We start from the raw sequence: 57671 nt of genomic DNA on the forward strand, positions 1-57671 counted from the left end.
AAAAGTAGTTTTGGTTGCCCATTTTCTTCCCCATAAATACTCACCCAACTGCTTCCATCTTTGTAAACAGTTAATTCTGCAAATCCTTGCTTTCCGTAGGAAAACAGTCCGTTATTACTTAATTGAGCAAAAGATTCTTTAGCGCCTGCTCCAGAAACTATTTGTTTGATTCGTTCGTTTTCAATGTACTGAAGCGTATGTTCATGACCAGAAACAAAGACTAGGTTTTCAGATTCAAATGCCAAGGTTTCTAAACGGTTCATTAACTTATTGTATTGTTCGTTATATCGATCCTGAATAGACACACCGCCTTGTGTTCTAATTTGTGTGATTAGAGACGCAAAAATCGGTACAGGGAATTTACTTTGCGTCGGATATAAATGTTTTTTTGCCGCATAATAACCACCATGAACACCATTGGTATACATAGGATGATGCATTGCAAATACAATGGTTTTGTTTTGAGCCTTTTTTATTTCGCCTTCAATTTCTTCAAAAAAGCGTTCTCTGGTTTTGATTTCACATTCATCGTTTATCGTCGGGTTTTTATTCCAGTCTTCTAAGTACCATTGGGTATCAATAACAATTAATTGAATGGTTTCACCCACATCAATACTTTCTAACGGACAACCATTTTCTGGCTGAAATGTATTTTTTCCGAGTGCGTCTTCAATATATTTTTCTTGTCGTTTGAGGCCTTTCAGTCTGTCGGCATACCAATCGTGATTTCCCGGAATAAATAAGACCTCACCTTTAAAATTTTTAACAGCTTTAATTTGACCATTAAGCGCATTTTCAGCTGCTGCTCTTCCTTCTTCATCTTTTGCCGGCAATCCTTCAGGATAAATATTATCACCCAAGAATAGTGTATAATCTCCTTTAGTATCTTTATTAGCAATATGATTATTAAAAGCGGTTAAAGCTTTAGACATGCCGCCTTGGGGTGATTTTCCCGCATCGCCAATTAGATAGAATGTTCTATCTATTTCTTTGTTTGGTCGAACAGCCTCTGCGCTACCCTCTTCTTTATATTGCGCTTTATAAGTTGCACAAGCATTAATTAAAAAACTGATTATAAAAAGTGTAGTTAATTTCTTAAAGTTGGTCATTGTTTATAGTTTAGATTACAAAAAAAAGGTATTAAAAGGTTACTTTTTATCTGTATCCCTAAAGATATTGATTCTTAAGCTAATTTTTCCCAAAGGCTATCTGTAAAATAATGCTTACAATCTAAAAAGTGTTTATTAATGCTAAAATTGGTTTGCTCAGATAAGTCTTCAATTTCAGAAAGTGTATATTTTTTTGAAAGTTCTGTCCATATCAATTCATTTTGTTTAAAACCTATAGAAGTATTTAAATCTTTAATATAAACTGTTTGCGCTTTTAGACTTACTATATAGCTTTTCACTTCACCATTTATAGGATTGTAGTGACAATAAAAATCAAAATCATCGATTTTAAAATCGGCTCCTAATTCTCTATTTATACGGATTAACAGATTGAGGTTAAACCGTTTTGTCACACCAGCTTTATCATAATAAGCGTTATGAATTATAATGGGGTTTTTCTTTAAATCGATACCAATAAGCAGCTTATCATTGATATTCATATTATCATTAAAAAGTCGTAGAAGCTTCCTGGCTTTTTCTTCAGAATAGTTTCCAATATTACTTCCTAAAAACAATAATAAACTTGGTGTTTTATGCTCTGACGTTTCACGTAATATCTCAAAATAATCACCAACCTTTGGCTGGATAGATAGTTTAGGCAAGCGTTCTTTTAACTTTTCAGAAAGCAAGGTAATAGCCTCCTGAGAAATATCAATTGGCACATAATTAAATGGGATGTCTTTATTAACTAAATACTCTAATAATTTAAAAGTTTTAAAACCATCACCAGCTCCAAGTTCAATAATATTAAACGGTTGTTCAAACTCTAAAGCTTCCACGATTTGTTTGGCTTGTAATGACAAGATTTCAAATTCAGAATCGGTTAGATAATATTCCGGCATTTGCATAATTTCCTGAAAGATGCGGCTTCCATTATCATCGTAAAAATACTTGGAAGATAAGTATTTGTTTTTGGCTTTTAAACCTTCTAAAATGTCTTTTTCAAACGTATTTTCCATATTATTTTACGAGCCTGATTCCTGAAAATTGCCATCTCATTTCTGGATGAAAAAAATTGCGATATGTTGGTCTGCTATGACCTTCAACGGTAGCTACCGAAGCTCCTCTAAGCACCATTTGATTAATCATAAACTTGCCATTGTATTCGCCTAATGCGCCTGGCGCTTTTGAAAAATTAGGATAAGGCAAATAGGCGCTATTGGTCCATTCCCAAAGTTGTCCGTAAGCAAATTGCTTTGAGGCTACTTCCCATTCAAATTCTGTTGGTAATCGCATGTGTTTCCATTCGGCAAAAGCATAAGCTTCATAAAAGCTAATGTGACTTACAGGTTCGTTGGGCTTAACCTCTTGAAAGCCTTGAAGCGTATAATAATGCCATTTCCCATCGATTTGATGCCAATATTCGGGAGCCTTAATATCGTTTTGCTGGATGTAATCCCAACCTTCAGCATGCCATAAATTGAAATTTTTATATCCACCTGCGTCAATAAACTCCATATACGCTTTATTGGTTACGAGTTGATCTGATATTTCAAATTCGTGTAAAAACACCTTGTGATATCCCAGTTCATTATCATAACAAAAAGTATCACTATCGTGACCAATCGCATAGACGCCCTCGTCAATTTTTAACCATTTTGAAGGCTGTTCAATTTCGGTTAATTCTATCTTATTTTCTAGGGTAGGAAACGTTGGCTGATATCCTAAAATATATTTGATGTCGTAGTAAAATAATTCTTGATGTTGCTGTTCGTGTTGAATCCCAAGCATTATAATATCTTTTATAGGTTCTGAAGGCTGAGTGTCTAAAAACAGAAGCATTTGTTCATCGACATACTTTCGGTAAGCGTACACTTCATCAACTGTTGGCCGCGTCATCAAACCTCTGTTTGGACGCAATACCCGAGTTCCGGCATTGTTATAATAGCTATTGAACAAATAGGCAAAATCTGCGTCATACACCTTATAATCAGACATAAATTCGGAAAGTACAAATTGTTCAAAAAACCAGGTACTATGTGCTAAATGCCATTTTGGCGGCGACACAAATACTTCAGGTTGCACCGAATAGTCTTCAGTTTTAAGGGATTTACAAATAATTACAAACCGTTTCCGAGTGTGTATATACGAATCTTTTAATGTCATTGATTATTTCTAAAACTATAAATTAAATAAGTTCTGTGTCGATAATAACTTCACTTTGCAATGTTTTATGAACGGGACATTTGGAAGCAATTTCTTTTAGGCGTTGTTTTTGAGACTCGTCTAAGTTACCAATAAAAGTCAACTTTTTTGATAAATGATCCAATCGCGTTGGTTTCTCAAGATCTAACATTAAATCGTCACTATGCTTTTTAGAATAGGTAATATAGGCATACACTTCTTGTAAATCCCATTGTTTACGTTCGGCATATAATTTTAAGGTCATGACTGTACAAGCTGCCAAACCTGCACTAAGAAAATCATAAGGCGAAGGCCCAAAATCATCGCCTCCAACCGAACTAGGTTCATCTGCAATAAAGCTATGCTTAGCCGTTTGAATGGTTGTTGTAAAATGATTTTCTTTTAAATCTAAATGTGCCACCAACTGTTCTCCAGAGGTATCGAGCATGGTATTGTCTTGTGTTGAAAAATAGCGTTTAACCCAACTTCCAATCATATCGCCTACATACAAACTATCTTGAGTGTTACTCAATAAATGATCGGCATTGTCTAAACTTATAAAACTCTTAGGATGATGCGCACTAACATATAACTTTTCGGCATTTTTAATTCCTACAATGGTATCAATCGGAGAATGTAAAATGAGTAATGGTTTTCGCAAGGCCTTTACAATTGAAGGCAAATCAGTTTTATCAAAATCGGATACAAAGGCTTCATCAATCTTAAATGGGCGTCCGCCAATATTAACTTCTACTCTTCCTTTATCTTTAATTTCCTCTATACCATGAGAAAACAAATGTTTCACATGGCTCACACTTGCTGGAGCACCAACAGTCGCCACAGCTTTTACATTATCTAATTTTGATGCTGCAACTAAAACGGCCGCACCTCCCAGAGAATGTCCAACTAAAAGTGAAGGAGCTTGATACTCTGCTTTTAAAAAGTCGTTTACCGCTATTAAATCATCGACATTAGCTGAAAAATGACTTTCGGCAAACTCACCTTCACTACGTCCTAATCCGGTAAAATCAAAACGTACAACACCAAAACCATGTTGGGTTAATGCTCTGCTTATATTTTTCACAGCATTTAAAGAACTGCTACAAGTAAAACAATGCGCAAAAATGGCAAAGTGTTTTGGCTTTTGGTTTGCCGGCAATTCTAAATAAGCTTGAAGTTTAAGCCCTTTCTTATTTTCTATTTTAAGTCGTTCGTTATTCATAAATCTTTTGGTAATTATTTAAAAACTGAATTACTTTTTCTTCTGGCATTTCACTATAACCTTCAGGCAGTGCTTGAGTTTGCTTCAACACATACATTAGGAACTACAAGATAACATCGAACAACCAACCTTATGTCTTGCCCAATCTGGTCGTTTTGCAAACCATTTCTCATGTTCAGGTTGTTCAGCATAAGGTTGTTTTAAAAGCTGAAACAATTCATCAATGCGTTTATAATCTCCATTATTGGCATCGTCTATGGCTAATTGTGCCATATAATTTCTAAGCACATATTTAGGGTTGGTTGCATTCATTTTAACTTTCCGTTCCTCATCAGATAACAACTCATTCTCTAATCTCGAATCATAGGCCTTAAACCAATCGCGCCATTGCTGCGCTATACTATCGGCAATATCATTAGGCACATAAAAGGCGTCTTTTACCACCTCCAACCCTTTTGGGCCATCTCCTTTTTTGAAGTTGCTCAAATTTCTGAAGAACAAAGTCATATCTGTTTCGGTTAATAACAAGGCATCTTCTAAATTCTGAATCAATATATGATCTTGGTCGTCATTTTGTGCTAAACCTAATTTGGAACGCATCATGTCCAGAGATTTTTTTTCAAAATTGCTTTTGTAAGTCTCCAATATATCTTCTAAAGGCACAGTATCTTCAATGAGCGGATACAAGGCATTGGCAAGTTGATATAAATTCCAAAGTCCAATATTAGGCTGATTCCCATAACGGTAGCGCTTATGCTGGCTGTCGGTTGTATTTGGCGTCCATCCAAAATCAAAACCTTCCAACCATCCGTAGGGTCCGTAATCAATAGTTAATCCGAGAATAGACATATTATCGGTATTCATCACACCATGAACAAAGCCAACACGTTGCCAGTGGATAATCATTTCTAATGTACGATGAGACACTTCAGCAAAAAACTTAATATAAGTCGCTTTTGAGGGCTGTCCTAAATGTGGATAGTGGTGCTTTATGGTATAATCGACTAACGTCTTCAAAGTCTTATGATCTTGTCTTGCGGCGAAAATTTCAAAACTTCCGAAGCGTAAAAAGGAAGGCGCCACACGGGTCACAATAGCCCCTTTTTCATAAGCAGCATTACCATCATACAACATATCTCTCAAAACGTCATCTCCTGACAAAGCCAGAGTTAATGCTCGCGTTGTTGGCACACCTAAATGAAACATCGCTTCACTACATAAGTACTCCCGAATGGATGAACGCAACACTGCTAATCCATCGGCTGTTCTAGAATAAGGTGTTTCTCCAGCACCTTTTAGCTGTACGGTCCAATGCTTATCATCGTGTTCAATTTCAAACAAATTGATGGCTCTTCCGTCACCTAATTGGCCTGCCCAGTTTCCAAATTGATGACCTCCATAACACATCGCATAAGGTTTAGTGCTTTCTAAGACTTTTTGTCCTGAAAAAATATCTAAAAAGGTTTGGCTAGAAATATCAGCTTCTGTAATTCCTAAGGCCTTGGCCATAGCTCTCGATACATGGAGCATTTCAGGCTGGCTTGTCGACTTGGGAGTGACGTACGAAAAGCAGGCTGATTTAACCTGTCGTCTGGTATTCTCTAGAACAGGATCTGCAGGTAGGTTTTGAGTAAATGTATTCTTGATATTTAGTTGCATTTGGCTTCTTTAATCGATAAGATTAATTTTTTTAGTCATAAAGACATAATTTACGAATTATTTTGTCGTTTATGCTGATTGGAAATTACATATTATGTTAATTCTTAATTTCGTAATTTTACTTTAATCTATAATTGATGTTTATGGCTACTGATCTTATTAAAAAGACTGAAGAATTTGTATTTGATTTATTAAAAAAAGAATTAGATCCTGTTTTTCTTTATCATAATTTTAAACACACCGAACGTGTTTTAAAAAGTACTCGTGAGATTATCGAAAACACAGATGTTACTGAAGAAGAGGCTCAAATTCTTGAAATAGCCGCTTTACTTCATGACACAGGTTACACTCAAGGTGCCGAAGATCACGAAGAAAAAGGTGTTAAAATTGCTACAGATTTTTTAACAAAACAGGATGCAGACCAAGCCTTAATTGATGCTGTAAACACCTGCATCATGGAAACAAAATTTAAAGAAGTACCCACTACAAAACTTGGCAAAATTATTAGAGATGCTGATGCGTCTCATTTTGGAAAGAAATATTTTGAAGAAGCGAGTGAGTTTTTAAGAAAAGAACTCGAATTAAGAGGTGTTGAAAGCTATTCACCAACTGAATGGCGCAATGAAAACATCAAGGTGCTTGCCAAAAAACATCAATATTATACAGATTATGCTTTAAAAAACTGGCAATCTAGGAAAGATAAAAATCTTGCCAACCTCATGAAAGCTAAGAAAAAGCAGAAAGCAAAATTTAAAAAAGAGGAAATAAAAGCCAAATACAAAGCACAGTACAAAAATGAAAGTCCGGAACGTGGTGTCCAAACATTTTACAGAGTTGCATTAAGAAACCATATCAAACTTAGTGATATTGCCGATACCAAAGCCAATATTTTACTGTCGGTTAATGCCATTATCATTTCTGTGGTTTTAGCTAATTTGATTTCAAAATTAGACACCAATCCTTATTTAACCTGGCCAACAGTAATCTTTACTTTATTTAGTGTCATCTCCATGGTGATGTCTATCATTGCTACACGACCAAATGTTACGAGTGGGCAATTCACGAAAGAGGATGTAAAAAACCAAAAAGTAAACTTGAGTTTCTTCGGGAATTTTCACAAAATGGAACTGGAAGAATTTGAGTGGGCCATACGAGAATTGGTAAATGATAAAGATTACATCTATAAAGCGTTAACCAAAGACTTATATTTTCTAGGTAAAGTTTTGGAGCGTAAATACCGACTATTACGCATCACCTATACGGTCTTTATGATAGGTATCATAGTGTCATTAATTGCTTTTGGAGTAGCTGTAAAAAACAATCCAGGAATTGATATACAAGAAGTTTTAGATCCTGAAACCCAAAGTCATCTTTTAAAACCAGAACCGGATAATACGAATATCTACGTGGTTAGCTAGGCCTTGATTTCTTTCATCAAGTCCTCGTAGGTATAAAATGATTTATCGTCTGGATCTTTATGGTATAACACACTTACTCTAATCGCTTTTAAACCCGTAACTGCTTGTAAGTCCTGAAGCTCTACAATTTCAACATCGTCATCCAGATATTTTTTAGACTGTAAAAACCTAATATATCTCATATACTCAATTTCATCTTGCTTTTGAGAATAGACAATACTAATTTTCCCTTTTTGAGTGACACGCTTTTTGGTACCTTTAATATAAGCTTTGTCTACACGTTTTTTTACAATTTCGTATCTGGCATTGTAAGTACCATCGACATCAAATTGTTTTTCGTCCATTCTAAAACTAATCGATAAAGGCTGATTAAACACCAAAATCATCGAAGCCACATCAAGTTTGACAGGAAAATTTGACTGCATTAAATAGAATGAATTTTCCATTTCGCACATCACCTGTAACTGCCATAATCTTAAATTATATAAGTAAATAGGGTTAAACGATTCTTCTTTGGTGATAGACTCTCCAATGTACATATTATGCTCAACGCCATCAGTTTTGAAACGTTCAAAATAATGCGGATACATCGCTTGGGCTTCAACTTGCTTTTTATCTAAAAGTGCTGCCATTTCCTTGTTAACCAAAGCTATAGTATCATCGTAATCTTTTCGGTGTTTGTATAATACATCTACTTTGTCATCGATACTTTTAAAATAGGCATAGACCTCATCTTTTAAAGGCTGAATCACTTTTAAATGCTCGAATAACGGATCAATATCTTGTTTAATAAACGATGATATTTGTTGTTCACTATCGACTTGAAAATGTTGATCTAAACCTTCAAGGTATTCATTAATCTGATATAAGAACTGTTCGTATATTGGTAGTTTTTCCAATTCAAAAGCATTCAATATGATAGACTTAATCATATTTAACTGAATTTGTAAATCCTTTTGAGTTGCCGAATTTCTGGCTTCGGAAGATCCTTTTATATCGATTTGACCATAAAGCGGATAAATATTTTCGAACGCAATTTTATTAAAATTAGGTTCTTTACCATTCATTTCATCTTTAATAAATTGTCGTGCTTCTTTTTCGAATCGCCAGTTGACACTCGGATGAATAGATGTACACTCTTGCTGAATAATGGCTTCAATTAAGTTTTGTTCTTGGTTTTTAGAACGTTCAACAGCCGTGACGATAAACGGCATTACATCCACCAATTTATTAGCATTGATACTGTTTAAAACTTTGGGTTGTTCTGAAACAATTTCTAGAATACCCATGAGACCTTCATCATTAGCTATAGGTGCTAAGATTGCACTTTGTATCTTCTGGTCTTTGAGAGATTTATATTGTGGTGCTTTACCTTTTGAAAGGTCGTAAAACTTATTAACATCAGAAATGGTATAAAACTTCTTTTCTTTGAGTAAAGTGTTATAGGACATTTCACAAAGTGCGCCACAACATGATTTAGACTCTGAATCATTCAATAAAAAACTATTCATTCCGACGCCATAAACACGTTCAAAACTATCTTCTTCTTTATTGTAAATAGAAAATCCTACTTTGATATCTTCAAGTCCTAAGAGCGATTGAAAAATCTTATGAAAATCTTTCATAAATCCTTCGTCTTTACGCTTTTCCTCTCCAATTAAGCTCGACTTGATATTTGAAATTGCCTGATCTGCAGTGACATTAAAAATATTAGAAATTACAAACCCTTTAAACGTGTAACTGTTTGGTGGAAATTTCTCTTTCCACAAGGCCATATTATCAAAGTTATCTAGTAATTCATCAACATCCTCTTGCGTGATCTTTGGTGCATGTTCAGACGGTACAATTTCAGTAAAATCGGCATTATATAAGATTTTATAAAATTGGATTATCCCATTTTTATCAGGGATTTCATAATAAAATGGTCGTTTAAAATTAATGGTATATCCGTAACAAAAATCCAAAATAATGGTACATGCGATGATATATTTTTCATCCTTAGGCATGTTTTTTATTTGCAATTCAAAATCCTCTCCAGCATTTTCAATGATAGATTTAAAACGCTCCGACGAATTAAAAATTAGATTATGAAAGGGTACAGAAGCTGTTTTAATTTCATTTTTTGTCAGCACTGGACTAAATGAATCTTGAAGTATGGTTCTGATTTCTTTTTCGCGTTCTTTTAAAATAGACACATCACTAAAGCCTTCGCGAAGAATTGGGTAAGCATCAGCAGTTTTAATAACACGACGTGCCTTAGCTGCAATAAACTCATCGTCACTTTGAGAAAGTTCCTCATAGTGTTTTAAGAGTTTATCAAAACTCACTTTTAAACTAAAAGGAGATTCAATATTTTCATTAATATCCGTCATTGTAACACTTAGTAACATGCAAAGTTACGAATTAAAAGATTAGTCGCTTCATATAAGACTATCTTACAGGTGTAATGTTACAACTATGAGGTGTTAAAAACCGATATGCCCATAGGTCCAGTTAGACCCATCACTTATAAACATTAGTGTTTTGGTACGATCACCGCCATCATTTCCAATATCGGCTGTCATGGTCACCGATTTTGAACTTACCCGACTATCTCCTGGAAAGAATTCTACGCCATTTCCTGGTCCAGCTACAAATCCAAACGAATAAATCACAGCATCTACAGCATTAGAGATATTACGTACAATATAAACTCTACCTGGAACCGTTGTTGCATCTGGCAATATAAATTCTACATTACCTGCTGTAGGTGTGAAATTAAGATAAATACCATCATCAATTACAGTTGCACTACCGCCAGGACCACCATTATAATCAACAACCTTTAATGATAAATTCCCATTGATATCTAATGTACTCCTCGGACTTGTTGTTGCAATTCCAACCTGGGAAAAACTTATTCCTGAACATAATAAAATCACTAATAATGCTATCCTTTTCATCCTATTACTTTTTAATTATACTTATGGCACAACCGCCACCTTCAGCAAGAACTAATGTCAATTTGGAGCTATTATTAACTGTCTTTTTTTCTATATCTAAATCCAAAGGATTGTTATTCCAATGGGCATTTTTTCCATCTTTATAAATGGTTGCTTCATACTCTTGATTGGCATCCAAAAAATCTAAATCTATTTCAAATGTTCTAGCATGTTCATCAGTAATACTTCCTAAAAACCAGTTATTTGTTAGACGCTCTTTACGAGCAATAGTCACATAATCCCCTACTTCACCATTTAAAACTTTAGTAGTCTGCCAATCGACTCCTACATCTTTAATAAATTGTAAAGGCTCGGGATTAGCTTCATAATGTTCTACCAGATCTGCAGCCATTTGCACAGGACTATAAATCACAACATACAGGGCTAATTGCTGAGCTAATGTGGTATTAACCTGATTGTCCTTTTTGTATTCATCAAATTTGATATTGAAAATTCCAGGAGTAAAATCGATTGGTCCAGCTAACATTCGTGTAAAAGCAACGATTGGTAAATGTTCTGGAGGATTGCCACCATCTTCAGCCCAAGCATTAAATTCTTGTCCGCGTAAACCTTCTCTAGAAATAATATTAGGATAGGTTCTGCGTAATCCCGTTGCTTTAATAGGTTCATGTGCATTGACAGCCACCTGATAACTTGCCGCTTTAATCGCCGCATTATTATATTGGTTCACCATATATTGTCCATGATGGTATTCACCTTTAGGTAAAATTTTTCCAACATAGCCTGATTTCACAGCATGCATACCGTATTTCTGCATGAGAGCATAAGCTGTGTCTTGTTGTTGTTCATAGGTTTCGGTTGCGGCAGAAGTTTCATGATGCATAATAATAGCAACCCCTTTCTCTTTTCCGTAGCGCACAACCTCATCAATATCGTAATCGGGATACGTAGTTACAAAATCGAAAACACCTTCGCGATCTTCAAAACCAATCCATCGTTCCCAGCCTGTATTCCAGCCTTCTACTAAAACTCCACCGATGTTATTTTCAGCTGAAAAATCAATAAAACGCTTTACATTTTCGGTTGTTGCGCCATGTCTGCCATGTGCTTTACCAGTGTCTTTCCATTGACCATCGACCATTTCCATACCGTAATCCCAAGATGATTTTCCGAGATGCATTTCCCACCAAACGCCTGTATATTTCATCGGTTTAAACCAAGATACATCACCAAGTTTATTAGGCTCATTTAAATTAACAATTAACTTCGATTCAATTAAATCTGGTGCGTTATCTGTAATTTGAATTGTTCGCCATGGCGTATGAAAGGGCAAGCTGCGTTTGACTTTAAAATCTGTGTTTTCCGAACCTACTAAATGACTTTCAAGATTGAGGTTTTTGGTGTCTACTTTTAAGGTCATCCCAGAATAGTCCACTAATGCAGCTTCGTGAAAGCTTAAATGCAGCCCATCTTCACCAACCATTGTGACAGGTGTATTTACTGCATTTTCGGGAATATACGTTTGTGCTAAATTCACATGACCAACATATTTTAAAGCATCGATTTCTGAAAGTTTTGTCGTACTATATAAATGTTCGTAAATATCCCAATCACCAGGAATCCAGAAGGTTTTATAATCTTGAGTCAGGTTAAACTGTGTATGTTCTTCGGTAATTTCAACCTCGCTTAAACGGGCTTGTTCAGGGAATTCATAACGCAAGCCCACACCATCATCATAAACTCTGAATATGATATTAAGAAAACGCTCAGGAGTCACCTTTTCTTGAAGCATCACTCTAAGTTCTCTGTAATTGTTCTCAACAGTTTCTTGTTCGCCCCAAGGCATTTCCCAACTTTCGATATGCGTTTCGGTTTCGGACTTTTTAACGATAAAATGCTTGTCAAATGCAGGTGCATTTTTAAATTCAAAACCCAAATAAGAAGTATCTATCACCACTTTATTATTTCGAGTCACCAGGTAATAAGGCTTGCCGTCTTCGGAAAGATTAAAATTAAGTTTTAGCAATCCGTTAGATGACACGGCTTCAAAAACTCGGTCTTCGGAAGAGTTACAACTCCATAAACTAAGCACTAATACTATTAAAATAAGGACTCTCATAAGTATTTTATTTTGGTTCTAAAAGAACGATATCAAATTCTGAATCAACAGTAACTTTTCCATCTTTAACCGTGACGTTTTGGTTCGAATAGGCATCATGTAATACCATACCATCTTTAAAAATTTCTGCGACTTTAAGTGTTTTTTTTCCTGATTGTAAATCCAAGCCAACAACCACGACATCTTTAAAATCACCATCAGAAAAACTTCTGTAAAACGTATAGGGTTGCTGTGTGATCATTTGATGCATTCCAGCGCCAATAGCTGGATGATTCGCTCTAAATTGTCCGAGTTTTTTCCAATGCGCTAAAACCAATTTTGTTTTCTCATTATTTTTAAGTGCATCCCAATTCATTTTGGAACGCAAATTTGCATCTCCAACGGCACTATCTACTACTAAAATCCGAGCCGATTCATCACCATAATACACTTGAGACGTTCCGGGACCTAACAATAACTTGGTTCCGGTTTCAAAAGGTTTTTCTCTTAACGGATCAAAAGGTTGCCCATCATCATGCGAACTTAAATAGTTAAGTACGCCAAAGCCTTTTAATTGGTGATGTAAGATACTGTCATACTTTGAAAACACAGCTTCAACTTCCATTTGTTTGACATTCCATTTGTATTCAAAATTGATTTGACTCGTAAATCTATTATCGTAGTAATTGACTTCTTTATCTCCAAAATTGAAAAGTTTTCCGCTACTAATTCCGTAGTTATACACTTCACCCACCAGATAAAAATCGTTATCATCTAAAACCTTATCTGGATGGTTCTTTTTATATTCTGAAAACGCATAATCGCATTCGGTTTTAAATTCTTCCCAAACAAATTCTTCGGTGTGCTTAACTGTATCACATCTGTAGCCATCTATACCAAATTCTGTAATATAATCGGTTAACCATTTCATGATATAAAAGCGTGGTGCTCTTGGGTGACCAGTGCGTTCAAAAAAAGCATCCAATTCTGCCATTTCCTGCTCATAGCGTCCTTCGGTTTTCCACTTTTCAACGAGTTGTGGTGGTAATTCTACGGCTTCATTACTTTCGGTTTTAATATCTGGTAAATTCTTTACCAATGTACAGGTAATGGTGTTTTCGTAATTATTATATTGGCATTGAGGCTCTGTTCGTACCCAATCGCTAGGCCACACAGGGTCTTTATCAGTGACTGGTCCTGTATGGTTAATTACAGCATCCAATACCACTCGAATTCCTTTAGCATGTGCCGCTTCTACCAACTGTTTTAAATCTTCTTTTGTACCATAATTGGGATCGATAGCGGTCCAATCTTTAGCCCAATAGCCGTGAAACCCATAAGTGACTCCTGTACCTTCATCGGTTCCACCGTGGATTTGTTCTACAACAGGTGTCATCCAAATTGCATTGATTCCTAAATCTGTAAAGTAACCATCTTCAATTTTCTGAGTGATTCCTTTTAAATCTCCACCTTCAAAACCACGGAGTTTTCCTGTTTTTTTAGTTCTGTCAAAATTAATATCGTTAGAAGGATCGCCATTATTAAAACGGTCGGTCAACAAAAAGTAAAGGTTTGCAGCTTCCCAGACGAAAGGTGTTTCTGGGGTTTCAACAGGATCTGCTTTGCTGACTTTAGTTTGACAACTAAAGCATGCTGCAATTATTAGAATTAAAACGAGACTTCTTTTCATATTACTTTTTTAATTTAAGTATCAACGATTGCAATGGTATTAAGGATATCTTAGCCAAACCTTCACCATTGGCAACCGTTAATGCTGTGGTGTACGAATTATTCAGTTGATCTGATAACTCATACGATTGATTGTTTAATTCCCAGGTTTCTATAATCCCTTCCGGAATTTTAAGTTCAAAATCACGTCCGTTTTCGGCATCAAAATTGGAAATTATTATTAAGTGTTCTTCAGCACTCCATCGAACAAACGACAAGACTTTGTCATCATAATTTGTAGTGTTTTCTCGGTTATAGTGATGAATATCCTGATAGTTTCCAGCCAACGCAGAGCTTTGAATTGTAAAATTTAATAAGCGTTTGTAAAATTCACGAAGTTCTTTTTCTTCAGCGGTTGATTGTCCGCCATCAAACTGTTTATTATTAACCCATCTTACAAGGCTTGGCACACTTCCGTAGTCAAAAATTGAAGTCCGTGTCGGATCCCCAAAACCTAAATCTTCGGCGCCTGGCTCTCCAAATTCTTGTCCGAAATACACCATCGTAGGCGATGTACTTATAGTTGCAGATACAACCATTGCAGGCTTTCCTTTTTCGGCACTTCCAGCAAAATCGGGACTTGCTATACGTTGCTCGTCATGATTTTCGAGGAAATGAAGCATATGATGTTCAATATCTTTTAAATCGTCTTGAATTGGCGGAATATTATCCGTTTTTCCGTGACCTTGCATGACGTGTTTGATCGTATCATACAACTGTACTTTGTCGTAGAGATAATCCATTTTTCCTTTTTTGATATAGTCTCTATACAAGCTTGGATTATAGACTTCAGCTAACAAGAAAGCATCGGGGTTTTTCATTTTGATATGTGAATTCATGTAGCTCCAAAATTCGACAGGCACCATTTCCGCCATATCGTAGCGAAATCCATCAACCCCTTTTGCTGTCCAATACAAGGTAATATCCTTAAATTTCTTCCAGGAACTCGGAACGGTTTTAGCTTTCCAAAACTCGAAATGGGCTTTATAATCTTCGTTGTCAAACCCTTCTGGCAATTCATCAAAATCTTTGTTACCATCAGGAGACACACCATAATTCACCTTTACAGTTTCATACCAATCGTACATGTCTGGTTGTGATGCACGTGAGCCATTGCCTGTCCATTTTGCTGGGTTTTCTTCAAATTTTCCATCGGCCATAGGATGATGTTCACCTCCTAAAGGCTGGTAACCATTTTTCCATTCTGGCACTTTAAAAGCCTCTCCAGGATTGTAATAAAAGTTATTATTAACAGCGTAAGCTACTGTTGTATCATCTTCGGCACCAAAATCGGAAGCACCTTCAGGATTAGATGCACTTTGATAATTTCGAGCCACATGATTAGGCACAATATCAATGATCACCTTAAGACCAGCATTATGCGAGCGCGCTATTAAAGCTTCGAACTCTTCTAAGCGATTGTCAACATTATCGGCTAAATCGGGATTTACATTATAGTAATCTTTAACCGCATAAGGTGAACCAGCACGTCCTTTAACGATATCTGGATCGTCATTAGAAATGCCATATTGGGTATAATCGGTAATGACATCATGATGCGGCACACCAGTATACCAAATATGAGTCACACCTAAATCTTTAATTTCTTTTAAAGCTTTATCGGTAAAATCACTAAACTTTCCTACGCCATTTTCTTCGAGAGTACCCCAAGGTTTATTTGTAGTATTAGTATTTCCAAAGAGTCTTGTAAAGACTTGATAAACGACTTCTTTTTTCTTCATGCTTTGTTTGGCCTCATTAACCGTCTGTTGGTGTTCAATATCCATTTGTTTGGGTTCATTCTTACATCCAAAGAAACCAATCCATACCAGTGTAAATAAGATAAATTTTGTGTGTTTCATTTGGGATTAGTTTATAAGTTTAAGTTTAATTGTTTTTGCTTTGGAAGTATGCCACGGAAACGTAACAATGAGATTTTTTAAAGCCTCACTGTAAAAGAAATCCACTTTTTTTCCGTCGATTTTCACATACTTAGGACGCTTTGAAATATTATGAATGGTGAAATCTATAGTTCTCCTTTTTGCCGTAAACATTTTTCCTGTTTTGGCATCAAAGTCAAACTGAAGGTTACGACCTTTAAAGTTGGCTTCAAGGTTTAAGATTTGATAGATTTCATTCTCATAAGCAGCAACTGTTTTACCATCATCATTGTAAAATTCTCGCCGACTTTGGGTCACAGAATTGTGATGCCCATAACTTAAATATAAGGTCTGATTCTCAACGAATTTTGTACTTTGTTGTGGCCTTAGCATTGGAATAAAAGCACCAGCTCTTATAAATGTTGGGATAGATTGTTCTTTAGTTGGAATTGTTTTTGTTTGTCCGCCTTCAAACACTTCAGCAGTATCAAAATCAAACCAAGCGCTATGCTTCGGAAAGTAAATCGTTTGTTCTTTTTGTCCCGCTTTTAAAATTGGAGCAACCAAGATATCTTTTCCCCAGAGATACGCATCAGAATAGGCATATAAATCTGGGTTATTAGGTTCTTCAAAAAACAGAGGTCGCATTAATGGCGTTCCCGTCTGGCTATTTTGAAACATTAAATTGTAATTGTAAGGCAAAAGTGCGTAGCGTAATTCTATAGCTTGTCTGGCCAGTTCTTTTACCTTTTCACTTCTAAAAACAGGCTCACTAGCCACGTCTTCTTGCGCATGCGGACGGTAAATAGGTTGAAATACGCCATATTGTAACCATCGTACATACAGTTCATCATCAAGGTTTGCACCAGCAAAACCGCCTAAATCACTATGCATATAGGCCAAACCTTGCAGTCCCATTTGGAGTGCAATTTCGGGTTGAGACTGTAAACCTCCCCAAGTACGATTGACGTCTCCAGACCAAGGCACCATGCCATAACGTTGAGATCCAGAATATCCAGCACGCATTAAAATAAAAGGTCGTTTATCAGGGCTTGCCTCCAGGCTAGATTCATACACCAATTTTGCCCAATCGTGTCCATATATATTGTGGACTTCATCGGCAGTTCCTGCTTCAAATTTAACCCAAGATGGTAGCACTTCAGGTTCGCCAAGGTCTCCCCAAAATCCGTTAACGCCAAGCTTTGCTAAGTCTTTGTAGATGGTTTTAAACCATTGCTTTCCTTTATTGCTATAAATATCGATAATCCCTGTGTTTCCGAAGTAAAAATCGTAGGTAGCAGGATTCCCAATAGTATCTTTTGCTAAAATATCTTTTTCAACAGCTTCATCCCAGCGCTTAGACGTGGTGAGCATAAAAGGCTCTGTAATTAAAATCGTTTCTACATTTTTCGCCTTTAAATCTTTTACCATTTGTTGTGGGTTAGGGAAAGAATCTCTATCAAAAGCCAAGTTTCCCATAGTGCCTTTAATGTCTTTTCCAAACCAGTACAAATCCAGAATTATGGCATCAACCGGAATTCCTTCATTTCTAAATGCATCGATAGTTTCTATAACTTCCTTTTGAGAATGGTATCCAAAACGGCTTGAAAAATTACCTAAAGCCCAACGCGGTAACATGGGTTGCTTTCCTGTTAAATTGGTATAATTATCCACGATGTCATACCAGGATTCACCTACAATCACCTGATAGGCTTTACGACCAGAAATCGTTTCATAACTTAAGGTATTATCACCTTTACTATCTAAATCTAAAAAGCCTATTGGCGCATTATCAAAATGCACCATATACTGGTTTGACGACATCACAATTGGCAATGTAAAATTCATCAATTCGGAATGCGTTTCATAACCATAATGTGCACGATTATACAGCTGTAATCTATGCCCACGACGATTCATTCCAAGAGCTCTTGCACCTCCTCCATATAGCACTTCATCTTTAGATATTTCAAATTGAATGGTTTCTAGGCTATCATTTTTTGCATAACCTGCTTTTTCAGAAATGACGTGCTTGTCTTTATAATAATATGAGATTTGAAACGGAGATTTGGTTATCATTACACGGAGTCCGTTAGTACTGAGAAGAATATCCATGCCTCGTTCTACAATTTTAACATTAGAGGCGCGAGATGTCATCACAACGGCATGAGAATTTTTGATTAATTCTTCACCATGAGGCACAAAAGTAGTTTCGATAATTTCGGAAGAAAAAGGTGTAATCACATACTGACCATCGCTAACTTCAATCTTTAAAACTGCACCTTCAGCTGTGGCACTTTTAAAAATACGGTTCGGATTTTGAGCCGTAATTGCAACCGATAAAAACAGTAATATATGTGCTAAATAATTTTTCATCTTCGTTATTTATAAGCTTCTGAAATTCATTCAGAATACTAATCTATTGTCGCCCTAACAAAAAGAGTAAAGGTTGATCTAAACGTTGACTCCATGAAACTTCGGAGTGATCGGTTCCTTCAAAAAACAAGTTCTTAGAATTGCTATCTGTATAGCCTTTTTCTTTTAAAATTGCATCAACTTTAGGGGCGTGCTCAGGATAATATTGATCTAAGGTTTTATTGCCGTAGTCAAAATATAATTGATGTGATTTGGCCGAAGGAAGCTTCGCTTTCATATAGTCAAAAATAGCATCAGGATATGGGTTTTCTGGCATCGGCATTACACCAATCCAGTGCGTAGAAATACAGGCTGCACCTTCAAAAATTTCAGGGTATTCTGAAATAGCGTACATAGACATGAGTCCGCCCATACTAGAACCAGCAACAAATGTGTGTGCTTTATCTTTAAAAACAGCGTAGGTATTATCAATAACTGGTTTTAATTCTTCAACCATAAATTTGAGGTAATTATCACCATTAAAATTGACATTAAAGTTGTTTGCTTTAGCCAATTCGATTAATGAATCTTTAGTTTTTTCATTCATATAATCCATAGCCTTTTGCGGAAATAAATCCTGCCATCTCAAATCAGGAATATTGTGAATACCAACCACTATAAAGTCTATAGTTTTTTGATCATTCATCAATTTTGAAGCCCATTCATCGACTTTCCATTCTTGCTTATTCCAGGTTGTAGAAGCGTCAAATAACATTTGACCATCATGCATGTACAACACTGCATAGCTTTTATCTTCGGAATAGTTTTCGGGTAACCAAACATCAACTGGTCTTGGCGTAATATATGCTGACGGAAAACTATCAACACGATGGACAGAACCTGCATACAATTGAACATCCTGAACTTGATGAAATGTTATCTGGTTTCTGTCTTCGGAAACTTTAATGTCTTGTGTTTTATCTTTACAAGAAAACATTAAAATTATTACTAAGATTAGACTCCATTGTTTCATTTTAATTAGTTTTAGTTGTAAGTAAAATTGGCCCTTTGGCGGTTAGCTCAATAGCGTCATTCCAAATAAAATTGTCTCCTGAAAAAACGTTGCGTAAAGTTTTACCATCCAATCCTATTTCAGCATAACGCTTCAGATCAATAGTAATAGGTTCTTCATTTTTATTCAGAATAAGTACAACGGTTTCATCGCCAAGCGTTCTAAACAGGAAATAAGTTCCCATAAATGGTGCAAAATGGACAGTGTTTCCGTCGTGAATAGCTTTACTCGTTTTTCTGTAATTGAGTAATTTACTTATAAAGGATTGCATTTCTTTTTGTTGATTTGACAAGCCTTCTCCAGTAAATGCATTAACGGTATCACCATCCCAACCACCAGGATAATCGGTTCTAATCAAGCCATGATCGCCTGGTTTATCAAAATCGTCCATTAGGATTTCTGTACCGTAATACATTTGTAAAATTCTAGGCATCATGGCATAAGTTGCCACAGCCATTTTCGTATTGGTTACATCGCCTTTTAATTGTGTAAAAATGCGACTCATATCATGATTGCCTTCAAAAACCATAATACTTTTAGGGTTGGCATAATGAAAATCGTTAGCCAAACCTTCATAAATTTTGGTAAGACCTGTATCCCAAGATTCCTTTTCGTTTAAGGCCTCAACAACTTTAGCCTGCATAGCAAAATCCATAGTTGATTTTAAATTAGAATCGTAACCATCGCGATTATTAGCACCTTCTTGCCAGTAACCGATGAGTAGCGGATTGTAACTCCATTCTTCACCAACGATATTAAAGTTAGGATATTCTGTCATTATAGCTCCTGCCCAATCACTCATAAAATCTTTATCAGGATAGGGATAGGTATCCTGACGAATTCCATCCAGTTGTGCTGTTTCAATCCACCAAATACTATTCTGAATAATATATTTAGCCATAAACGGGTTGCGCTGATTTAAATCTGGCATAGTCGCTACAAACCAGCCTTGGGAATTTCCATCTTTATCAACCTGAGACGCATAGATATCCTGATTAGAGGTGCGTCTGTGATTAGAATTTATAGTGACTTTCCAATCCCAGTTATCGATGTGTTTTTCATAGTTATTCTGAAGGTTAATCCAATCATTAAACGGTAAATCTTTCATCCACCAATGTTCTAACCCACAATGATTAGCAACCTGATCCATGATGAGTTTCATGTTTCTATCTTTCAACGTTGTGGATAAATTTTGGTACTCCTTTAAAGTTCCAAAACGCGGATCAATTTTGTACAAATCGGTAATGGCATAGCCATGATAAGAGCCTTCTTCCATATCGTTAATAAGCATAGGCTGAGGCCAAACCGTTGTAAAGCCTAAATCTTGAATATAATCGAGATGGTTAGTAATGCCTTCAATATCACCTCCATGACGTGCATAATTATTCGTTCTGTCAATGGTTTGCTCTAATAAAGCCTCTTGTCCTTCTATAGCAACTGGAGTATCATTATCTGGATTCGCATTGGCAAAGCGGTCGGGTGTGATTAAATAAATAGCGTCACTACTATCAAAACCTCTGTAATCTTCAGCAGGTTTTAAACGGGATTTGAGCTCGTAAACATCAATCAATTCTTCTCCATTATCATTTTTAAATCTGATATTAAATGTTCCAGCACTAGCCGATTCAGAAATCAGCAAATCAATAAATAAATAATTATGACTATTATTTCCTTTACTAACCTTTTCAATAGAAACTCCTGGATATGTAACACTAGGCGTATATGCTCCTATATTTTCATGATGTACTAACAACTGAAGGTGTTTATTCTCAAAACCAACCCACCAATTTGGTGGCTCAATACGATGAATATCATCTTGATCAATTAGTGTAGAATTGGCGGTTGGACTAGTTGTTTGAGACGCCGTAGAGCCATCTTTACAAGACCCACTTAAAATGATGATACCTAATAAGTATAAATAACTAAGTTGTTTCATATTAATAATTTTAAGTGTTTTAGTATTGTAATTATACAGTTACCAGATTATTTGGATTAATCGTAATCATTTTACCATTAACCATGATTTCTAAATCCTGATGCCCTTCGAGTTCAAATTTCGTGGTGCCTTTGGCTACATTAATTTTTAAAATCTGATTTCTAAAATTGACTTTAAAGGAGTAACCATCCCATTCTTTTGGAATTTTAGGCTCAAATGATAGTTTGTCATTAACAACTCTCATACCTCCGAAACCTTCAACGATACTCATCCAAGTTCCAGCCATTGAGGTGATATGTAATCCTTCTTCAACCTCGTGATTATAATCATCTAAATCCAATCGAGAGGTACGTAAATAGAACGCATAAGCCTGTTCCATTCGATTTAATTTTGCTGCCTGAATACTATGAACACATGGTGATAATGAGCTTTCGTGAACGGTAAAAGGTTCGTAAAAATCAAAGTGCCGCTCTAGTTCTTCGGTAGAAAAATGATCCTCAAAAAAGTAGAAGCCTTGTAAGGTATCTGCCTGTTTTATATAAGGAGAGCGTAAAATTCTGTCCCAAGACCATTTTTGATTAATTGGACGTTGAGATTTTGGCAAGTCTGAAACCGTAATTAATTCTTTATCTAAAAATCCGTCTTGCTGTAGGTAAATCTGTTTTTCTTCAGAAAACGGGAAATACATTTGATTTGCAACAGTTTTCCATTGCTCTAATTCTTGATCTAAAATTTTCGTTTTTCCAATAATTCTCGAATAATCCTGAGGATAACCTTCTTTAACTTTGTCTAAGGTTTCTAAGGTATAATCGATACACCATTTGGCAATATAATTTGTATACCAGTTATTATTGACGTTATTTTCATATTCATTTGGACCTGTAACCCCAAGGATTACATATTTATTTTTCGCTTCGGAAAAGGTTGCGCGTTGCTGCCAGAATCTGGCAATTCCTATTAATACTTCTAATCCTTTTTCGGGAATATAACTAAAGTCTCCTGTGTATCTAAAGTAGTTATAGATTGCAAATGCAATGGCACCATTACGATGAATCTCCTCAAAAGTAATTTCCCATTCATTATGGCATTCTTCACCATTCATCGTTACCATAGGATATAAAGCAGCGCCATTTGTAAAGCCTAATTTTTCGGCATTTTCAATAGCTTTCTCTAAATGGTGGTAGCGATATTCGAGTAAGCTTTTAGCCACATGTTGGTCTTTTGTTGCCATATAAAATGGAATACAATAAGCTTCAGTATCCCAATAGGTACTTCCGCCATATTTTTCACCAGTAAATCCTTTAGGACCAATATTTAAACGTGCATCTTTACCTAAATACGTTTGATTGAGTTGAAAGATATTAAAGCGAATCCCTTGTTGGGCAGCAACATCACCTTCAATGGTAATATCTGCCATGTCCCAGATATCTGCCCAAGCCTGCTTTTGCCATTCTAACAAGGCATTAAATCCAAGCTCTGTGACTCGTTTCAAAGTAGCCTTAGCTACAGAAATCAATTCATTTTTATCATGATTTCTATCGGAAGTATACCCTCCAAATTTCGTTAGTGTAATGGTATCACCTTTAGCAACCTGATTTTGATAAGTAAAGGCAATTTTATCTATCGTATCATTAACTGTTTTGTCTTGTTTTAAAACAGTGCCATTTAATGCTAATTGGGTTTGCATCGCAGTACACACATAGAAATTGGTTTTCATGGTACGAGATACAATAAAAGCCTGTTCGTCTTCATGATTAACACTTAGCACATCCCAAAACTTATCATCCCAGTTAGAATCTTCATTGGTGATTCCGTTGTCCAGGTAAGGAGAGAAATTAATCTGAGCATCATTATTTAAGGGTGTCACATTATATTCTATAGCTCCAATTTCATCAATTTCTAAACTAAGAAAACGTTTGGTTTCTACCTTAACTTCGACAAAATTCTGAAGTGTTGCTGTAAAACTACGAGACAACCAGCCTTCTTTCATATTGAGTTCTCTTCGAAAGTGCTCTACTTTATTACATTTTGCCAAATCTAAGGCTTCGCCATTAACACTCACATTAATACCAATCCAATTTGGGGCATTTAATACCTTAGCAAAATATTCTGGATAACCATTTTTCCACCATCCCACTCTTGTCTTATCGGGATAATAAACACCTGCAACATAACTTCCTTGGAAGGTTGCTCCTGAATACTGCTCTTCAAAATTAGCACGTTGCCCCATGGCACCGTTTCCTAAGCTCATTAAACTTTCAGAAGATTTAACACGTTTAGGTTCAAAACCTTCTTCTATAATTGACCAATTATCTGGTTGTATATAAATGTTATTCATTCTCTTATTAAAATCAGTTTTAACTGTTTACTTGTTTTGTTTTTTCTATGTTTCCAGAAATGATATTCAGCAAAAATTCTGAAGATATTTCGGTAAAATCTTTAACTATAAAATCGGCTTCGTGAAGTACTGTTTTATCTCCAATACCAATAGACAACATATGAGCTGTGTTGGCCGCCTGAATGCCCGCAACCGAATCTTCAAAGACGATACAGTTTTCAGGTTTGACATTTAGAAGTTTGGCTCCAATTAGAAACACTTCGGGATCGGGCTTTGCTTTAGACACATCGTTACCATCAACAATGGCCTCAAATTTTTCAAAAAGATGAACTTTCTTTAAAATTGGTGTTGCATTTTTACTTGCCGAACCTAAGGCAATAGCTTGCTTCTGTTCAATTAAAAAATCAAGTGTTTTAGACACATCTGGAAGAATTTCAGAAGCATCCATTTTATTAATATAACTTAGGTAGTCATCATTTTTTAAACCCATGAGTTTCATGAATTCATCTTCAGACAGGGTTTTATTTCCCCATGCTAATATTTTTTCTAATGAACGAACACGGCTCACACCTTTGAGTTGTTCATTTTGTGCTTCAGAAAAATCGACACCAATACTTTGGGCTAATTTTTTCCAAGCTAAAAAGTGATACTTTGCAGTATCGACGATGACACCATCGAGGTCAAATATGAATCCTTTTTTATGCATTGTTTACGATGTCTTTTTTATCTTTTATTTTAAAGGATAACAATCCTGCTATTATAAAGCTAATCCCACTAATTACTAAGGCAAATATTGCTTGATTACCATAGGCATACTTTACGAGCGGACCACCAATTATTCCATTAATAATTTGAGGCATTACGATGAAAAAATTAAATATCCCCATATAAACCCCCATTTTATTTGCTGAAATAGATCCCGCTAACATGGCGTAAGGCATAGATAGTATACTAGCCCAAGCAATACCAATACAGATCATTGGTAATATCAGCCAGTTTTCGTTAGGCATGAAATAAATCAATATTAAGCCTAAGCCTCCAATAAATAATGCATAGGCATGTGTTTTCTTTCGGCTCAATTTCTTAGCAATGACTGGCAAAAGGAATGCAAATATTGCTGAAATACCGTTATAGATTCCAAATAAAATACCAACCCAATTCCCAGCTTGTTGATAAGTTTCACTACTCGAGTCTTCAGGCGGCAAACCATAAATATGTTGCGCGATTGCTGGAACAGCAAAAACCCACATCCCAAATAATGCAAACCAAGAGAAAAACTGAACCCAGCTTAATTGTTTCATCGTTTCGGGCATTTTTCGAAAATCGTCAAAAATATCTGTTAGCTTAGCTTTTCGTAGGTTATCTTTTTCAATTATCGCATCAGGATTTTTAGCTGCTTCAAATTGAGCTAACTCTTCTGGCGAATATTCTTTTGTCGTGAAAATGGTAATTAAAATTGAACCAATTAATGCGATAGCTCCAATAATGAAAGACCATAACAAATTAGCTGGTACTGTACCTTCGTCTGATACTTCAGCAACTCCAAACCAGTTCGCTAACATCCAAGGCAACCAAGACCCTATAACTGCACCAATACCAATTAATGCGGTTTGAATACTAAATCCTTTTGTGGTTTGTTCATCTGATAGATTATCAGCTACCAATGCACGAAATGGCTCCATTGCTATATTAAAAGAGGCATCCATAATCATAAGCATTCCTGCTCCAACCCATAATGCTGGAAGGATTGCAATCATAAAATCAGCTTGAGGAATTAAAATCATTCCTACAGATGCTAATACGGCTCCAATAAGAAAAAATGGTTTTCTACGGCCAAATCTTGTCCAGGTATTATCACTGTAATGACCAATAATGGGTTGTACAATTAGCCCCATAAAAGGCGCAATTAGCCAAAACCATGATAACTGGTGAACGTCAGCTCCAAAAATTTGTAAAATTCTACTTGCGTTGGCATTTTGAAGGGCAAAACCCATTTGTATCCCTAAGAAACCGAAACTCATGTTCCAAATTTCCCAGAAACCTAGTGTGCGCTTTTGCATAATAGTATGTTTAAATTAATACTATTGACAAGCGATAAAACTTATCAAAACTTAAATGTAGAAGTGAAAATATAAGTTTTGATTTGGGTGTAAATATAGTAAAGTTTTTATTTAATCTATGTTAAATCTATTATTTGGTCGATTCTCTTTCAATGAGTTCGGTTTCAATAACTACAGTTTCATAGTGATCTTCTTCGGCTTCATCAGTATCATCTAGCTCTAATCTATTGATTAACAAATCGGCTGCTTTCTCCCCAATTTTTTGTCCGTGTTGACTCACCGTCGTTAGACTTGGTGTGGAATGTTTAGACAAAACACCATCGGTAAAACTAATAACTTGAAGCGCCTCAGGAATTTCTAAGTCTAGTTTTCTAGCGACCTTCATAGCTGTGACTGCATATAATTCGTTGACCGCAAAAACGCCATCTATGTTTTTATTAGATTTAAAGAGTTGTTCAATTTCTTTTTCGAGTTCGTCTAAATGGTTTTCGGATAATAACTTGTCATCGACTTTTAAAATAAGGGATGATTTAGGACTCATCTTATGATCTTCTAATGCCTCCAAATAACCTTGAGTACGGAGTTTTCCAACGCTAATATAATCTTTAGTGGTGATAATAGCTATATTTTTACAACCATTACCAATGAGTTTTTCTACGGCTAATTTGGCGCCTTTGATATCATCAACAATCACTTTATCACAGGGAATTTCATTAATAACGCGATCAAACATAACGATAGGCATCCCTTGATTAATTGTTTCGGTAAAATGATGGTAATCCTGTTGCTGTAGAGTTTCTTTAGCAATAGACAAGATAAAACCGTCAATACTGCCATTGGCCAGCATTTGCATATTGATAACTTCTTTATCAAAAGATTCGTTAGATAAACCAACGATAACATTATAGCCTCTTTTATTTGCTACCAGTTCTATACCGGTAATCACCTTAGAAAAGAAATGATGTACAATCTCTGGTATAATAATACCTATGGTTTTGGTTTTTCTGTTTTTCAGACTTAAGGCAATGTTATTAGGTCTGTAATTATAAAGTTTAGCAAATGCTTGAACTTTTTGGCGTGTATCTTCACTAATTTCAACACTATTCCGAAGTGCCTTCGATACAGTTGAAATAGAAACATCTAATTCTTTAGCAATTTGTTTAAGCGTTACTTTTCTTTTCATTAATAGGGTAATTATTAGGGATTATATATGTTTAATTTTTAAGCGTTAAAATTAAACAAAAACTTGTTTTGTAATTGAAAAAAAATTATTTTCAGTTACAATATGACAATAAAGATATTATTTTATTGCAAAATCAATAATTTTCTATCATTTTAAGTTAGTTACTGTTAAAATCTAAAAAGTTTTCAACACGAAAACGTTTGCGTTGCCCAAAAATAAAGGGATAACAAAAAACACACCTAAAATTTACATAGATTTAACCCAAGAAGTGAAAATATAAATCAATTTAACTAAAGCAACTAACTTTAAAAATATTTTATGAAGACATTTTTAAATAGCTTATTATTACTGGTATTTTTAATTCCTGCATCACTCTTTAGTCAAACTAAAGCAACAGGTACAGTAACAGATCAAGCTAACGCATTACCTCTTCCTGGAGTTAATATCCTTGTTAAGGGTACAACTACTGGAGCATCATCAGATTTTGATGGTAATTATTCAATTACAGTAAACCAAGGGGACATCTTAGTATTTTCTTACTTAGGATACACCACACAAGAAATCACTTACACAGGTCAATCACCACTTAATGTGGCATTGGTACAAGATGCTGGGCAACTTGACGAAGTGGTTTTAATTGGTTACGGATCAACCACAAAACAAGATGCCACTGGAGCCGTAGAAAAGGTAGGCGACGAAGAATTTAACAAAGGGGCAATCGTTGCGCCTGAACAACTCCTTGCAGGTAAATCTGCGGGTGTAAGAGTAACATCTAACAGTGGTGCTCCAGGAGAAGGTGCCGATATCAGAATTCGTGGCGGTGCTTCGCTTTCTGCAACTAACTCACCTTTAATTGTTGTTGACGGACTTCCATTAGACCAAAGAGGTGTTCAAGGTGTGAGAGGACAATTAAATGCAATCAACCCTAATGACATTGAAGATTTTGTAATCTTAAAAGATGCTTCTGCTACGGCTATTTACGGTTCAAGAGCTTCTAATGGTGTTATTTTAATCACTACTAAAAAAGGAAGAACAAATACACCTCTAACTTTTGAATATGATTTAAAAGCATCGGTTCAGGAAGTAACCGACTATGTAGATGTTTTAAATGCTGAACAGTTTACTGCTATTGCACAAACTGCAAGCGGATTTGATCCTAGTGAATTAGGAAATGCCGATACCAACTGGCAAGACGAAATATACACCACAGCAATTGGTGCTATTCACAACTTGACAGTTTCTAAAGGTTATGAGAATTTCAACTTTAGAGTCAATTATAACCACGCTTCTCAAGAAGGTGTTTTAAGAGGTGGTTTATATGAAAGAAATGCGATAAACACATCTTTTGTACAACGCTTTTTAGATAATGATTTAAAATTAACCTTGACCGCTAAAGGTGTTATTGACGAATACAACTATGCTGATGGAGGTGCTATAGGATCTGCAATTGCATTTGATCCAACACAGTCTATTTACAATCCTGATGGGAGCTTTTTCCAATATAACGGCGAAACACTAGCGCCTACAAACCCTCTGTTTTTATTAGAGAACAATCAAAATAGATCAAAAAACAAAAGATTTATTTCAAATTTCAATGTCGATTATAAACTTTGGTTTTTAGAAGGTTTAAGATTCAACATGAATGCTGGTATCGATTATTCTGAAAACGATGGTAAACAATTTAATGCGGTTAGTCCAACGAACCCAAATGGTGTTGCCTTTCAGAATTTTTATGATGGTTTAGACAGAAACACGGCTTTAGATTTCTATTTCAATTACAAAAGTGATGTGGAATCTATCAATACGAATGTGGATTTAACCTTAGGTCATGCGTATCAAGAATTCTACAGACAATCAGGTGGAAGAGACAATGGAAACAATGGTACTTTTGTAGAGCGTTTACCAAACGTCAACAGAAATGCATTAGAATCTTATTTTGCAAGAGCAAGTTTTGATATAGCCGATAAGTATTTAGTATCTTTAAGCTATAGACGAGATGGATCTTCAAGATTTAGTGAAAATAACAGATGGAGTAGCTTCCCTGGAGCTTCAATTGGTTGGAAAATATCAAACGAAGACTTTATGCAAGACTCGTTCTTCTCTAACTTAAAATTAAGAGCTGGTTGGGGTGTTACTGGTCAGCAAGAAATTGGACTTAATTATGCCTTCTTAGGATTGTATACTCCTGGAACTGGAGATGCAGCGGTTCAAATTGGAAACGAGTTCTTAACAACTTTACGTCCAGAAGAATTTGACGAAAACTTAAAATGGGAAGAAACAACACAATATAACGTAGCCTTAGATTTCGGTTTCTTCGATGAGAGATTAACAGGAACTATTGATGCTTACTATAAAGAAACAGACGACTTACTAGCAACCATTCCTACGGCAGCAGGTTCAAACCTTTCCGATTTATTATTAACCAACGTTGGTAGTACAAGAAGTAGAGGTTTAGAATTTAGCCTTAATGGTAAAGTAGTTCAATCTGATAACTTTAACTGGGACTTAGGATTCAATATCACTTTACAAGATTATGAAATTACTAAACTTAACTTAAGTGGAGATCCAGATTTTTTCATCCCACAAGGAGGGATCTCTGGAGGTGTTGGTAATAACATCCAGTTATGGAGACCAGGTTATGACCCAACAACATTCTTCGTATTTAGACAAGTTTATGACGATCAAGGAAACCCAATTGAAGGTGCTTACGTAGATGTTAATGGCGATAATCAAATTACAGAATCAGACAGACAAGCTTATAAAAAAGCGACACCTGATGTTTTTGCTGGATTTACAAGTAACATGAGTTATAAAAACTTTGATTTTAGTTTCACCTTTAGAGGTAGCTTTGGAAATTACATGTACAACAATGTTGCTTCAGACAGAGGAAATATAACAACTGTAATCAATGCTCCAGGAAACTATTATCCTAATGCACATGCTAGTGTGTTAGATACCAATTTCCAAAATCAAAACCTATTCTCTGATGCCTATATTCAGAGAGCCGATTTTGTAAAATTAGACAACGTATCAATTGGATATTTAATTCCTTTTGAAAAAGTAAACTTAAGAGCATCATTTACAGCAACAAATTTGTTGACAATTACAAAGTATGATGGTCTTGATCCAGAAATCAATAACGGAATTGATAATAATTTCTATCCTAGACCTCAACAGTATGTTTTAGGATTAAACTTTACATTCTAAAAGAAAAATGAACACTAATAAATATTTTAAAGCTATGATGAGAACATTGAAATTTGTTTTTGCTGCTTTTGTGATGGTATTATTCATACAATCATGTGAAAGCAACTTAGACTTACAACCTGAAGATGGTCGTCTCACTGCAGACGCAGCTTTTGAAGATCCTGCTGCCTATAAGCAATTCTTAGCAAAACTATATGCTGGAATTTCTTTAAGCGGACAAGATGGTCCTGCTGGTAATCCAGATTTAGCTGGATTAGACGAAGGGTTTTCCAATTACTTAAGATTGTATTGGAAAATGCAACAACTAACTTCCGATGAAGCTCTTATCGGTTGGAATGATGGAACAATTAAAGATTTACACTCGCAAACATGGACCTCAGGTAACGAATTTATCAGAACCATGTATAGTAGAGTTTTTTACCAAATTGCTTTAACTAACGAATTTTTACGCCAAACAACTTCTAGTAAATTAGACTCGAGAGGTGTTGATGCCGATTTGAGAGCACAAATCCAAGACTATAGAGCTGAAGCTCGTTTTATGAGAGCTTTAAGTTACTGGCATGCTATGGATTTATTTGGTAATGTACCTTTCATTACTGAAGCCGATCCTATTGGAGCATTCTTACCAGAACAAATCCAACGTGCAGACTTATTTAACTATATCGAAGGAGAATTATTAGATATAGAAGGAGACATTGTAGCTGCTAGACAAAATGAATATGGTCGTGCCGATCAAGCTGCTGTTTGGATGTTACTTGCTAAACTGTATCTTAATGCCGAAGTATATACAGGAACTCCTAGATATAGCGAAGTTGTTACTTATACGAATAATATCATTGGAGCTGGATACACAATTCCAGCAAATGAATACTACCAGTTATTCTTAGCAGATAACGATAGTAATGGAGCGCAAGAAGAAGTGATTTTCACAATTCCTTTTGATGGTTTAAATACGCAATCGTTTGGAGGAATGACATTTTTAGTACATGCGCCTGTTGGAGGATCCATGGATCCTGCAGATTTTGGTATCAATGGTGGATGGTTTGGTGTAAGAACTACACCAACATTTGTTGAACAATTTCCAGGTGAAGAAAACTCTGCTGATGGAAGAGCTTTATTTTATACAGATGGCCAAGAAAAAGACATCTTTGATACGTCTCCATTTAACCAAGGTTTCGCTGTAGAGAAATTTAGAAATGTTGACGTTAATGGTAATGCTGGTTCAGATACCACAGGTGATCATCCAGATACAGATTTCCCAATGTTTAGATTGGCTGATGCCTATCTTATGTACGCAGAAGCTTCTTTAAGAGGTGGCGGCGGAAGCATGTCTACAGCTAGAGACTATATTAACGAATTGAGAGAAAGAGCTTATGGCAATACAAGTGGAAACATCACTGAAGCTGATATAACTCTTGATTTTATACTTGCTGAAAGATCTCGTGAATTATTTTGGGAAGCACATAGAAGAACAGATTTAATCCGTTTCGGACAATTTTCTAGCCAAGGTATTTGGCAATGGAAAGGCAACGTTCAACAAGGCGTTACTACCGAAGCTTTTAGAGATATCATGCCGATTCCTGCAGCAGACTTAGGAGTCAATACTAATTTACAACAAAACGAAGGATACTAAATATAAAACAACATGAAAAATATTAAATTTTTAACCTTATTATTTATAGCCTTATTAGGCTTTAACGCTTGCGAAACTGAAGATGATGTTGTTTTCGTTGCGGAGCAATCAGACTTAAGTTTCTCTAATGCATTTCAAGCCGAATATGTATTAACAGCTCAAACTGCTGGAAACTTAGCAGAACGTTTTACTTGGGATTCAGCAGATGCTGGTGTTCCAACTAACTTTACTTACGAATTACAAAGTTCTATACTTGGTGATTTTTCAGATGCAGCTGCTGTTGGTTCAACATCTGCTAATGAAATAGCAATTACGGTTGGAGACATGTTAGGATTTGCTGCTCAAGCTGGCCTAGATAATGATCCAGAAACTGAAGCACCTAATACAGGATCTGTTTCTTTCAGATTAAGAGCCTTTGCTGGTACTGGTGGATTAGAAACATTCTCAGCTGGTCAAGCCTTGACAATGGTTTTACCTGAAGGTGAAGTTGCTGCTGCCGTTTGTGAATTTGAGAAATTGTACTTAGTAGGTGCTGGCGTTGTTGATGCTGGTTGGTCTTGGGATACTCCAGTTGAATTACCTTGTGTAGAAAATGGTATATATGGTGGTAACGTTGCTTTTCAAAATTTAGGTGGCGATGAACCTAACAATAACTTTAGATTCTTTACAGTGAATACCGATTGGGGTTCTGGTCGTAACTATCCGTTCTATGCAGATGCTGGTTATACTATTGACGCCGGATTTGAAAATGCTATGGATGATGATTCTAACTTTGGTTTTGTAGGTACAACAGGAACCTACTATTTAGAAATTGATACAAACACTAAAACCATAACATTAAGTGATGCTCAAGCTACAGGTACTTGTGAGTTTGATTTACTTTATGGTGTTGGTGCTGGTTTAGTGGATGCAGGATGGTCTTGGGATACTCCAGTTCAAATCTTATGCTCTAGCGATGGTGTTTACACAGCTAACGTCGCCTTACAAAACTTAGGTGGAGACGAACCAAACAATAACTTTAGATTCTTTACGGTAAATACCGATTGGGGTTCTGGTCGCAACTATCCGTTCTATGAAGATGATGGATACACTTTTGACTCAGACTTAGTCAATGCAAATGATGATGATTCAAACTTTGCATTTTTAGGAACAACAGGAACTTATTTATTAACTATTGATACCGTTAACAAGACGATAACTTTAGATTAATATAGTATATTTTAATATATGTGTTAATTACAAAAAGGCTATGTCATTCACATGGCCTTTTTTTAAAAATAAAAAACTATGAAAAAAAAATTATCCTTTTTATTCGTTTTGTGTTCTGCTTTTCTAAATGCACAAGTTACACTTAACGTTGGTGCTATTGAAGTTGATGAATCTGTTACAATAACAGTCGACATCAATAGTTCAGATTCTAATTGCAATGCTATTAGCAATCCTGGATCTGTTTATATGCATTCAGGTATTGGAGACAATTCTAATGCTTTTGGTTTTAGTGTCGTTGGGAACTGGGGACAAGATGATGGTGTTGGTGAAATGACCTCAAATGGAAATGGAACCTACAGTATCACAATTACACCACAAACGTATTATGGTTTAACACAGCAACAAGCCGATGATGCAACACAAATTGGTATGGTGTTTAGAAATGAAGACGGAAGCCAAGAACTAAAAGCTGATGGCTGTAACGATTTTATTTTCCCAATAGGAAGTGTCACCATTAACATTTCACAACCGTCGAGTCCTACTGTTGTTTTAAATTCTGGAGATGACTTAGCCGTAAGTGCTACCATATTGTTTCAAGGTTCAACTACAGTTAATGGATCGTATGATATTTTTAGAAATGAAGAAACAACACCTGTAGTTTCTGGTAATTGTGGATTTCCAAATTGTAATGCAACTATTCAGAACATCACTGAAAGCGCAACCTATAGATTTGTAGGATCACCTCAAAGCACTTCTGAAACTGGAGAGGCATCAATTGATGTTTTTGTTATTGCAACAACAATTGAAGAAGCTTTACCATCTGGCGTTGAAGACGGTATTAATTATGATGCTGATCCAACAAAAGCTACTTTAGTTTTAAACGCTCCTAAAAAAGACTATATTCTGGTTGCAGGAAGTTTTAATAATTATTCGCCTACCAATGCTTATGCGATGAAGCGTGACCCAAATACTGGGAAATATTGGATAGAACTTTCAGGATTAACATCTGGTAATATTGAAACCTATCAATACTGGGTCTTTGACACAGATCCTGTAACAGGTTCACCAGGTTTGGTTAAAACTGCAGATCCTTACTCAACTTTAGTATTATCTCCTTTTGATGATCCTTTCATCCCTGCAACTACCTATCCAAATTTACCAGCCTATCCTGCTGGTCAAGAACGAGAAGTTACTGTTTTGCAAACAGGACAAACGCCATATAACTGGCAAGTAACAAACTTCGACAAACCAAAAGAAGAAGACTTAATCGTCTACGAAGTTTTAATAAGAGATTTTGATGCAAATAAAAGCTATCAAGATTTAATAGACCGAATTGATTACTTCAAAAACTTAAATATTAATGCTATTCAACTAATGCCAGTAATGGAGTTTGAAGGCAATGAAAGTTGGGGCTATAATACCTCCTTCCATATGGCTTTAGATAAGTATTATGGTACTGAAGATAAATTTAGAGAATTTATTGATTTATGCCATCAAAACGGTATTGCAGTCATTCTCGATTTAGCTATAAATCATGCCTTTGGAAGAAGTCCGATGGTTCGTATGTGGATGCACGATCCTGATAATGATGGTTGGGGAAATCCAAGTAGTGAAAACCCTTATTTTAATCAAACACCTCAACATAGCTATAATGTGGGTTCAGATTTTAGTCATACTGAAGAAGAACCAAACAATCCTAGTGCAAGTAATAATGACACTACAAATCCTATTACAAATGATTATGTAAAACGTGTTTTAAAACACTGGATTACAAATTTCAAAATTGATGGGATTCGATGGGATTTAACAAAAGGGTTTACTCAAAATTGTGAAAACAATGAAGGGTGTACAAATAGCTACCAGCAAGATCGTGTTGATATCCTTAAATCTTATGCTGATTATTCTTGGTCTTTAGACCCTGATCATTATGTGATTTTTGAACATTTAGGTCCGCAGAATGAAGAAAAAGAATGGGCAAACTATCGTTTAGGCGAAGGAAAAGGTGTGATGATGTGGGGGAAAATGACAGATCCTTACAATGAATTAACTATGGGATTTCCTGCTAATATTGAAGGAGTCGGTCACAAATCACGTACACAATTTAACGGTCCACGTGTTATGGGATATCCTGAAAGCCATGATGAAGAACGTTTAATGTACAAAAATGTGACTTTTGGAAATCAATCTACACCATCTCATAATGTTAGAGACTTAAACACCGCATTATCTAGAATGCCTGCTTTAGGTGCTGTGAGTTTAACTGTACCTGGTCCTAAAATGATATGGCATTTTGCTGCCTTAGGAATGGACAACTCCATATTTACCTGTAATGATGGTAGTGTAAATAATCCTATCTGTAAACTAGATACAAAACCACAACCACAATGGACAGAAAACTGGTTAGGTGATGTTAATAGAAAACAAATTTATGACGATTGGGCAAGATTAATTGAGCTAAAAATTAATGAACCTGTTTTTGAAGGTGATTATACCTTTAATAACAATACAGGTGCATCCTCTCTTATTCAACGTATTGATATTTTTGACACCTCTATTCCTGTCACTGGTTTGAGAAATGTCATCGTACTTGCTAACTTTGATGTTGTATCACAAACTGTAGACACATCGTTCCCAATTGCTGGTAACTGGCATGACCTTATGGATAACACTGGAAATACAACTTATAGTGCAGCAACTGTAACCATTCCTGCTGGTCAGTTTAGAATTTTTGGAAATCAACCATCTACTTTAAGTACTGGAGAATTTGATACTCATCAAACATTTAGTATCTATCCAAATCCTGTCAACACATCATTTAAAACAAATAAGACATTAAACAGTTTACAGATATTTGATATCACAGGAAAACTGGTAAAGTCTTTTAATGGTGATTTTACTGAAACTGACAGCTATGATATTTCAGATTTAACACAGAGTATTTATCTGGTTAAAATTGAAAATGATAATGGCCAAACATTAACCACGAAGCTTATTAAACTTTAATATAGATTAATTAGTGATTTGAATTAGCCTGAAAAGCCTCCAAGTACTACCTGGAGGTTTTTTTATCCCACAAAAAAAGCCAACCCGGATGAGTTAGCTTTCTTACTATGTACAGGCGGAGAGACTTCCCGAATTTCCATATATCGGGATAAACTTCTCGTCTCTAACTAATTTTCAGTTAATCCCACTAAAAAAGCCAACCCGTATGAGTTAGCTTTCCTACTATGTACAGGCGGAGAGACTCGAACTCTCACACCTTGCGGCACTAGATCCTAAGTCTAGCGTGTCTACCAATTCCACCACGCCTGCAACTTCCATTAATTAATGGGATGCAAATATAAACAATACTTTCAATATTCAAATAACTTTAATTAGGAAAAAATAAACTTCGTTTTTGTACTTTTGAAAGAATCAAAAAATAAACACTCATGCAACATATTCAATCTTATATTGAAGACCATAAAGACCGTTTTCTTAACGAACTTATCGACCTGCTTAAAATTCCGTCAGTAAGTGCCGATCCAGCCTATAAAGAGCATGTTTTTAAAACAGCTGACGTCATTAAAACAAGTTTACTTAAAGCTGGGTGCGATCATGTTGAAATTTGTGAAACCGAAGGATTCCCTATCGTTTATGGTGAAAAAATATTAGATGAAAAACTACCTACTGTACTAGTCTATGGACATTACGATGTACAACCAGCAGACCCTTTAGAACTTTGGGATTCGCCACCTTACGAGCCTGTTATTAAAACCACAGAAATTCATCCCAAAGGTGCCATTTTTGCACGAGGTGCCTGTGATGATAAAGGACAAATGTACATGCATGTCAAAGCCATGGAATTTATGACGGCAACCAACCAGCTTCCTTGTAATGTCAAATTTATGATTGAAGGTGAAGAAGAAGTTGGCAGTGTGAACTTATCTAAGTTTGTTAAAAATAATCAGGACAAACTTAAAAATGATGTTATTTTAATTTCTGATACTGGCATGATTGCTCAAGATGTACCCTCAATAACTACTGGGCTTCGCGGATTGAGTTATGTTGAAGTTGAAGTAACTGGTCCTAATAGAGATTTGCATTCAGGATTATATGGTGGTGCTGTTGCAAATCCGATTAACATATTAACTAAAATGATTGCGTCACTCCATGACGACAATAACCATATCACTATTCCGGGATTTTATGATAAGGTTGAAGAACTTTCCGAATCAGAAAGAGCAGAAATGGCTAAAGCACCATTTTCTCTTGAAGACTATAAAAAAGCCTTAGATATTGATGCCGTTTATGGCGAAAAAGGGTATACAACTAACGAACGTAATTCTATAAGACCAACACTTGATGTTAACGGAATTTGGGGTGGTTATATTGGCGAAGGTGCCAAAACGGTAATTGCCAGCAAAGCCTTTGCTAAAATATCAATGCGATTAGTACCGCATCAAGATTGGGAAGAAATAACTGAATTATTTAAAACTCATTTTGAAAGTATTGCTCCTGCTGGTGTAAAAGTAAAGGTTAAACCGCATCATGGCGGACAAGGTTATGTGACGCCAATTGACAGTATTGGTTATCAAGCGGCTTCAAAAGCCTATCATGATACTTTTGGCAAAAACCCAATTCCGCAACGTAGTGGTGGAAGTATTCCCATTGTATCGCTATTTGAGCAAGAATTAAAAAGTAAAACTATCTTAATGGGATTTGGCTTAAACAGTGATGCGATCCACTCGCCTAACGAACATTTTGGGGTTTGGAATTACTTAAAGGGTATTGAAACCATTCCTTTATTTTATAAGTATTTTACTAAATTGAGTTAAAAACCATCCTTTCATAAAAAAGCCACCAAAACAGTATATTTTGGTGGCTTTTTTATAGTCATTACGTATATTACTCCTTGACAATCTTATAAGTTCCTGTTTTTTCCGAAGATTTTATATTTAAAAAATAAATGCCTTCCGGAAAGTCTTTCACATTTAAAGTTGTTAAGCCTTCTGAAGTAGTTGTATTTAAAAGTAACTTTCCTGAAACATCATACAAATTAATCGCTAATGCTTGATTTCCAAAAGCCGTTTCAATAGAAAGTTTAGCCTTTACCGGATTGGGGTAAACCTGTAATTCATCTTCAGAAAAAGCGTCCAAACCAAGCGTATCAAAAACAATACAAGCACTGCGTTCTATACAGGTTCCTGAAGTAATTTCAACCGCATAAACACCATTTACTGAAGGTGAAAAAGATTGATTAGTTGCTCCAGAAATAGGACTATTCGTATTACAATCATACCACTGGTATGATGCCGACGATTGGTTAGACGTGAGTAATGATGGGGTTTGCGTTACTGTATTGTCAACAGCAATCAAACTTGCTTTGGTCGCCATATAAGCAGTAACAAGTTTTATCATTTCACGGTAATAAGGCAAATCAAGAGTTGCTACACGATCTCCAGACGAATGGTAAAATGGGGTTTCGTCATCAGTTTCCCAAGACTCTCCAACCAATAATGCTGTAAAACCTTGTGCCCAAAAACGCGCATGGTCACTTGCCGTTGTACCTGGATTGACTTCTATCACACTCAAATCAAAAGTATAAGTATTTAAAACCGAAATAATATCGTCTTTCATTGCTACAGATCCTGCAATATCTCTGTAATCGATATCAAACTCATTATCGCCAGGCTCACCTGGAGCATCACCATCATACCCCACCATATCCATGTTTAAAACGGCTAGAATATTGTCACCATTACTCGCCGCTTGGTTTGCATAAAATTGAGAGCCTAGTAATCCTATTTCTTCCTCATCCCAAAGCGCATAAACAATAGTATTATCGACGCATTGCTGCGATAAAATTCTGGCAATTTCTAATACGGCAACAGTTCCAGTAGCATTGTCATCTGCACAATAATCTGCCACAGTATCATAGTGCGCACATACAATATAAATGTTATCTGGGTTTGTTTTTCCTAACTGAGTGGCAATAATATTTCTTCCGTTAGAATTAAAAGTTTGCTCTAAAACGGTAATATTATCGAGAGCTTCAAATTGTTCAACCAAATAATCACCTGCCAATTCATTATTGGCTTGCTGCCTGTTTAAAATTGTAACCGTATTTCCATCTACAACGGTCGATTGTTCTCCAGAAAATTCGTTAAGAGTAAGTTCTAATCTATTAATATCAACTTGATTAATGAGGTCTTGAACGGTTTGTCCACCGCAAAACATTGAACAAAATAAGGTGCAGATTAAAATGGGATGAATAGCTTTCATTGTGGGCGTTTTATCTGATAATTTTTATCAAATATAGTTGATTTTAAACAAATTCATTTTTATAGAATTTGGAAATTCAATTTTTTATTCTACATTTGTAGAGTTAATTCTAAAAACGTAGAACAATGCAATTATCCAAAACCGAAGAGCAATTAATGCAATACCTCTGGAAACTTGAGAAGGGTTTTATGAAAGATTTATTAGAAGCTTATCCAGAACCAAAACCTGCAACCACAACTGTTGCTACCCTTTTAAAACGTATGATTGACAAAGGCTTTGTAGCTTATAAGCTCTACGGAAAATCCCGTGAATACTACCCTTTGGTTAAAAAGAAAGATTATTTTTCTAAACATGTAAATACGCTTATTAAAACATTTTTTAATGACAGTGCTTCTCAGTTTGCATCATTTTTTACGAAGGAAACTAATTTGTCTAAAGCCGAATTAGAAGACTTAAAAGCATTAATCGATAACGAAATTAAAAACAAGTAGTCATGCTTATCTACCTCTTAAAATTTAGCGCTTGTTTGGCTCTTTTTATGGTCTTTTATAAGTTGCTTTTAGAAAAATCCAGCATTCATAATTTCAAGCGTTTTTATTTACTAGGTGCATTAACAACTGCCTTAATTATACCATCGCTTACTTTTATAGAATACATTGAGCCGCTCGTATATGATTCTTTTGAAATGATAGAACCACTGCCAACAATGGTTATTACAGATGCCGTTTCTAAAGAGGTTTCAATAGATTATGCATCTATTATATTATGGAGTATTTACGGTTTAGGCGTTTTTATTTTTCTTCTGAAATTTTCCCTAAATCTCTATAAAATCATTAAGCGAATTAAGAACAATCCAAAATTGAAATCGGCTGCTTTCATCAACGTTTTAGTAACAAACCTTGTAACACCGCACACCTTTTTTAGTTATATATTTTTAAATAAACATAAATTTGAACACGCCGAAATTCCGCAGGAAGTATTACTCCACGAACAAACGCATGCGAAGCAAAAACACAGTTTAGACGTTTTAATTTTAGAGTTGACACACATCTTGTTTTGGTTCAATCCACTTATATACCTTCTAAAAAAAGAAGTTAAGCTCAATCATGAATTTTTAGCAGATCGTGCCGTATTACGCAACGGCATTCAGCCATCAGCATATCAACAATTATTATTAGCATTCTCATCAAATGCCAGCGAACCTCAATTGGCAAATGCCATCAATTATTCATCCATCAAAAAACGATTTACAGTTATGAAAACAAACACATCAAAACCATCTATTTGGCTTAGAAGCCTATTAGTCTTTCCGTTACTAGCCCTTATGCTATACAGTTTTACTGAGCGTAAACAAATAGTAAAAGCAGCAGAAGTACCTGTTCAAAATTATATATCTGAAGGTGTTTCTGAAGCTCAAATGAAAGAATACAACGAATTTATCATTGCATTTAACACCACACATACTATAAACCATGACGCTTATGAAAGAATTGTGTCGATCTACAATTTAATGACTGAAAAACAAAAAGCTTCTGTAGAACCTTATCCTAAAATTCCGGGAATCGATTTATCAAAAACCAAAGCAAAAACACCTACTAAAGAACAATTTGAGTCTTGGAAAAATGAGAAAGAATTTGCTATTTGGCTGGATGGTGTTCATATTCCCAACGTAAAATTGAATTCATATGCCTTGGATGATATTGCACATTATGTTGGTAGTTTTGCTCATAAAAATGCTCGTAGTGAAAGGTTTCCGCAGCCTTATCAATTTAGTCTATACACTAAAAAAGGATTTGAAACGACCTATCAACAGTCTCAGGTCAAAACCTACAGATCCTTATCACAAAAATATTCTGATGCGATTCAAATTTATTTAAAAGAACGTCAGACCGATAATTCAGAATTAAAGCTTCTGTATGAACGCGCTTCAAGGCTTTATAAATCTTTCACTAAAGAAGAACTAAAAAAATACAAACTTTTGCCACCACCTCCGCCACCAGCAGCAGGAAAATCAACCAATAATAGTTCAAATGCCAAAGAATGGGATAAGGTTAAACAGCACTTAAACCCTTCAGCATCTTCTAAAAATCAGACACAACCAATGTGGATTTTGCTTAATAACAAAGGCCAGTTTTTAGTCGATGATGAGTTAGGTTCTTTAGAAACAATTGAAGCCGAGTTTAAAAGTATCGCTAATGATAAGCGTCGGTCTAAAAAAGTAAATTTCAAACATGATCCCAAGGCACCAAAAGCTATGGTTACCAATCTTGTAGCATTGATTAAAAAGTATAAGCTAGAAAATATTTCTGGTGATAATTTACTTGTTCCTCCTCCTCCACCAAGACCCGAAAAAGTTAAAACGGGTAATGGTCCCAATGCTGAAAATTACAACGATTATCCCATTCCACCTGCAATTCCGGAGAACGCAACACCTGAACAACGTGAAAAAATGCAGCGTGCTATTGATGAATTTGAACACAAATACAAGCGAAAAGTACATCAGATAAAATCAGAAAATGGTATGACTTATAATATGATTGTAAATGATGAAGAGTATGATCCAAATAATTCTGAAGCTTATAAAACTAAAACAGGGTTTATTAAAATAAACGGACAAGCACATTATTTTGTAACTATTGATAACAAAACGAAGTATTACAATAGGAACGGCTTTGAAGTTTCAAAAGCTGGTGACGTTATAAGTCCGTCTCAAGTGAATGCCTCTGATGTCATTCCAAATCAATACATCACGAAAGTATTTAGTGACGGAAAAATTATGACAGAATTTAAAGACAATATCCCAAGTCGTGATAAAAAAATCATGGATATCCCTTCCCCTCCAAAACCTTTATCTGCATTAGATTTTATAATAGATATGGCAAAGAAAAATGCCAAATTCTACTATGAAAACAAAGCGATTTCTTCAGATGAAGCCATTTCGCTTTTAAAACAGCATCCAGAATTAAATGTACTAGCAAAGCCAACAACTAATGAACAACCTTTAGTGTACCTCTCTAAAGAACCAATACGTACACAACAGAAGTATCAAAAAAGTAAAGCACTTGTTAGTATCAATGGAAAAACACCTATCAACGACCAACTCAACTTAACTATTGACGATTTTAAGAGTATAAAACTCACATTAGAAACAGCTGAAGTGATAAGCTTTAAGTTCAAAGTGCCTGGTAAACCAACGGAACACAACAAAGGCTATACCTTAAATGATAAGTCTAAATCCTATCTAAAAGCACTCTCGTCTGAAACAGTTGTTCAGTTTTTTGATATTAAAGATTCTAAAGGTTTTGTGCATCCTCCTGTAGTGGTTTCCATTAAAACTAATTAAAAATAAATATACCTAAAAGCCTCTTAAATGAGGCTTTCAGGTATATATACGGGTTTTAAATTTCGAGTAAATCGGTTCTAAAATCATCTCGTAAACATTGCTATTTTTAAATGATTAACTTTAAATAGCTTGTCATGAGATTATCTTCAAATCCAAAATTATACATAGCGCTGTCTTTATTGTTTTTTGTTTGCTTAGCTATAGGCTTAGGTCTTAGCAAAAAAGCTGAAAACATTCCAAACAACTTTACTGTACAAGAGAAACCAAAAAACACACCAATGCTGCCTTTAATAACCGACAGTGTTCCTCATTTAAAAAAACTCTTTAAAGCTGCAATGTTAGATGCTCAAAATCCAGAGCCAAGTGAAATATATAACCACCTTATCAATCTGGAAACGGATAAAAATTTGCTAGACACTATAATTAATAGGGAACGTTACATTAAAATGGTGTCTTGGAAATTAAATCCGAAATGGTATCCCAAAAAAGGAAAATTCAATAATGAAAATCGCGTTATTTGGGTTACAGCCGCACCTATTATTCAAGATAGTTGCAAAAGTTTCCATAAAAAGTATAAAGATCCTAACATGCGTTTGCGTCAATTGTTAGGCTTACAGCCTTTTACTGTTGAAACGTTTTTCCTAGAAGTTTGGGTAAAACCATCAGACCTATTTAGACCTGCGCCTGATAATGAAACTAATGATAGTAGTTGCGGACTCAATTTACCAAACGATGTTAGTAGCAGCTATCGAAAATGGTTTAATGACACGCGAGCTAACCAATACAAAGATTGTACAGATTCTATCTTTGATGAGTATGGATACCCATGGACTCAGTTAGGATACACCTATGATTGGAGTCCCGACAATCCAACAAACGTGGGTTTATCAGAATTTGTGATCAAAGAAAATTCAAATATGTACGTTAGTGGAGGATATCCAAATAAAGTGTATTGTACTTCAAAATAAAGGCTAAAAAAACCAAACATAAATCACAGACCTTTCATAAATAAGACATGAAAGGTCTTTTTCTGTTAAAATATGTAACAATACAAGGCTTTTTGCGTTCTAATAGACAATCAATCAAAAATCAATCATCATGTTAAAACAATTCTTCATCATCTGTTCTGGAGCAGATACAGATATTCTCGATAATTGCGCTATAGGAGAACAAAATAAATATGCTGGCATTGGAGCTACTGTATTTTTTACTGCTGTTATGGCATTTATTGCATGTAGCTACGCCCTTTACACTGTTTTTGACAATCTATTTTCTGCGCTTACTTTTGGATTTATTTGGGGGTTGTTGATCTTCAATCTGGACCGTTTTATCGTGTCTACCATAAAAAAACGTAACAATAGTATCGACGAAATCATTCAGGCATCACCAAGAATCATCTTAGCGATTATTATTGCTGTTGTTATTTCTAAACCTCTAGAACTTAAAATCTTTGAAAAGGAAATCAATCAAGTGCTGCTTGAACAAAAAAATGAACTCACTTTAGCCAACCAAAATCAAATTGCTGAACAGTTTACACCAAATGTTGAAGCATTAGAAGCAAACATTGCAACCTTACAATCGCAAATCATCACAAAAGAAGCTGAAGTAAATGCGCTTTATGATGTTTATATTTCTGAAGCTGAAGGTACTGCCGGAACACAGTTACTGGGAAAAGGACCTGTATATAAAGAAAAACGAGAAAAACATGATGCTGCACTTGCCGAATTACAACAACTAAAAACAGATAATAAAGCAAAAATAGAGGCGACCGAAGCTCAAATTGCACAACTAAAAAATGATTATGACGCTCAAGTAAGCTCTACACAACCTATAATTGATGGCTTTGATGGATTGATGGCGCGCGTTAATGCTTTAGGGGAATTACCTTGGCTCCCATCCTTATTCATTTTACTCTTGTTTTTAGCGGTAGAAACATCTCCTATTTTCGCAAAATTACTTTCGCCAAAAGGTGAATATGACTACAAATTAGAAGATGCCGAAACAGCTGTTAAAACCTGGGTTGAACAAAAAGTAAGTGAGCGCAAATTAGTACTTCAAACCGATCAAACACTCAATAACAGAATTTATAATGATATTGCCGAAGAAGACGAACTCTATACTTACAAACGTAAAAAAGCTCGTGAACTCATGCAACTACAGGCGGATGCATTCTTTAAGCATCAAAAAAACGCATTGTAATTTTAAGTATATTTAAAATCTAAATATACGCTTATGAAATTTGTGTACTATATACTAGTCCTAACGTTACTTGTGTCTTGTCAAACTGAATCTAAACGTAGTGATAACGATACGATTTCTGAAGTAGTTTCTGAAGACCTTAATCAAGATGCAGTAACAGCTATCAAAGAAGTTATGTCTGCACAAGAGGTTGCTTGGAACAATCATGACCTAGAAGGTTTTATGAAAGGCTACTGGACGAATGAAAATCTTAAATTTTATGGCAGTAACGGACTCACAAAAGGCTGGAATAATACTTTAGCCAATTATAAAAAAGGCTATCCTACAAAAGCCGAAAGTGGCACACTACGTTTTGTAATCAATGATATTTCTAAAATTGAAAACGACAATTATTGGGTGATGGGCGAATACCATCTTACTCGCGACATTGGTAATGCCAATGGCGTTTTTATGATCATCTTTAAAAAGATTAATGGGCATTGGAAAATTGTAGCAGATATGTCCTGCTAATTATGCAGCTTCTTCAGATTTGAAGTGATTGTATAAACTACCATGACCAAGACCAATAATAGATAAGCGTTTGTTTTTCACTAAAGCTTCGTTATGTAATTGTGCAATAGCACTCACGCCATAACGATCAATGCTAGTGAGATTTTCAATGCTAACTGTAATCACATTAGCTTTCTCAAATACATTTCTAAATTGCTTTTTAAACTGGTGAATGTTATGTCTGTCTAACACACCTTTAACTTTAAAAAAGTTGTTTGCTTGAGTAATTTCTAGGTTCATAATAATACGATTTAGGTTAATGTTTAATAACTCTATTTTGCTATTAATCAATATCATTATTCATGCCATTTATTAATGCGGACTTATAATAACTAGCTTTGTAAATATCAGAATTAAAAAAGCAGAACCATTATATTTTCGATTAAATGTATAATTGGATGGTTTTAGATTACCAACAGACTTCTTTAATCGATAAACAGCACATTTTGAATTGCTTAGATTGCGATTACTAATATAAATCGTAGTATTTTTCCGTAAGAAAATGATTATAAAACACCAAATCACAGGGTAGCACCTATTTTTTATGGACTATAATGCTCCTAATTAAAGAGTTCTTCAGGTACCTTAAAATCGTCTATCTGGATGAAACATTTGTGTAGCAATAGATGTGCTTTTAGTATCTATAATTTCGGAAACTAATTTACCTGTAGCTGTTGCCATACTCCAACCCATCATAGCATGACCTGTTGCAATGGTAAGGTTATTACATTTTGAAGATTTCCCAATATAAGGTAATCCATCTGGTGATACCGGACGCAAACCAGCAGCTGCAGCTCTTTTTTCTTCAGAACTCAAGGCGACTTCAGGATAATAACGCGAGGCAGCATGCGCTATAGCTTCGACACGTATGTGATTGATATTATGATTAATACCTGCTATTTCCATTGTGCCAGCAAACCGGGTAAATCCATTCATAGGTGTCACGGCAACTTTGGCTTCGGCTAAAATTGCAGGAAGTGTAATTCCGGTATTTTGAGTCGTATTGATTCTATAACCTTTTCCTGCCTGAAGCAAGAGTTTTAATCCTAATTTTTTACTTAAAATATGAGACCATGAACCAGCTGCTAAGACAAATTCATCGGCTTTTAAAACTTGTTTATCTGTAGTAATCGATTGTATAGTTGCTTTTGAAACTTCTATATCTTCAACCTTTTCATTTTTAAAAAACTGAACACCTGCAACTTTTAAATGTGCTTTCATTTCATCCATAAACTCATGCGGTGTTGTATGAGAATCACACTGGTAAAATGTAGCGCCTTTTGCATGAATTTTGACATTGGGTTCTAGAGCCTTTAATTCTTCAAGATTCATCATTTTTGCTGCTAAACCTTCTTGATTAGCAAGCTGAACGGTTTTAAACTCTTCTTCAAGCATCTGTTCAGTTTGACATAACATCAACAACCCTTTTTTCTCATACTGAAATGTGAATCCTTCTTCATTTTTTATAGCATCGTATAAGTCCTGACTTAGTAAAGCAATTGACTTAATGGCAGGAATAGCCTTAGTCACATGATTTGAATTACATGATTTATTAAATGCTAAAACCCATCTTAAAAAATCGGATTCTAATCGTGGTTTTATGTACAACGGACTCGAAGCATTAAACATCCATTTCAAGCCTTTTTTCATAACTCCAGGAGCAGATAACGGAATAATATGACTTGGTGATAAATATCCTGCATTCACATAAGAAGCGCCCGCATCTAAATTAGACTGATCCACTATGGTTACCTGATGTCCTTCTTTTTGCAGGTAATACGCAGAACACAATCCTATAATTCCACCGCCTATAACTATTATTTTTTTACTCATTGCTTATATTACTTGCACTAATCGTTTGAACTAAATCACCTGAAACCCATAGGCATAAGGATCATCTTCGGGATCTATAGTGATGGTATTATGACCATAAACTTTTGCCCAACCTTGAATGCTCGGAATTATAGCTTGCAACCCATTTAAAGTGGCCTCCTCTTCTACACGACCAATAAATTTGGAACCAATAAAACTCTCGTGAATAAATGGTTCACCTAATTTTAAGTTCCCTTTGGCATATAATTGAGCTAGTCGTGCTGATGTTCCTGTGCCACACGGACTCCTATCGATAGCTTTATCACCATAAAATACGGCATTTCTTCCAGAAGATGTAGTGTCTATTGGAGAACCTGTCCATAATAGATGGGTTACATCCCGTATAGTTTCATTCTCGGGATGCACAAATGCATTGGGATATTTGGTATTAATTAATGTTCTTAGTGTTTGTGAATACTGAATAATTTGACCTGCTGAAACTTGATGTACTCCTGAAAAATTCTCTTGCGGATCGATAATTGCGTAAAAATTTCCACCGTAAGCTACATCAAAAGTTAGTGGTCCTAATTGCGGGCATTCAATAGTTAAGCCTTCGGCTGCCAAATAACTTTTAACATTCGTTAGTTTGACCCAATCCACTTTACCTTCAGTTTGCTGATAGTCGATTTCAACCAATCCCGCAGGTGCTTCCATTCTAATTTTTCCAGGAGTTTTAGGTGTAATCAAACCTTCTTCAATAGCAATGGTAACAGTGCCAATAGTACCATGACCACACATGGGCAAACAGCCAGAAGTTTCAATAAATAAAATGGCAAAATCATTGTCGGGGTGATGTGGCGGATACAAAATACTGCCACTCATCATATCATGTCCGCGAGGTTCAAACATCAAGCCTTTTCGAATCCAATCATAATGCTTTAAAAAGTGTTGACGCTTCTCGCTCATGGTTGTTCCGAGTAATTGTGGACCACCTTCTTTGATGACTCTCACAGGATTACCGCAGGTATGCGCATCAATACAAACAAAGGTTGATTTACTCATTTTTAAGCTGTTCAATATATTTAGTAATACGTCTTTCAAGAATGGATAAAGTGACCGTACCTTGCTCTAAAATAATCTCATGAAATTCTCGGATATCGAACTTCTCACCTAACTCGGTTTCAGCTTTTTGCCTTAATTCTCTAATTTTAAGCTCTCCAATTTTATAAGATATAGCTTGTCCAGGCCACGAAATATAACGGTCTGTTTCTGTAGTAACCTCATGGATGGATAAAGCTGTATTTTCCGATAGGTAATCAATCATTTGCTGTCGTGTCCATCCTTTAGCATGCACACCTGTGTCAACCACCAAACGGCAAGCACGCCACATTTCGTAGGTTAACTGCCCGAATTTTTCATAAGGTGTTGTGTAAATATTCATTTCATCAACTAAATATTCTGCATATAATCCCCAACCTTCGCCATAAGCCGACAAATACAAGTTTCTTCTAAAACTCGGAATTGTTTTTGGCAGTTCATTATTTAATGAGATTTGCAAATGATGCCCAGGAACCGCTTCATGAGCTGTCAAAGCAGGAATGGTGTACAACGTTCTGCTCGATAAATTATAGGTATTCACCCAGTAATATCCTGCAGTCGTTTCGCTATAAGAAGGCGAATATCGGCCGCCAGTATAATTGGGTGCAATCGCCTTAGGAACTGGAACTACACCATAAGGTTTTCTTGGTAACGTCTTAAAGAATTTTGGTAATTCGCCATCAATTCTTTTCGCTATATCTCTAGCAAACATCAATAACTCTTCTGCTGTCTTAGGATAAAATTGTTCGTCAGTTCTAAGAAAAGCAATAAAATCGGCAAAGCTCCCTTCAAACCCTAAACCATCGATAATGTGTTGCATTTCTGCTCTGATTCTCGCGACTTCTTTTAAACCGATTTGGTGAATATCTTCAGCCGTATATTGCTGACTTGTTGTAAAGTAATTGATTCTATTTTGATAAAATGCTTCGCCATTAGGAATGCTTGAAATGCCTAATTTTTTTCTGGTATTCGGAAAATATTCATCCTCAAAAAAGCGCTTAATTTTTTTATATTGATGGATAGCATTTTCTTGAACACTTGCTTTAGCCGCCTTAATAATGGAGTCTTTTAATGTTACTGAAAAATCTTCAGGCAGATTAAGAAATGGTTTATAAAACTCACTCTTAGTCACATCGGAAACGATATGCTTATTATAAGTATCTTCATAATTATTAAACACAACTCTAGGCTGAGCCATGCCTTCTTTTATCGCTTCTCGCAAGAGATTTAAATTATAATCGACGCGTTTAGGCAAATCCTTGAGGCGTTGTAAATAGGCATTGACTTGTGCTTTGGTTTTAAGTGTTCTTTGTCCCATTCTGCTTAAATTTAAATGAAAAGCAGATTCGTTGGTAATGGTATTTAAATAGGTTTTAAAGGAATTTGTATCGATAACATCTTGCAAAACAAAAGCCAGCAATTCTTTAGAAATTTTTTCACTTTCAGATAAATTGTCTTCTGAAACGTGTTCTAAATCGGTCATTAATTGCTTTGCTAAATCTGCTTCAGCCTGGTAATATTTAATCGTATGGGCAACAGATTCATTCCATTTAAAATCATAATCTCTTTCCGCTTCATAGCTTACTATAATGGCGTTTAACTTATCTGAATCCGATTGTGATTGAGATTGAAAGGATATTAACCCAAAACATAGGAGGACAAAAAAGCATCTAAAGCATTTCATAGTAACCGTATTAAAATTAAATTTTTTGGCGACTCATCGTTCCATTTAAACATCTTGAAATTTTTAAAGGATTTTCATCTTTAAGTTCGTCAGGCAATAAATCATTAGGCCAATCCTGGTAACTAAATGGTCGCACCCAACGTTTAATGGAATGAATCCCAACTGCTGTAAAACGACTGTCTGTAGAAGCTGGATAAGGTCCACCATGCACCATAGACGGACAAACCTCAACACCTGTTGGAACACCATTATAGATGATGCGGCCAACACGATTTTGCAAGGCTGAAATGACTTTAGGATACTTTGAAACCTCGTTAGTTTCGGCAATCACTGTTCCTGTAAGTTGTCCTTCTAACTGAGAAATAACAGCCTCCAGTTCTTTAGCATCTTTACATTGAACCACCATTGAAAATGGACCAAACACTTCTTCATGTAAGGTTGAATTTTTGATAAATGATGTCCCTTTTACTGTTGTTAAAGCTTGTTTAGCATAATTGGCTTGTACCTCTGAATTGTAATCGGCTGATATCTCAAGTTCAGAGTGCGCCAAAGCTTTAGCCTTTTTAGAGTTATACGCACCCATAATATTAGGATGCAACATACAAGCAGGTTCTATGTTTATAATTTCTGCGGAAAGTTGCGTGATAAAGTGAGACAGAGCTTCACTTTCAACACCTAAGATCAAACCTGGATTAGTACAAAACTGACCTGTTCCTAAAGTAATAGAACTCGCATAAGTTTTTGCCAAAGCTTCACCTCTATTTTTTAAGGCTTCCGGAAGCATCACTACGGGATTGATACTGCCCATTTCTGCAAACACAGGAATGGGTTCTTCGCGTTGGGAAGCCAAATCATAAAGCGCACGACCGCCTTTTATACTTCCAGTAAAACCGACGGCTTTAACTCGATAATCTTTAACTAATTGCGTTCCTACCTCAATGCCGCTACTATTTAAATTAGAAAATACACCCTTGGGCATACCCGTTTTTTTTGCAGCTTTTACAATAGCAGAGGCTACCAATTCGCCTGTTCCTGCATGCATGGGATGTGATTTTACAATCACTGGACAACCCGCAGCCAGAGAGGCAGCAGTATCGCCTCCAGCTGTAGAATAAGCTAAGGGGAAATTACTCGCACCAAATACCACAACAGGTCCCAAAGGCACCATCATTTTACGAATATCAGATTTTGGCATCGGTTCTCTATCAGGTTGCGCTGTATCAATTGTGGCTTCAACCCAGGATCCTTCTACAACTAATTCGGCAAAGGATCGTAATTGACCGATAGTTCGTCCACGTTCCCCTTTGGCGCGACCTTCAGGTAATCCGGTTTCAGAACAATAAGTCTTAATCAGTTCGTCGTCTAAAGCTAAAATTTCATCAGCAATAGCATTCAAAAATGCGGCTTTCGCTTTTCCTGAATAGTTTTTATAATCATGAAAAGCGCTTTCAGCTAAGAGACACGCTGTTTCAATTTCGGTAGGTGTCGCTTCAATAAACGTTGTTTGGTTTTCAATATTTAATTGCGGATTGAAGGTTTTGTAGCTCAAATTTCCTTTCGCTGACAATTCAAATCCGATGTAGTTTTTTCCTGTAATCATAATCAATCTTCCCTATGTGTTATGTTTTATTGATGCGCTCTAAATGCGCTTTTAAATCTACTGGTTTATGTATCACTTTTGTCGATACGGGATATTTTTTTAATACGTTTTCTGGTCGGATGGGCCGTTTTTCAAATCCGCCACCACAATTAGGACACACTTGTTGTAATATGTTTTCGACACAATCTATACAATACGTGCATTCGAAAGTGCAAATCATAGCCTCTTGTGAATCGAAAGCCAATTTCTTATTGCAATGCTCGCATGTTGGTCTTATTTCTAACATTGTATCATTTGTTTATCTAATTGCTAGTTATCGAAAATTCGTGTTAAGGATTGCAGCGACATCCTTTTGTTTTTCAAAAGATATAGCGGAAAGCCTGACCTCGCCAAAGCGAGGTAACACCCAAATTATATTATAAATTTTTATAATCTGGTAGCGTCGGTCGTGTTTTCAAACCATTTTTAATAACGTTTAGTACAAGTTTGCGTTCTTCTCCATGTAAAGGCAAACGTGGCTCACGAACGGTTTCTGTTCCTAAACCAGTTGCGACTTCAGCTAACTTTATGTTTTGTACTAATTTAGGGTTTATATCTAACTCTAGCAATGGTAAAAACCAGCGATAGATTTCAATAGCTTCTTGAATACGTCCTGCTTTTTGAAGTTCGTAAATGGCAACCGTTTCGGCTGGAAAGGCACAGACTAAACCTGCAATCCATCCCTCTGCTCCCATAAGTAAACTCTCTAAGGCGACTGTATCAACACCAGTCATAATTTTGAGTCGGTCACCAAAACGATTTTTAATCCTTGTGACATTAGACACATCTCTGGTAGATTCTTTAACCGCTTCGATAGTATCACATTTGAGTAGCTCCTCAAACATATCTAGCGTTACTTCGATGTTATAATCAACTGGATTATTATACACCATTATTGGAAGTGAAGTGTTATTTGCCACGGTTTTAAAATAGGTCACAGTTTCCCGATCGCCAGATTTATAGCGCATTGGTGGCAACATCATTAAGGCAGAAGCACCATCAGCTTCGGCATGTTGAGCCGCTTGAATGGCCGCTTTTGTAGATTGCTCGGCAATATTGATAAGCACAGGTACTTTATTATCTACATGACTGACCGTTGCTCGTGTTAGAATGCGCTTTTCATCATGACTTAAAGTACTCGCTTCTCCTAATGTTCCACCGAGAACAATGCCATGAACACCAGCTTCTAATTGCGCTGTAATATTATGTTCAAACATCTGTAAATCTAAGGTGTCAGAATCTGTAAATTTTGTCGTGACTGCAGGCATAACGCCTTTCCATTGGATACTCATATGTTTACTTTTTTACGATGTAAAACTACTGTAGTCTTGCAGAATTAAATAATGGCTATTTATCCAATATTGATATTATATTATCCAATAAATGTTTTAAAATTAATAATAAGAATAGTATTTGCGTATATTAGTACATCAAATGCATTTTATTTCGTGAAAGTTTTACCCTTTAAAATACCAAAACCCGACTTTGAAGCTTTAGTTTTTCAAGAAGATAAAGGCTCCTTATTTTTTGATAAGCTACATCAGCATGAGGAGATTCAGGTGAGTTTAATTGTAGAAGGTGAAGGGACATTAATTGTAGGAGATACTATAAACTATTACAGTTCTGGTGATATTTTGGTGATAGGAAGTAAGCTTCCGCATGTATTTAAAAGTGATGTTTCCGTAGAAAAAGAGGCTTACATGATAAGTTTGTTTTTTACGGAATCTTCGTTTGGATCACAATTTTTTAATCTTGAAGAGTTAAAAGAATTACAACCTTTTTTTAAACGTGCAAAACATGGGTTTAAAGCGACATCTCATAAAACATTAATGCTAGATTATTTCAAACAATTAGAATCAGCATCAAAACTAAAACGGTTTATCGTGCTACTTGAACTACTTCAGTTATTATCGAAATCTGCATATACGAGTTTATCAGCTTTCATTTATAATAAAACCTTTACAACGGTTGAAGGCAATCGTATGCGTGATGTGTTTGAATATACGATGAACAATTATGACCAACCCATTTCATTAGAACACATCTCAAGTGTCGCCAATATGACAAAAACAGCGTTTTGTAAGTACTTTAAAAAGCGTACAAACAAAACCTATATAACCTTTTTAAATGAATTGCGTGTGGAGCATGCCTGTCGATTATTGCTATCGTCACAAGATTTGTCAATAGCAGCCATTGCTGAACTTTCAGGCTTTCAGAATATTTCAAATTTCAATCGACAATTTAAAGCTGTGAAGCTGATAAACCCATCAGAATTTAAAGCTTCAAAAACTGCTACGATTTTTTAACGTATTGTGTAATGATGACAATCTGCTGACCATCGACTTTACCTTCAATATACTCGGCATTTTCGTGATCTAATCGAATGTTTCTAACCGCTGTACCTTGTTTGGCAACCATACTTGAACCTTTCACCTTTAAATCTTTAATGAGCACCACAGAGTCTCCGGATTCCAGAATTACACCATTGGCGTCACGATGTATAATTTTATTTGCTTCATCTTCATGCTCTCCAGTTGCTCTTGCTAAAGCTAAAGCATCATCGTCAAGGTACATCATGTCTAATAAATCTTGCGGCCAACCTTCATTACGAAGTCGTTGCAACATTCGCCAGGCCATAATCTGCACTGCAACGTGCTCACTCCACATACTGTCGTTAAGACTTCTCCAATGGTTAGGATCCATGTCGGTTTTACTCTCAATCTGATCTAAACAGGTATTACAAACTAAGACATCATTAGCGACATTTTCATTTAGAGAAGGCGGAATTGTATATTGCTTTAAACCATTAGTAGATGCGCATAATTCACAGGTATTGTTGCTGCGTTCTTGTAGAGTTTGTAGTACGCTCATGAGGATTTTTTTGCAATGATAAGAAAATTCTACAGATTGGCTAATGCCTCTCTCATTTTCTTGGTCATTCCTTTGACGACCATATCGTAAGAATGATCGATAAGCTCGCAAACCAGTTGAGGCGACAAATCGCCATTATGGAGATAAACGCTGTTCCATAGCTTTTTATGCATGTGATAACCTGGTTGAATGCTATCATAAGTTTCTCTGAGTTCAATGGCATATTCTGGATCACATTTTAAGTTGATAAAAGCATTGCCTTCCTCCCACTTTTTTAAAGAGACCAAAGCGAACATTTTATCCATTACCTTAAACACAAGTGTATCTTCATCGAACGGAAAGTGCTCGGTTACAGCTTTTTTATCTAAGCAATAAGCTCTTAGTTGTTCTATATTCACTCTTGAAGTTTTTTAGGCGTTTTATCTTCTATTTTTAATGCTGAATAATCGAGTTTCCAACCAATGGTTTCTACGATACTTTCGATAAGTAGAACCGAATCTAAAGCTTCTCGTTTTGCAATATCGTAGAGTCCGCTTTCTGGAACCTTATTCATAATATGCAGTTTGGCTTCATTATGAAGCTCTGTTAAATCGGAAGCTTCAAATTTGTTAAACATGCCATCAGACTTATCATAGTAATTTAAATCGGTTTCTATGCTTAGCACTTCAGGTTGCGGAAAATGAAATAACCTGACCGTTTTCGTTTTGACATCTGAATCCATTTTTATTTTAGACAAATCAAAACCTACATGCGCTTTGGCATTAATCACAACTAAAGCTTTTTTCCGACTAGAAATAAGTTTTAAGAACCGTTCTTTAACATCTTCGTAATGATAAATCTCAGCAAAATCACCTTCCACAGAGATTAATTTACAAACTCTTTTAATTTTATCCAGCAAGATTAATGATTGTGAATTGGTTTGTTTTTTTAATCTGAATTGTTTTACAAGAGTCACAATTCCGAGTGTCACAAGGATGCTTAAGATGATTATAAAAAATGTGTCCATAGGTGGTTTTTCTATACAATGTTATCGTTCAGAACTTTACTTTCAAATTTTAAGCCATAATTTGAATCGGATGTATTTCCGAATAAAAATAACATCTGTTACTCTAATACTTTATACAAAATAGGTTTACTTGGTGAGGCATCATTTTCAAAAGGCGCAATTTGTAAGTTTAAAAAATACTCGCCATCTTCGACCTGATTAGGCACATATATAAGTTCTGTAATTGTGGCGTCTTTACGCAATTTTCCGTGATAATTCCAGAAGGCTTTATGAGCTTTTAATTCGCCACCATCTTCTTCGCGATCTACGCTAGGCAAATCGATAAGTAGATGTTTGATGCCTTTTTTTACTAAAAATTTAACGGCATCTTCTTCCAAATAGGTCCAATTGGTATGCGAATACTGTTGTGATAATTTTTCGTTGGTATTAGGCATTGTTCGTATAACAATCGCATCTCTTTTTTTATTTCCCAAGGCAAACTGCAACTGCGCTTTAGAAATAACTGTGTCTTTTTTTATATGTTCTGGCGCTACTGTAATGACTTCAGCTAAAAAGAAAAACTGCTTTAAATGCTGATTTATAGAATGCACTTTTTTGGTGATATGCCCAACACATTCGGTATGCGTACCATGTGCATGCGGATTGAACTGAATCGAATTAAAATTAACAACAGCACCTTCGGCAACGCTAATGATATCCTCATCAAATTTAACCGGTTCGATTTTGGGTTCATCAATATACCAGGCATTGACATTGGATGTCGAAGCACGCAATGGCATAGATATATCTAAAGGTTGTGATAAATCGATTTGAAGTTTTCGGGAGTTGTATTGAATTGTGGCTAACATTATAAATTAATTTTAAACAAATCTGAAGCTATACCATCACTCAAAAATTTTCCTTTTTTGGTCACTAATAGCTTTTCATTATCAATATACAATAATTGTTGATTTATAAAAGATTCGGCTTGAAGTAAAAGATAATCTTTGTAGTTTTTTCCAAAATCCTGAGCAACTTTATCTAACGAAACGCCCCAAATGGTTCGCAAACCTGTCATGATATACTCGTTGTATTTATCGGTTGTTGTTAAAGTTTCTGTTTCCTTCGGAAGTATATCATTCTCAATATTTTGAATATATATTGAATTGTTTCGAACATTCCAACTACGCTCGTTTCCGTTAAACGAATGTGCTGAAGGCCCAATTCCTAAATAAGGTTTGCCTTGCCAGTACGCCGAATTATTCCTGCTGAAGTAATTGGCTTTTCCAAAATTAGACAGTTCATAATGTACAAAATCATGCGCCTCTAAAGTATCGATTAATATATGAAACTGTTCTTGTGCAGCATCATCGTCAACGTTTTCAATGATTCCTTTTTTTATAAATCGTTCCAGAGCCGTTTTGGGCTCGACAGTTAATGCATAACTTGAAATATGCGGAATATTATAACTTAAGGCTTTCTCAATATTCTCTTGCCATTTCGCATTAGTCAAACCTGGAATTCCGTAGATTAAATCGATTGAAATATTATCAAAATGCTTCGTCGCTTCCTCCAAACATTCGATAGCTTCTGTACTGTTATGGGCACGATTCATGAGTTTTAAATCGGCTTCAAAAAAAGATTGAATTCCAATGCTCAAACGATTGACTGGGCTTTGCGCCAGCATTTCAATTTTAGAGACTGACAAGTCATCAGGATTGGCTTCAAGCGTAATTTCTGGAGCTTCGGAAACTGTAAAATGTTGATGAATCGTATCTATTAAAAACTGAATTTCGCTAATACTTAACAAACTTGGTGTGCCTCCTCCAAAATAAATGGTATCAACCGTTGTATGTTCAAATTCCGTTTTACGCATTAGCAATTCTTTAGCTAAGGCATGTATAAGCTCGTCTTTCTTTTTTAATGAGGTCGAAAAATGAAAGTCACAGTAATGGCAAGCCAGTTTGCAAAATGGGATATGGATGTAGATGCCA

42 protein-coding genes and 1 tRNA gene (2 of these 43 only partly in view) are annotated in these 57671 nt (G+C 35.6%); 12 read left to right on the plus strand and 31 right to left on the minus strand.

What is annotated here, in order from left to right; genetic code table 11:
- From N4270_RS01980 to N4270_RS02000, 5 genes are all read right to left on the minus strand, one after another.
- On the minus strand, positions 1 to 1109 hold the 5' portion of the coding sequence (locus N4270_RS01980; protein WP_260095116.1) for a metallophosphoesterase. It extends 2599 nt beyond the left edge of the window; the window shows 1109 of its 3708 coding nt (coding positions 1–1109); the start codon lies at positions 1107 to 1109; its stop codon lies beyond the left edge, outside the window.
- A gap of 74 nt (positions 1110 to 1183) precedes the next feature.
- Positions 1184 to 2128 (minus strand): L-histidine N(alpha)-methyltransferase, encoded by a 945-nt coding sequence (locus tag N4270_RS01985; protein WP_260095117.1) that lies wholly within the window; start codon positions 2126 to 2128, stop codon positions 1184 to 1186.
- A 1-nt stretch (position 2129) separates the two neighbouring features.
- Complete coding sequence (egtB, locus tag N4270_RS01990; protein ID WP_260095118.1) at positions 2130 to 3275, minus strand: ergothioneine biosynthesis protein EgtB; 1146 nt, start codon at positions 3273 to 3275, stop codon at positions 2130 to 2132.
- 22 nt (positions 3276 to 3297) lie between these two features.
- Positions 3298 to 4515 (minus strand): bifunctional alpha/beta hydrolase/OsmC family protein, encoded by a 1218-nt coding sequence (locus N4270_RS01995; RefSeq protein ID WP_260095119.1) that lies wholly within the window; start codon positions 4513 to 4515, stop codon positions 3298 to 3300.
- Positions 4516 to 4611: 96 nt separating this feature from the next.
- The gene (locus N4270_RS02000) at positions 4612 to 6174 is read right to left on the minus strand and encodes a YdiU family protein (RefSeq protein WP_260095120.1); all 1563 of its coding nucleotides are present in this window, start codon (positions 6172 to 6174) and stop codon (positions 4612 to 4614) included.
- Positions 6175 to 6317: 143 nt separating this feature from the next.
- On the opposite strand from N4270_RS02000, the gene N4270_RS02005 reads away from it, so the two are divergent.
- Positions 6318 to 7592, plus strand: a complete 1275-nt coding sequence (locus tag N4270_RS02005) for a Pycsar system effector family protein (RefSeq protein ID WP_260095121.1) — start codon at positions 6318 to 6320, stop codon at positions 7590 to 7592.
- Here the strand turns inward: N4270_RS02005 and N4270_RS02010 are convergent.
- The 12 genes from N4270_RS02010 to N4270_RS02065 all read right to left on the minus strand — a co-directional run bounded on the left by N4270_RS02010 (position 7589) and on the right by N4270_RS02065 (position 27184).
- On the minus strand, positions 7589 to 9964 hold the full coding sequence (locus tag N4270_RS02010; RefSeq protein WP_260095122.1) for a GAF domain-containing protein: 2376 nt from the start codon (positions 9962 to 9964) through the stop codon (positions 7589 to 7591). The two genes, N4270_RS02005 and N4270_RS02010, sit on opposite strands and share 4 nt — an antisense overlap.
- 93 nt (positions 9965 to 10057) lie before the next feature.
- The gene (locus tag N4270_RS02015) at positions 10058 to 10534 is read right to left on the minus strand and encodes a hypothetical protein (protein ID WP_260095123.1); all 477 of its coding nucleotides are present in this window, start codon (positions 10532 to 10534) and stop codon (positions 10058 to 10060) included.
- A 4-nt stretch (positions 10535 to 10538) separates the two neighbouring features.
- Positions 10539 to 12653 (minus strand): glycoside hydrolase family 97 protein, encoded by a 2115-nt coding sequence (locus tag N4270_RS02020; protein ID WP_260095125.1) that lies wholly within the window; start codon positions 12651 to 12653, stop codon positions 10539 to 10541.
- 7 nt (positions 12654 to 12660) lie between these two features.
- Complete coding sequence (locus tag N4270_RS02025; RefSeq protein WP_260095126.1) at positions 12661 to 14322, minus strand: alpha-amylase family glycosyl hydrolase; 1662 nt, start codon at positions 14320 to 14322, stop codon at positions 12661 to 12663.
- A 1-nt stretch (position 14323) separates the two neighbouring features.
- Positions 14324 to 16147, minus strand: a complete 1824-nt coding sequence (locus N4270_RS02030) for an alpha-amylase family protein (RefSeq protein WP_260095556.1) — start codon at positions 16145 to 16147, stop codon at positions 14324 to 14326.
- Positions 16148 to 16228: 81 nt separating this feature from the next.
- Positions 16229 to 18616 carry a TIM-barrel domain-containing protein gene (locus tag N4270_RS02035; protein ID WP_260095127.1) on the minus strand — a complete coding sequence of 796 codons (2388 nt, stop codon included), beginning with the start codon at positions 18614 to 18616 and terminating at the stop codon, positions 16229 to 16231.
- A 43-nt stretch (positions 18617 to 18659) separates the two neighbouring features.
- A complete protein-coding gene (locus N4270_RS02040; protein ID WP_260095128.1) occupies positions 18660 to 19628 on the minus strand; it encodes an alpha/beta hydrolase in 969 nt (322 codons plus the stop codon).
- A 1-nt stretch (position 19629) separates the two neighbouring features.
- Positions 19630 to 21603: a glycoside hydrolase family 13 protein gene (locus N4270_RS02045; protein WP_260095129.1), complete on the minus strand. Its 1974-nt coding sequence runs from the start codon at positions 21601 to 21603 to the stop codon at positions 19630 to 19632.
- Between the two features lie 31 nt (positions 21604 to 21634).
- On the minus strand, positions 21635 to 23941 hold the full coding sequence (locus N4270_RS02050) for a glycoside hydrolase family 65 protein (RefSeq protein WP_260095130.1): 2307 nt from the start codon (positions 23939 to 23941) through the stop codon (positions 21635 to 21637).
- 19 nt (positions 23942 to 23960) lie between these two features.
- Positions 23961 to 24647: a beta-phosphoglucomutase gene (gene pgmB, locus N4270_RS02055; protein ID WP_260095131.1), complete on the minus strand. Its 687-nt coding sequence runs from the start codon at positions 24645 to 24647 to the stop codon at positions 23961 to 23963.
- Positions 24640 to 26001, minus strand: coding sequence for an MFS transporter (locus N4270_RS02060; protein WP_260095132.1), 1362 nt, complete (start codon positions 25999 to 26001; stop codon positions 24640 to 24642). Before N4270_RS02060 ends, pgmB begins: the two co-directional genes overlap by 8 nt.
- A 130-nt stretch (positions 26002 to 26131) precedes the next feature.
- Positions 26132 to 27184 carry a LacI family DNA-binding transcriptional regulator gene (locus tag N4270_RS02065; RefSeq protein ID WP_260095133.1) on the minus strand — a complete coding sequence of 351 codons (1053 nt, stop codon included), beginning with the start codon at positions 27182 to 27184 and terminating at the stop codon, positions 26132 to 26134.
- Positions 27185 to 27502: 318 nt separating this feature from the next.
- Here N4270_RS02065 and N4270_RS02070 point away from each other — a divergent pair, with 318 nt between their 5' ends.
- The 4 genes from N4270_RS02070 (at position 27503) to N4270_RS02085 (ending at position 36236) form a co-directional block, all read left to right on the plus strand.
- Positions 27503 to 30391 carry a SusC/RagA family TonB-linked outer membrane protein gene (locus N4270_RS02070; RefSeq protein WP_260095134.1) on the plus strand — a complete coding sequence of 963 codons (2889 nt, stop codon included), beginning with the start codon at positions 27503 to 27505 and terminating at the stop codon, positions 30389 to 30391.
- Between the two features lie 34 nt (positions 30392 to 30425).
- Positions 30426 to 32024 (plus strand): RagB/SusD family nutrient uptake outer membrane protein, encoded by a 1599-nt coding sequence (locus N4270_RS02075; protein ID WP_260095135.1) that lies wholly within the window; start codon positions 30426 to 30428, stop codon positions 32022 to 32024.
- Between the two features lie 12 nt (positions 32025 to 32036).
- Positions 32037 to 33233 (plus strand): SusE domain-containing protein, encoded by a 1197-nt coding sequence (locus N4270_RS02080; RefSeq protein ID WP_260095136.1) that lies wholly within the window; start codon positions 32037 to 32039, stop codon positions 33231 to 33233.
- Positions 33234 to 33311: 78 nt separating this feature from the next.
- Complete coding sequence (locus N4270_RS02085; protein ID WP_260095137.1) at positions 33312 to 36236, plus strand: alpha-amylase family glycosyl hydrolase; 2925 nt, start codon at positions 33312 to 33314, stop codon at positions 36234 to 36236.
- Between the two features lie 227 nt (positions 36237 to 36463).
- Here the strand turns inward: N4270_RS02085 and N4270_RS02090 are convergent.
- Positions 36464 to 36545 (minus strand) — tRNA-Leu (locus N4270_RS02090).
- A gap of 119 nt (positions 36546 to 36664) precedes the next feature.
- On the opposite strand from N4270_RS02090, the gene N4270_RS02095 reads away from it, so the two are divergent.
- Complete coding sequence (locus N4270_RS02095) at positions 36665 to 38050, plus strand: dipeptidase (RefSeq protein WP_260095138.1); 1386 nt, start codon at positions 36665 to 36667, stop codon at positions 38048 to 38050.
- A 70-nt stretch (positions 38051 to 38120) separates the two neighbouring features.
- Here the strand turns inward: N4270_RS02095 and N4270_RS02100 are convergent, their stop codons facing one another.
- A complete protein-coding gene (locus tag N4270_RS02100) occupies positions 38121 to 39497 on the minus strand; it encodes a M28 family peptidase (protein ID WP_260095139.1) in 1377 nt (458 codons plus the stop codon).
- 125 nt (positions 39498 to 39622) lie between these two features.
- On the opposite strand from N4270_RS02100, the gene N4270_RS02105 reads away from it, so the two are divergent.
- From N4270_RS02105 to N4270_RS02125, 5 genes are all read left to right on the plus strand, one after another.
- A complete protein-coding gene (locus N4270_RS02105; protein WP_260095140.1) occupies positions 39623 to 39988 on the plus strand; it encodes a BlaI/MecI/CopY family transcriptional regulator in 366 nt (121 codons plus the stop codon).
- A gap of 2 nt (positions 39989 to 39990) precedes the next feature.
- Positions 39991 to 42840, plus strand: a complete 2850-nt coding sequence (locus tag N4270_RS02110; RefSeq protein WP_260095141.1) for a M56 family metallopeptidase — start codon at positions 39991 to 39993, stop codon at positions 42838 to 42840.
- A gap of 134 nt (positions 42841 to 42974) precedes the next feature.
- Positions 42975 to 43808 carry a hypothetical protein gene (locus N4270_RS02115; protein ID WP_260095142.1) on the plus strand — a complete coding sequence of 278 codons (834 nt, stop codon included), beginning with the start codon at positions 42975 to 42977 and terminating at the stop codon, positions 43806 to 43808.
- A 130-nt stretch (positions 43809 to 43938) separates the two neighbouring features.
- Positions 43939 to 45039 carry a DUF4407 domain-containing protein gene (locus N4270_RS02120; protein WP_260095143.1) on the plus strand — a complete coding sequence of 367 codons (1101 nt, stop codon included), beginning with the start codon at positions 43939 to 43941 and terminating at the stop codon, positions 45037 to 45039.
- Positions 45040 to 45072: 33 nt separating this feature from the next.
- Positions 45073 to 45549 carry a nuclear transport factor 2 family protein gene (locus N4270_RS02125; RefSeq protein ID WP_260095144.1) on the plus strand — a complete coding sequence of 159 codons (477 nt, stop codon included), beginning with the start codon at positions 45073 to 45075 and terminating at the stop codon, positions 45547 to 45549.
- On the opposite strand, the gene N4270_RS02130 is transcribed toward N4270_RS02125, so the two are convergent.
- From N4270_RS02130 to N4270_RS02160, 7 genes are all read right to left on the minus strand, one after another.
- Positions 45550 to 45828: an STAS domain-containing protein gene (locus N4270_RS02130; RefSeq protein WP_260095145.1), complete on the minus strand. Its 279-nt coding sequence runs from the start codon at positions 45826 to 45828 to the stop codon at positions 45550 to 45552.
- A 345-nt stretch (positions 45829 to 46173) separates the two neighbouring features.
- The gene (locus tag N4270_RS02135; RefSeq protein ID WP_260095146.1) at positions 46174 to 47421 is read right to left on the minus strand and encodes an FAD-binding oxidoreductase; all 1248 of its coding nucleotides are present in this window, start codon (positions 47419 to 47421) and stop codon (positions 46174 to 46176) included.
- A 30-nt stretch (positions 47422 to 47451) separates the two neighbouring features.
- The gene (locus tag N4270_RS02140) at positions 47452 to 48462 is read right to left on the minus strand and encodes a 4-hydroxyproline epimerase (RefSeq protein ID WP_260095147.1); all 1011 of its coding nucleotides are present in this window, start codon (positions 48460 to 48462) and stop codon (positions 47452 to 47454) included.
- Complete coding sequence (locus N4270_RS02145) at positions 48455 to 50182, minus strand: DUF885 family protein (protein WP_260095148.1); 1728 nt, start codon at positions 50180 to 50182, stop codon at positions 48455 to 48457. The genes N4270_RS02140 and N4270_RS02145 overlap by 8 nt, the downstream gene beginning before the upstream one ends.
- Before the next feature lie 16 nt (positions 50183 to 50198).
- Positions 50199 to 51782 (minus strand): aldehyde dehydrogenase (NADP(+)), encoded by a 1584-nt coding sequence (locus N4270_RS02150; protein ID WP_260095149.1) that lies wholly within the window; start codon positions 51780 to 51782, stop codon positions 50199 to 50201.
- Between the two features lie 19 nt (positions 51783 to 51801).
- Positions 51802 to 52068, minus strand: a complete 267-nt coding sequence (locus N4270_RS02155) for a DUF1272 domain-containing protein (RefSeq protein ID WP_260095150.1) — start codon at positions 52066 to 52068, stop codon at positions 51802 to 51804.
- 130 nt (positions 52069 to 52198) lie between these two features.
- Positions 52199 to 53113, minus strand: coding sequence for a dihydrodipicolinate synthase family protein (locus N4270_RS02160; RefSeq protein ID WP_260095151.1), 915 nt, complete (start codon positions 53111 to 53113; stop codon positions 52199 to 52201).
- Between the two features lie 156 nt (positions 53114 to 53269).
- On the opposite strand from N4270_RS02160, the gene N4270_RS02165 reads away from it, so the two are divergent.
- Positions 53270 to 54127 carry an AraC family transcriptional regulator gene (locus N4270_RS02165; RefSeq protein ID WP_260095152.1) on the plus strand — a complete coding sequence of 286 codons (858 nt, stop codon included), beginning with the start codon at positions 53270 to 53272 and terminating at the stop codon, positions 54125 to 54127.
- Here N4270_RS02165 and N4270_RS02170 read toward each other — a convergent pair.
- The 5 genes from N4270_RS02170 to hemW form a co-directional block, all read right to left on the minus strand.
- Positions 54114 to 54692, minus strand: coding sequence for an alkylphosphonate utilization protein (locus N4270_RS02170; RefSeq protein WP_260095153.1), 579 nt, complete (start codon positions 54690 to 54692; stop codon positions 54114 to 54116). The genes N4270_RS02165 and N4270_RS02170 overlap by 14 nt on opposite strands.
- Before the next feature lie 29 nt (positions 54693 to 54721).
- Positions 54722 to 55090, minus strand: a complete 369-nt coding sequence (locus N4270_RS02175; protein ID WP_260095154.1) for an MmcQ/YjbR family DNA-binding protein — start codon at positions 55088 to 55090, stop codon at positions 54722 to 54724.
- Positions 55087 to 55698, minus strand: a complete 612-nt coding sequence (locus N4270_RS02180; RefSeq protein WP_204344133.1) for a DUF4230 domain-containing protein — start codon at positions 55696 to 55698, stop codon at positions 55087 to 55089. Before N4270_RS02180 ends, N4270_RS02175 begins: the two co-directional genes overlap by 4 nt.
- Positions 55699 to 55796: 98 nt before the next feature.
- Positions 55797 to 56546: a cyclase family protein gene (locus tag N4270_RS02185; RefSeq protein WP_260095155.1), complete on the minus strand. Its 750-nt coding sequence runs from the start codon at positions 56544 to 56546 to the stop codon at positions 55797 to 55799.
- Positions 56546 to 57671, minus strand: partial view of a radical SAM family heme chaperone HemW gene (gene hemW / locus N4270_RS02190; RefSeq protein ID WP_260095156.1) — the 3' portion only. 5 nt of this gene lie beyond the right edge of the window; only the last 1126 of its 1131 coding nucleotides appear in the window; the start codon falls outside the window, past its right edge; its stop codon occupies positions 56546 to 56548. The genes N4270_RS02185 and hemW overlap by 1 nt, the downstream gene beginning before the upstream one ends.

Source organism: Psychroserpens sp. SPM9, from assembly GCF_025153525.1.
Classification (GTDB): Bacteria; Bacteroidota; Bacteroidia; order Flavobacteriales; family Flavobacteriaceae; genus Psychroserpens.

Coding starts and splice junctions, on each gene's coding strand:
- N4270_RS01985 (WP_260095117.1), bottom strand. CDS start 2,128: ATGGAAAATACGTTTGAAAAAGACATTTTAGAAGGTTTAAAAGCCAAA.
- egtB (WP_260095118.1), bottom strand. CDS start 3,275: ATGACATTAAAAGATTCGTATATACACACTCGGAAACGGTTTGTAATT.
- N4270_RS01995 (WP_260095119.1), bottom strand. CDS start 4,515: ATGAATAACGAACGACTTAAAATAGAAAATAAGAAAGGGCTTAAACTT.
- N4270_RS02000 (WP_260095120.1), bottom strand. CDS start 6,174: ATGCAACTAAATATCAAGAATACATTTACTCAAAACCTACCTGCAGAT.
- N4270_RS02005 (WP_260095121.1), top strand. CDS start 6,318: ATGGCTACTGATCTTATTAAAAAGACTGAAGAATTTGTATTTGATTTA.
- N4270_RS02010 (WP_260095122.1), bottom strand. CDS start 9,964: ATGACGGATATTAATGAAAATATTGAATCTCCTTTTAGTTTAAAAGTG.
- N4270_RS02015 (WP_260095123.1), bottom strand. CDS start 10,534: ATGAAAAGGATAGCATTATTAGTGATTTTATTATGTTCAGGAATAAGT.
- N4270_RS02020 (WP_260095125.1), bottom strand. CDS start 12,653: ATGAGAGTCCTTATTTTAATAGTATTAGTGCTTAGTTTATGGAGTTGT.
- N4270_RS02025 (WP_260095126.1), bottom strand. CDS start 14,322: ATGAAAAGAAGTCTCGTTTTAATTCTAATAATTGCAGCATGCTTTAGT.
- N4270_RS02030 (WP_260095556.1), bottom strand. CDS start 16,147: ATGGATATTGAACACCAACAGACGGTTAATGAGGCCAAACAAAGCATG.
- N4270_RS02035 (WP_260095127.1), bottom strand. CDS start 18,616: ATGAAAAATTATTTAGCACATATATTACTGTTTTTATCGGTTGCAATT.
- N4270_RS02040 (WP_260095128.1), bottom strand. CDS start 19,628: ATGAAACAATGGAGTCTAATCTTAGTAATAATTTTAATGTTTTCTTGT.
- N4270_RS02045 (WP_260095129.1), bottom strand. CDS start 21,603: ATGAAACAACTTAGTTATTTATACTTATTAGGTATCATCATTTTAAGT.
- N4270_RS02050 (WP_260095130.1), bottom strand. CDS start 23,941: ATGAATAACATTTATATACAACCAGATAATTGGTCAATTATAGAAGAA.
- pgmB (WP_260095131.1), bottom strand. CDS start 24,647: ATGCATAAAAAAGGATTCATATTTGACCTCGATGGTGTCATCGTCGAT.
- N4270_RS02060 (WP_260095132.1), bottom strand. CDS start 26,001: ATGCAAAAGCGCACACTAGGTTTCTGGGAAATTTGGAACATGAGTTTC.
- N4270_RS02065 (WP_260095133.1), bottom strand. CDS start 27,184: ATGAAAAGAAAAGTAACGCTTAAACAAATTGCTAAAGAATTAGATGTT.
- N4270_RS02070 (WP_260095134.1), top strand. CDS start 27,503: ATGAAGACATTTTTAAATAGCTTATTATTACTGGTATTTTTAATTCCT.
- N4270_RS02075 (WP_260095135.1), top strand. CDS start 30,426: ATGATGAGAACATTGAAATTTGTTTTTGCTGCTTTTGTGATGGTATTA.
- N4270_RS02080 (WP_260095136.1), top strand. CDS start 32,037: ATGAAAAATATTAAATTTTTAACCTTATTATTTATAGCCTTATTAGGC.
- N4270_RS02085 (WP_260095137.1), top strand. CDS start 33,312: ATGAAAAAAAAATTATCCTTTTTATTCGTTTTGTGTTCTGCTTTTCTA.
- N4270_RS02095 (WP_260095138.1), top strand. CDS start 36,665: ATGCAACATATTCAATCTTATATTGAAGACCATAAAGACCGTTTTCTT.
- N4270_RS02100 (WP_260095139.1), bottom strand. CDS start 39,497: ATGAAAGCTATTCATCCCATTTTAATCTGCACCTTATTTTGTTCAATG.
- N4270_RS02105 (WP_260095140.1), top strand. CDS start 39,623: ATGCAATTATCCAAAACCGAAGAGCAATTAATGCAATACCTCTGGAAA.
- N4270_RS02110 (WP_260095141.1), top strand. CDS start 39,991: ATGCTTATCTACCTCTTAAAATTTAGCGCTTGTTTGGCTCTTTTTATG.
- N4270_RS02115 (WP_260095142.1), top strand. CDS start 42,975: ATGAGATTATCTTCAAATCCAAAATTATACATAGCGCTGTCTTTATTG.
- N4270_RS02120 (WP_260095143.1), top strand. CDS start 43,939: ATGTTAAAACAATTCTTCATCATCTGTTCTGGAGCAGATACAGATATT.
- N4270_RS02125 (WP_260095144.1), top strand. CDS start 45,073: ATGAAATTTGTGTACTATATACTAGTCCTAACGTTACTTGTGTCTTGT.
- N4270_RS02130 (WP_260095145.1), bottom strand. CDS start 45,828: ATGAACCTAGAAATTACTCAAGCAAACAACTTTTTTAAAGTTAAAGGT.
- N4270_RS02135 (WP_260095146.1), bottom strand. CDS start 47,421: ATGAGTAAAAAAATAATAGTTATAGGCGGTGGAATTATAGGATTGTGT.
- N4270_RS02140 (WP_260095147.1), bottom strand. CDS start 48,462: ATGAGTAAATCAACCTTTGTTTGTATTGATGCGCATACCTGCGGTAAT.
- N4270_RS02145 (WP_260095148.1), bottom strand. CDS start 50,182: ATGAAATGCTTTAGATGCTTTTTTGTCCTCCTATGTTTTGGGTTAATA.
- N4270_RS02150 (WP_260095149.1), bottom strand. CDS start 51,782: ATGATTACAGGAAAAAACTACATCGGATTTGAATTGTCAGCGAAAGGA.
- N4270_RS02155 (WP_260095150.1), bottom strand. CDS start 52,068: ATGTTAGAAATAAGACCAACATGCGAGCATTGCAATAAGAAATTGGCT.
- N4270_RS02160 (WP_260095151.1), bottom strand. CDS start 53,113: ATGAGTATCCAATGGAAAGGCGTTATGCCTGCAGTCACGACAAAATTT.
- N4270_RS02170 (WP_260095153.1), bottom strand. CDS start 54,692: ATGAGCGTACTACAAACTCTACAAGAACGCAGCAACAATACCTGTGAA.
- N4270_RS02180 (WP_204344133.1), bottom strand. CDS start 55,698: ATGGACACATTTTTTATAATCATCTTAAGCATCCTTGTGACACTCGGA.
- N4270_RS02185 (WP_260095155.1), bottom strand. CDS start 56,546: ATGTTAGCCACAATTCAATACAACTCCCGAAAACTTCAAATCGATTTA.